This window comes from Streptomyces sp. DvalAA-43, assembly GCF_900091725.1.
GTDB classification, from domain to species: domain Bacteria; phylum Actinomycetota; class Actinomycetes; order Streptomycetales; family Streptomycetaceae; genus Streptomyces; species Streptomyces pulveraceus.
Genome location: NZ_FMBW01000095.1, coordinates 168977 through 226025 on the forward strand (window position 1 = coordinate 168977; position 57049 = coordinate 226025).

Below are 57049 nucleotides of genomic sequence, written 5' to 3' on the forward strand. Positions count from 1 at the left end.
GCCGACCACCACCGCTTCGGCGCCGCCGCGGATCGAACGGGCGGCGTGCGCCAGCGCGTCCAGACCGCCGGCCTCGTCGCTGGCCACGACCGCGCACGGCCCCTTGAAGCCGCCGCGGATCGAGATCTGGCCGGTGCTGGCCGCGTAGAACCAGGCGATGGACTGGTACGGGCCCACGTAGGTGGGGCCCTGACCCCAGAGCCGCTGGAGTTCGCGCTGGCCGAATTCACCACCGCCGGAACCGGCGGCGGTCACCACTCCGACGTCGAAGGGGGAGTTCTCGTAGTCGGCGCGGCCGAGCCTGGCGTCGTCCAGGGCGATGTCCGCGGCGGCCATCGCGAAGTGCGTGAACTTGTCGGTCTGGACGAGGAAGCGCTCCTCGATCAGCTCGACCGCCTCGAATCCCCGGACCTCGCCCGCGACCCGCAGGGGCAGGTGTTCACAGCCCTCGCGGGTGACCCGGTCCAGGACGCTCATTCCTTCGTGCGTCCACTTCCAGAAGGCCTCGGTGTTGTTTCCGTTGGGGGCGACCACACCGATGCCGGTGACGACGGTGCGCCGGGCTTTGCGGGTTCTCATGGTGTCCTCCCACCTGTTCTGGTCAGGGCCACAGCGGACTGGAAGCCGCCGAACCCGCTGCCCACCGAGAGGACGCTGCGCAGCTTCAGGGGACGTGCGGTGCGCGGCACGTAGTCGAGGTCGCATTCGGGGTCGGGGGTCTCGTAGTTCGCCGTCGGCGGCACCGTCTGGTGCTCCAGGGCGAGTACGCAGGCCGCGATTTCTATCGCTCCGATGGCCCCCAGCGAGTGGCCGACCATGGACTTGATCGAACTCATCGGGATGTCGTAGGCGTGCGCGCCCAGGGCCCGCTTCACGGCGGCCGTCTCGTGCCGGTCGTTCTGCTTGGTGCCCGAGCCGTGCGCGTTGACGTAGTCGATCTGCGAGCCGTCCATACGGGCGTGGCCCAGTGCCCGGTTGATCGCCTCGGCCATCTCCAGGCCCTCGGGGGTCAGTCCGGTCATGTGGTAGGCGTTGCCGAAGGTGGCGTAGCCCGCGATCTCGCAGTACACGGTGGCACCGCGGGCACGGGCGTGCTCCAGTTCCTCCAGGACGAGGACCGCGCCGCCCTCGCCCATGACGAAGCCGTCGCGGCGCGCGTCGAACGGCCGGGAGGCGTGTTCGGCGTCGTCGTTGTTGGCCGAGGTGGCCTTGATCGCGTCGAAGCAGGCCACGGTGATCGGGGTGATCGGTGAGTCGGACGCCCCGGCGACGCACACGTCGACGCGGCCCTCCTCGATGGACTGGAAGGCGTACCCGATCGCGTCGAGGCCGGAGGTGCAGCCCGTGGAGACGGTCTGCACCGGGCCGTGCGCGCCGACCTGCTCGGCCACCGCCGAGGCGAGGGAGCTGGGCGAGAAGGCCCGCTCCAGATGGCGGCCGGCCGACTGGTGGTCGACGTCCCAGCGGGCCCCGCCCTCGCTGACCGCGACGTAGTCGTGCTCCAGCCGGGTGGTGCCGCCGACCGCGGTGCCCAGCGACACCCCCATGCGCCAGGGGTCCACCTTCTCCGGGTCGAGGCCCGCGTCGGCGAGGGCCTCCCGGGCGGCCACCATCGCGAACTGGATGTAGCGGTCCGACCGGTCGACGGTGTCGGCGTCCAGGCCGTGCGCCGCCGGGTCGAAGTCGCACTCGGCGGCGATCCGGGAGCGGAAGCCGGCCGGGTCGAAGAGCGTGATGCCGCGGGTCGCGGTGCGTCCGTTCGCGAGGAGGTCCCAGAAGGCAGGTGCGCCGATGCCGCCCGGGGCGACGACGCCCACGCCGGTGACCGCCACGCGGCGGGTCATGAGGCTGCCTCCGTTCGTTCCGGCGGCGCGACGCGGTCGGCGGATTCGGTGTGCTCGGTGTCGACGTGGCCGAGCTCCGGGCGCGGGGCGAGCGGGCCGAGGTGGAAGACCATGCGTGCCTCGACGTCGCCCACGTTGCGGAATCGGTGGCGTACATGGGGAGGGATCAGCAGGCCCTGGTCGGGCCGCATCCGGTGCGGTTCACCGTCCAGATCCACTTCCAGCAGACCGTTCACGACGTACACGAACTCCTCGGAGTACGGGTGGTAGTGCTCGCCGATGCGGTCGCCGGGCTGAACGATCGCCAGCCCCATGAAGCCGCTGGTCGCTCCCACCGCTGTCGGCGTGAGCATGGCGCGAAGGTCTCCTCCGCGCCTGCGGTTGGGCTGCGTCTCGCTGAGGTCCACGATGCGTGGCCGGTGCATGGTCATGACTGTTTCCTCCTGGCGCATTGCGCGTTGTGTTGACGGGTTGAGCGAGAACCCCCCAGGGGGCGGATGCGCGGTTCAGGACTCCATGGCCCGCCGATCCGTGATCAGGGTCATCTCGGACTGGCCGAGGAAGCGCGAGATCCCCTGCTCGTCCGCGGGTACGGCGTTGCTGGCGCCGTCGAGGAGACGCCCGAGCCTGGCCACCTTGCCGGGGCCGTCGATGCCCACCGCCTGGGCGGGCTGCGCGTCGATCGGTTCGACGGCTTCGAGGAGGCGGACGACGACGTCGTCGCGCTGGAAGATGGTGCTGCTGTCGATGATGCTCGCCGGGTCGTCGGCCGCTTCCTCGTCGTGCTCGGCGAGGAGGCGGGCCAGCGCCATGCCGCAGCCCTCCTTGGCCTGGTAGAAGAGCGCGTGGCGGCGGATGTCCTCCGCCTTGTGCCGGCCGGCGGTCACGTGGTGGACGGTGGGGAGCGCCGCCCGGGTGAAGAACATCCGGGCGGAGTCCGGGTCGCTGAGGTCCCGGTCCTGCTCCAGATAGGGGTTGATCGCCTCTTCGACGGCCCTGACCTCGGGCTGCCGGGCGACGTGGCGCAGGGCGGCGAGGAGATCGCCCTCGACCTCGACGGCCCGCACGACGCGGTTGCCGTGCATGAAGAGCGAGGTGCGGCGCAGTCGGGTGTCCTCGTCGACGCGTGCGTTGGGCGAGTCGTAGTCGGCCAGGATCTTGGCCACGACGTCCTCGGTGCCCGGCCTGACGGTGAAGGTGAGCGCGTGGCGCACCACCCCGTCGCCCAGGCGCGGGGACGCCTGGAGGCGGCTCCTGAACGTCTCGGGCGCCATCTCGAACGCCTTCCCGGTCTCCCGCAGGACGCTGAAGCGCAGCGAGCGGGTGTCGCGCACGCAGTTGTGCAGCGGCTGGACCGTCGCGACGTGCTCCTCGCTGTTCACCCAGGCGAGGAAGGGGGGCGCGCTGTCCCATTCGCTGGTGATCAGCCACTGCGAGGGGTTCTCGATGGACTGGCACAGCTGGTCGCTGATGTGGCCGGGGACGGACGCCACCTGATTGCGCAGGTGCTCGTACGCCTCCAGGAACTCCTTCTGGGCCCCGTCGTAGAGGTCCAGCAGCAGCACCACGCGCAGGCGGGAGCCGTCGAAGGCGGACTGGGAGATCCGTTCCGAGAGGGTGGTGGTCATCTTTCGATCTCCTTCGAGGCGGTTGCGCGGTCAGACCGGGTGGCATGCCGTCAACCGTCGGTTGGCGAGTGGATTCGGAGCGGGGACTCTCCCGGCGGATGTGAACGGTCCGCCCCCACGGCCGCGGGCATCGTCTCCGTGACCGATCGTGAAACGCTGGTCCGGGTGGCGCGAGATTTATGAACCGTTCAGGTGAGCGGGCGTCCGAACCGCTCTCACCAGGGCATTGAACAATGCAACCGAACGGCGTCCGAGCTGGAGCAACTGATGAACGAGAACGTCGACATTCGCGTACCGGTCCTCATCGTGGGCGGCTCCCTGGTGGGCCTGTCCGCCTCACTTTTCCTCGGCCGGCTCGGGATCGAACACCTGCTGGTCGAGAAACACCGGTCCACCTCGACACACCCGCGTGGCCGCGGCAACAACGTCCGCACGATGGAGGTGTTCCGCACGGCGGGTGCCGAGGCGGGCATCCGGCAGGCGGCCTCCGTCCTCGCCGACAACCACGGGATCCTGCAAGCCGGTTCGCTCACCGGGGACGACCAGGAGTGGCTGTTCAAGGAGATCGACCCGGGGGGCGGCATCGCCCGGTTCAGCCCGACCGGCTGGTGCCTGTGCAGCCAGAACGACCTGGAGCCGGTGCTGGTGAAGCTGGCCCGGGAGCAGGGCGGTGACCTGCGGTTCTCCACCGAGATGCAGAGCTTCGACCAGGATCCCTCAGGGGTGGACGCGGCACTGAAGAACCGGGAGACCGGCGAGCACATCAGTGTGCGCGCGGACTACCTCATCGCGGCCGACGGGCCGCGCAGCCCCATCCGCGAGCAGCTGCGCATCGGCCGTACGGGGCCCGGCGACCTCTTCCACAACGTCAGCATCACCTTCCGCTCCCGTCAGCTGGCCGATGTGCTCGGCGACCGGCGGTTCATCGTCTGCTATCTGACCAACCCCGCGGCGGACGGTGCCCTGTTGCCAGTCGACAACAAGAAGGAGTGGGTGTTCCACGCCCCGTGGCAGCCCCAACTCGGTGAAACCCTGGAGGACTTCACGGACGAGCGGTGTGCCGAGCACATCCGTACGGCGGTCGGGGCGCCGGACATCGACATCGAGATCACCGGCAAGGCGCCGTGGCACGCCGCGGAGCGGGTCGCCGAGCGGTACTCCTCCGGCCGGGTCTTCCTCGCCGGTGACTCGGCCCACGAGATGTCCCCCACCGGGGCGTTCGGCTCCAACACCGGTATCCAGGACGCGCACAACCTGGCCTGGAAGCTCGCCACCGTACTGAAGGGCGAAGCGGGCCCCGGCCTGCTGGACACCTACGAGGCGGAGCGGCTGCCGGTGGCCCGCGCGACGAGCGCACGGGCCTCGGCGCGCTCCAGCGAGCACAGCCACCCGGGGTACTCCGCGGCGCCGGGCGTGGGCGGCGGGAAGCAGGGCGGCATGCTCAGTGTGGCGCTGTGTTACCGCTATGCCCGCGGCGCCGTGCTGGGCGCCGACCCCGAGCAGCCGGTGGTGCCGCAGGGTGTGCAGTTGAACGGTGAACCGGGCAGCCGGGCACCGCATCTGTGGGTCCATCAGGGCGGTGATCGCAAGTCCACACTGGATCTGTACGAGCAGACGCTCGTGCTGCTCACTGACGGTGAGGACGTGGCGTGGCGCCGGGCGGCGGCGCGGGTCTCCGCCCGGCTCTCGGTCCGGCTCCAGACGTACGGCATCGGCCCGGGTGCCGATCTGGAGCCGGAGAACGGTGTGGACTGGGCCGAGCTGCACGGCACGACGTCCGCGGGCGCCGTGCTGGTGCGTCCCGACGGTTTCGTGGCCTGGCGTTCGGAGGGCCCCGCGGCGGATGCCGAGAGCACCCTCCACGAGGTTCTGGCCTCGCTGCTGCACCGTTCCTGACCTCGTCGCCGGCGCCCCGGGTGCCCTCAGGTCAGGCCGAACGTCCTGAGCTCCGCGAGGAATTCGTCGGGCCGCTCGGTGTGGACGAGGTGTCCGGCGTCGATGGTGACGAACCGGCCGTCGGGTATCCGCCCCGCCAGCCAGGCCAGGCTCTCCTGGGCGATCTGGCTGGTGGGGCCGCCGCCGATGACGAGGGTCGGGGCGGTGATCGCGCCGAGGAGTTCCCGCCAGCCGGGGTCCGGTTCGTTGAGCTGGGCATCGGTCGACGGCACCACCGGCCAGTCGAATTCCAGTTCTTCGCCGGGCCGTGGGGCGAGGCCGCGCGGCGGATCGAGCGGGAACGGCGGCGGCACCTCCTCCAGGACGAGTCGCCCGATCAGCCCCGGTTCCCGTTCGGCGAGCAGATAGGCGGCAGCGGCGCCCATGGAGTGCCCGATCACGGTGGCTCCCCACAGGTTGCGGGCCTCCAGGAAGGCGTGCAGGTCGTCCCGGAACAGTTCGAGGGAGTAGCGTCCGGGCCAGTCGCTGAGTCCGTGGCCGCGGAAGTCGAAGGCGTACACCCGGTGTTCGGCGGCGAGGAGCTCGGCGATCCGGGTCCAGGTCCGGCTGTCGCCGCAGCGGCCGTGGGCGAGCACGACGGGCGGTGCCGACGGATCCCCCCACACCCGGTAGGCGAGCCGGGTGCCCCCGGCCTGCACACTGCGCACCTCCGGGTCGAGAAAAGCAGCCACCGTACGGACGAAGGCGCCCGGGTCATCCAGCCAGGGGAAGTGCGCGGCGCCGCGCTGCACCACGAATTCGGCGTCGGGGAAGACCGCGACCAGTTCGGCGGCGCGGTCCGGGGTCGGTCCCGCGTCGTACTCCCCCGCGAGGACGAGAACCGGTGCGGTGACCGCCGCCAGTGCGGCGTTCGTGGCGGCCGGGTCGAAGACGCCGTCCTGGTAATAGACCTTTCCCGCCTCGGAGTTGGTCTGTCCGGGGCCGGCCTCGGCGTGGGTCCGGGCGGCGTCGTCCCAACGCCCGTAGGCGAACGGTGCGACGGCGGCGCGACCCCGGTCACCGGCGCGCCCGGCGAGGAAGTCGTCCAGGGCTGCCCGTGCCCGCGCGTACCAGGGTTCGTCGCGCCGGAGTTCGCTCGCCTCGCGCCAGTCCTGGTCGGTGACGTCGATGCCCACCGCCCGGGTGCCGGGGGTGACGAGCGTGAGCGTACGCAGCCGCTCCGGGTACCGGGCGGCGTAGAGCGCGGCCAGATTGGCGGAGGCGGAGTGGGCGAGCAGGTCGACGCGTTCCTCGCCGAGGTGTTCGCGCAGCGCCTCGACATCGTCGACCAGCCGGTCGCAGCGGTACGTCGAGGGGTCGTCCGGCACCGCGGAGTCCCCGGTACCGCGCAGGTCCGGCACCACGAGCCGGCGCCGGGCGGAGAGTCCGCCGAGGTCCCCCAGGTACGCACCGGCCCGCATCGGTCCGCCGGGCAGACAGATCAGCGGTGCGCCCTGCCCGAGAAGGCGGTAGGCGAGTTCGGTCCCGTCGTATGCGTGGAAGATCGGCATGCACGCCATCCAAACAGGGCCGGCCGGGTGGTGCGGCCGTGTTCGGTATGAGCGAAGTCGTGATCCCGATCGGCCGCGTCGCCCCTCTTGCCATCCGGCGGAGGATGCTGAATTACTGCTACCGAAAGATCGACCGAATGATCGGTCGCCTGCTCGGAAGAGGGAGATCCCGATGACGTCTCTGCTGGACGAGGCGGAACGACTGGGCCGGGACGAGCTGGAGGCACTCCAGCTGGAGCGGCTGCGGGCCACGCTGCGCCACGCGTACGAGAACGTCGGCCACTACCGGGCCGCGTTCGACCGGGCCGGACTGCGCCCGGACGACTGCCGTACCCTCGCCGATCTCGCCCGGTTCCCCTTCACGACCAAGGCCGACCTGCGGGACAACTACCCCTTCGGCATGTTCGCCGTACCCGAGGAGAGCATCCGCAGGATCCACGCCTCCAGCGGGACGACGGGCCGCCCCACCGTCGTCGGCTACACCCGACGGGACCTGGACACCTGGGCCGATGTGGTCGCCCGCTCCATCCGGGCCGCCGGCGGACGCCCCGGGCACAAGGTCCATGTGGCGTACGGATACGGGCTGTTCACCGGCGGACTGGGCGCACACTACGGCGCGGAGCGGCTCGGCTGCACGGTCGTCCCCGCCTCCGGAGGCATGACGGCGCGCCAGGTCCAGCTGATCCAGGACTTCCGCCCCGAGATCATCATGGTGACCCCGTCGTACGTGCTGACGCTCCTCGACGAGTTCGAGCGGCAGGGCATCGACCCCCGTTCGACCTCGCTGAAGGTGGGGATCTTCGGTGCCGAGCCGTGGACGGAGGAGATGCGGCGTGAGATCGAGGAGCGGTTCGCGATCGACGCCGTCGACATCTACGGCCTTTCGGAGGTGATGGGGCCCGGTGTGGCGCAGGAGTGCGTCGAGACGAAGGACGGGCTGCACATCTGGGAGGACCACTTCTATCCCGAGGTCGTCGATCCGCTCACCGGCGAGGTGCTGCCGGAGGGCGAGGAGGGCGAGCTGGTCTTCACCTCGCTCACCAAGGAGGCCATGCCGGTGATCCGCTATCGGACGCGGGACCTGACCCGGCTGCTGCCGGGCACGGCCCGGGTGTTCCGGCGGATGGAGAAGGTGACCGGGCGCAGCGACGACCTGGTGATCCTGCGCGGTGTGAATCTCTTCCCGACCCAGATCGAGGAGATCGTGCTGCGCACCCCGGGGGTGGCGCCGCACTTCCAGCTGAGGCTGACCCGCGAGGGCCGTCTCGACGCGCTGACCGTGCGGGCGGAGGCGCGGGCGGGGGCCACCCCGGAGCAGCGGACCGCGGCCGCGGCGTCGATCACGGCGGCCGTCAAGGACGGGATCGGGGTGTCGGTCGGGGTCGAGATCGTCGATCCGGAGACGCTGGAGAGGTCGGTCGGCAAGTTCAGGCGGATCGTGGACGAGCGCGGCGGGCGTTAGGGCATCGCCGGGAAGCCCGCCCGGCCCGTCGCGAGCGGGTGTCGGGGCCGCTCCGGGAAGTCGGCCCGGTCCGTCACGCGAACCGGTCGCGCAGCTCCCGCTTGAGGATCTTCCCGCTGGCGTTGCGCGGCAGTTCGTCCACGAACAGGACCTTCTTCGGGGCCTTGAAGTGGGCGAGCCGCTCGCGGGCGTGGTCGATGAGTTCGGCCGCCGTCGCGCCCTCGCGCAGCACGACGACGGCGGTGACGGCCTCGATCCAGCGCTCGTCGGGCAGTCCGACGACGGCGGCCTCGGCGACGGCGGGGTGGGTGTAGAGGGCGTCCTCGACCTGCCGGGAGGCGACGAGGACACCGCCGGAGTTGATGACGTCCTTCACCCGGTCGACGACGGTGAGGAAACCCTCGGCGTCGCGCACCGCGAGGTCGCCGGAGTGGAACCAGCCGTCACGGAAGGCCGCCGCGGTCTCCTCGGGCCGGTCCCAGTACCCCTCGCACAGCTGCGGTGAGCGGTAGACCACTTCACCGGCCGTGCCGTCGGGCACCTCCTTGCCGTGCTGGTCGACGACCCGGGCCTCGACGAAGAGGACGGGCCTGCCGCAGGAGTCCATCCGGCCCTCGTGCTCGTCCGGTCCGAGGACGGTGGCGAGCGGGCCGATCTCGCTCTGTCCGAAGCAGTTGTAGAAGGCGAGCGCGGGCAGCCGTTCGCGGAGCCGTTCCAGTACGGGGACGGGCATGATCGATGCGCCGTAGTACGCCTTTCGCAGCCCGCCGAGTTCGCGGGTGGTGAAGCCGGGGTGCCGGGAGATGCCGATCCAGACGGTCGGCGGGGCGAAGACGCTATCGGCCTGTCCCGACTCGACGAGGTCGAAGATCCGGTCGGCGTCGGGTGTGTCGAGGATGGTGTTCTGCGCCCCGACCGCGAGGTAGGGCAGCAGGAAGACATGCATCTGCGCGGAGTGGTAGAGCGGCAGCGAGTGGACGGGCCGGTCGGTGGCCCGCAGATCGAGTGCCGTGATGGCACTGACGTACTCGTGCACGAGCGCGCCGTGGGTCATCATCGCGCCCTTGGGCAGCGCGGTGGTGCCCGAGGTGTAGAGCAGCTGGACGAGGGCTCCCGCGCCCGGCTCGCGCTCCGGGGCGAAGGGGCGCGGGCGGGCGGTGGCCGCCAGGAGGGAGTCCGGTGCGTCGCGCAGCGCGCGTACGGGGAACGTGGCAGGAATCCGGTCGGCGAGGTCCGGGTCGGTGAGGACGAGGGCGCTGCCGGACTGTTCGAGGATGTAGGTGAGGTCGTCGCCGGTGAGGTTCTGGTTGACCGGCACATGGACCAGGCCGGCGCGGGCACAGCCGAGGAAGCCGATCAGATACGCGTCGGAGTTGTGCGCGTAGCAGGCGACCCGGTCGCCCGGGTGCAGTCCGTGTTCCTGGGTGAGGACGGCGGCGGCGGTGCTGACGGCCTCGTCGAGCTCCCCGTAGGTCCATGTCCGGTCCGCGTACCGCAGGGCGGTGCTCCCCGGGGCGCGCCGGGCGCTGCGTGCCAGGACTCCGTCGACTGTGCTGCTCCGTACACCTGTCATGGCGTGATCCTGTGCGGCCGGAACCCGCGGGTCAAGGGTCCGGACGCCGGTGGCGGTGTCGGCAGGGGCCGGGCCGCGGGGTCAGGGGCTGATCGCGAGGAAGACGAACGCGGCGAAGATCGAGAGGTGGACGCCGCCCTGGAGCAGGGTGGCGCGCCCGGGTACGACGGTCAGCGCGCCGACCACCACGGTGAGCGCGAGCAGCACCATATGGGTGGCGCCGAGGCCGAGATGGAGCGGCCCGTCGAGCCAGACCGAGGCGAGGGCGATGGCCGGAATGGTCAGGCCGATGCTCGCCATCGCGGAGCCGAGGGCGAGGTTGAGACTGGTCTGGACGCGTTCGCGGCGGGCGGCCCGCACCGCCGCCAGGGTCTCCGGCAGCAGCACCAGCAGCGCGATGACGACCCCGACCACCGCCTGGGGCATCCCGGCCGCCTCCACCCCGGACTCGATGGTCGGCGAGACGGACTTGGCGTCTCCGACGACCGCGACGAGCGCGACCAGCAGCATCACCAGGCTCAGGGCGGTGGCGCCCCGGCCGGGCAGTGGCGCGTGGTGCTCGTCCGGTTTGAGCGCACCCTCCGGGGTGAGGGGCAGGAAGTACTCGCGGTGCCGCACCGTCTGCACGGCGACGAACAGCCCGTACAGGAAGAGGGAGGCGACGGCGGCGAAGGCCAGCTGGGCGGTGGAGAACTCGGGGCCCGGTTTGCCGACGGTGAAGGTCGGCAGGACCAGGCTGAGGGTGGCGAGCGTGGCGACGGTCGCGAGGGCCGCCCCGGAGCCTTCGGCGTTGAAGACGACGACGCGGGAGCGGACGGCGCCCACGAGCAGGGAGAGTCCGACGATTCCGTTGCAGGTGATCATCACTGCGGCGAAGACGGTGTCGCGGGCGAGCGCGGACGTCTTGGGGCCGCCGTCCACCATCAGGGTGACGATCAGGGCCACTTCGATCACGGTGACGGCGACGGCCAGGACGAGCGAGCCGAACGGTTCGCCGACCCGGTGGGCGATGACCTCGGCGTGGTGCACGGCGGCCAGGACGGCGCCCGCGAGACAGAGCGCGACCACGGCGACGGCGGACGGCGGCAGCTGCCGCCCCCAGCTGAAGACCAGCGCGAGTGCGGCGACGATCGGCACGACCACCGTCCACCGGGTAGCCAGTGTCCGGATCGTCGCGCGCGCGTTCATGGGCCACACCCTGCCAGAGCGGGTGCGGGGGCGCTCGTCGGACGGCGGCCGGACGGCGGCTCACAGGGCTCGCGCGTGGCCTTCCCAGTACGGGTCGCGCAGCCGACGTTTGTAGAGCTTGCCGTTGGGGTCGCGGGGCATCACGTCGATGAAGTCGACGGTCCGGGGGCGCTTGTACCCGGCGAGACGCTGTTCGCAGTGGCGCAGGATCGCGGCGGCGAGCTCCTCCCCCGCCTCCTGTCCCGCGGCCGGTTCGACGACCGCCTTGACCTCCTCGCCCCAGTCCGGGTGCGGGATGCCGAAGACGGCGACGTCGGCGACCCCGGGGTGGCCGAGGAGGGTGCCCTCGATCTCGGCGGGGTAGATGTTGACGCCACCGGAGATGATCATGTCGATCTTGCGGTCGCGGAGGAAGAGGTAGCCGTCCTCGTCGAGGATGCCGAGGTCGCCGACGGTGAAGAAGTCGCCGATGCGGTTCTTCCGCGTCTTGGTCTCGTCCTTGTGGTAGCTGAATCCGCCGGTGTTCATCTTCATGTAGACGGTGCCGAGCTCGCCGGGCGGCAGCCGGTTGCCGTCGTCGTCGAAGACCGCGAGTTCGCTGATCGGCCAGGCCCTGCCGACCGTGCCCGGTTTCTTCAGCCAGTCCTCGGCGGTGGCGAAGGCGCCGCCGCCCTCGCTGGCCGCGTAGTACTCCTCGACGCACCGCCCCCACCAGTCGATCATGGCGCGTTTGACGTGGTCGGGGCAGGGCGCGGCGCCGTGGATGGCGTGCCGCATGGCCGTGACGTCGTAACGGCTCCTCACCTCGTCGGGGAGGGCGAGGAGGCGGTGGAACTGGGTCGGGACCATGTGTGTGTGGGTGCAGCGGTGGGTGTCGATGAGCCGCAGCATCTCCTCGGGCGTCCATCGGTCCATCAGCACCAGCGGGTGGCCGATGTGCAGGGACGCGCCCGCGAACTGCAGCACGGCGGTGTGGTAGAGCGGTGAGCAGACCAGGTGGACGTTGTCGTCGAACGGTTTGATGCCGAAGATGCCGAGGAATCCGCCGAGGTGGCTCTCCTCGGGCAGCCGGCCGGAGAGCGGGCGGCGGATGCCGCGCGGGCGGCCCGTGGTGCCCGAGGTGTAGTTCATGACCCAGCCCAGGGTGCGGTCGTCCGGGGCCTGTCCGGACTGCCCTTCCGACAGTTCGGCGTACGGGCGGAAGCCGTCGACCGTGCCCACGGCGAAGCGGTGGGTGGCCGGCAGTTCCGCCTCGTCGGCGGCCTCGGTCGCGGCCTGGGCGAACCGCTCGTGGGCGATGAGCACCTTGGCGCCGGAGTCGGCGACGATCCAGGCGATCTCGGGGCCGACGAAGTGGTGGTTGACGGGTACGAGGTAGAAGCCTGCCTGGGAGGCGGCGAGGTAGGCGGTGAAGAACTCGACTCCGTTGGGCAGCACGACCGCGAAGGCGTCGCCCCGCCGCAGCCCGGCCGCGCGCAGTCCGTGGACGAGGCGGTTGGCGGCGGCGTGCAGCCGGCCCGCCGTCCACTTCTCGCCGTCGGGTGCGGTCAGGACCGTGCGGCCGGGGTCGGCGGTGGCCTGGGCCCAGAAGCCGTTGGGCGGCGGGGTCATGAGTCGCTCCGTCCGGCGATGCGGTTGATCCGGTCCACGGCACGCTCGAAGCCGCGGGTCAGGTCGTCGAAGACGGCCTGCACGCTGCGTTCGCTGTTCATCCGGCCGACGATCTGGCCGACGGGGGTGCCGAGCAGTGCGCCGGTCTCGTACTTCTGGATGCGCGATACGGCGTCGGCCACCAGCAGTCCCTGGAGCGGCATGGGAAGGGTTCCGGGCCCTGCCGGGCCGTCCCAGGCGTCGGTCCATTCGGTACGGAGCTGACGTGCGGGTTTGCCGGTGAGCGCGCGGGAGCGGACGGTGTCCCCGGAACCGGCCGCGAGGAGTTTGCGGGTCAGCGCACGGGAGTGGAGGTCGGCCTCCTCCGTGGTCAGCCAGAGGGAGCCGAGCCAGACGCCCTGGGCGCCGAGGGCGAGTCCGGCGGCGATCTGCTCGCCGCTGCCGATCCCGCCGGCGGCGAGGACGGGCAGGGGTCCGACGGCGTCGACGACGTCCGGGACCAGGACCATGGAGGCGATCTCTCCGGTGTGGCCGCCCGCCTCGTACCCCTGGGCGACGACGATGTCGATGCCCGCGTCGGCGTGGTGGCGGGCGTGCTTGGCGCTCCCGGCGAGGGCGGCGACGAGCACGCCCCGGTCGTGGGCACGCCCGACGACGTCGGCGGGCGGCGATCCGAGGGCGTTGGCGAGGAGGGCGATGGGGTAGTCGAAGGCGACGTCGAGCTGGTTGCGGGCGACCTCCTCCATCCAGCCGGTGATCCGCCAGCCGGACGCCTCGCCCTCGGGGAGTTCCGGTACGCCGTGCTTGGCGAGGGTCTCCTGGACGAACTGGCGGTGCCCGGCCGGGATCATCGCCTCGACGTCGGCCTCGGTCACCCCCTCCACCTTCCTCGCGGGCATGACCACGTCGAGGCCGTAGGGCTTGCCGTCGGTGTGCTCCTGCATCCAGTCGAGGTCGCGCGCGAGGTCGTCGGGGGCGGTGTAGCGGACCGCGCCGAGTACGCCGAACCCGCCGGCCCGGGTGATGGCCGCGGCCACCGCGGGGAACGGCGTGAAGCCGAAGATGGCGTGCTCGACTCCCAGTTTCTTGCTCAGCTCCGTCTCCATGGGCCGCAGGATGCCGCAGCCGGGCATCCGAGGGAAGAGATTTTCTGATGCAGTGTCAGATTCTTTGTGACGCAGGGGACCTCCGTGGCGGCGGGGGTGACAGTAATCTCTGCGGCGGCAGGAAGTTTCATTGTCGGACGAAATTTAGAAAGTTACTTTCGCGCAGTGGGAAGGGGTTCCGGATGACCGAGGACGCGGCGGGCAGAGGGATCAGCCGACGCAGGCTGGGTGGTGGGATGCTGGCTCTGGGCGGGGCACTCGCCCTGGCGCCGATTCCGTTCGCGGAGCGGGCGTCGGCCATGGAATCGAGGGCGGAGGCGTCGGACATGCGCGCGGGAACCCTCGGGGGCGCCGCGTCGGGACCGGCCCGGCCGACGCTGCGGCGCGGACCGGCCGCCCGTGCGGGTCTGCTCCAGGAACCCCTGGACCAGCTGGTGGCCGACGCGGAGAAGTTCCTCGCCGACTCCCCCGGGCATCCCTGGTACGCGGGTGCGGTGCTGCTCGCCGGGCGCGGTGGCACGGTGGCCCTGCACCGGCCGATCGGCAAGGCCGTGCGCTACGCGGCGTACGACGAGAAGACCGACACCGGGGTGGAGTTCCCGCCCGACCGGCAGATCCCCATGGCCGAGGACACCGTCTTCGACCTGGCCTCGGTCTCGAAGCTGTTCACCTCGATCCTGGCCGTGCAGCAGATCGAGCGCGGGACGCTGGAGCTGGAGGCGAAGGTCGCCTCGTACCTGCCCGATTTCGCCGGCGGCGGCAAGCAGGACATCACGATCCGTCAGCTGCTCACGCACACCTCGGGCTTCCGCGCCTGGATCCCGCTGTACAAGGCGCCGACGCGCGAGGGGAAACTGCAACTGCTGTGGGACGAGGTGCCCGCCAGCCCGCCCGGCACGGTGTACCTCTACTCCGACCTCAATCTGATCTCGCTCCAACTGGTCCTGGAGAAGATCACCGGCCGTACGCAGGATGTCCTGCTCCGCGAGCGGATCACCGCCCCGCTCGGGATGCACCGCACCCGCTACAACCCGCCGGCCTCCTGGAAGCCGAAGATCGCCGCCACCGAGGACGCCCGGCTGCCCTGGTCCGGGCTGGAGCGCGGACTGGTCTGGGGCGAGGTGCACGACGAGAACGCGTACAGCCTGGACGGGGTGGCGGGCCACGCCGGGGTCTTCTCCTGCGCCTGGGACCTGGCGGTCCTCGCCCGTACGCTGCTCAACGGCGGGGTGTACGGCCGCGCGCGGATCCTCTCCGCCGCATCGGTCGACCTGCTGTTCACCGACTTCAACACCGCGTTCCCCGGCGATGCGCACGGTCTCGGTTTCGAGCTCTACCAGCACTGGTACATGGGGGCGATGGCCACACCGCGCACCGCCGGCCACACGGGCTTCACCGGCACCAGTCTCGTCCTGGACCCGACGACCGACTCCTTCCTGATCGTCCTCGGCAACTCGGTCCACCCGGTCCGCAATTGGCGTTCCGGCAGCGCGCCGCGCGTCGCCACGGCCAATCGCATGGCGCGCGCCGTCGCGGTCCGCCCCACGCGCGGTCGTACCGCATGGTTCTCGGGGATGGCGAGCGCCACCTCGGCCACGCTCACCCTGCCGACGCTGCGACTCGCCTCCTCGCACGCCCGGCTGAGCTCGGCCCTGTGGTGGGACACCGAGCCCGGGTCCGACTTCCTCTTCCTGGAGGCGTCGGCGGACGCCGGAGCGACCTGGCAGCCCGTACCGTTCACCACCGTGCCGACGGCGGAGAAGCCCCGCACCGAGCCCGAGCCGCATCCCACCGGCACGGCCTCCGGCTGGTCCGGCCGGGTATGGCACCACCTCGAAGCCGACCTCGCCGCCTGGCGCGGCAAGGAGGTGCGGCTGCGGTGGCGGTACACGACGGATCAGCTGTACGTGGGGCGCGGCGCGTACGTGGACGCCGTACGGGTCGAGGACGGCCACCGGACGGTCTTCGACGAGAGCCGGCCCGGCGACGCCGCTCGGATCGAGGCGCTGGGCTGGACGACGTCGGCGGACTAGGGCCTGGGAGCGGGGGTGGAAGGCCGGCCGCGCCCGGTCATGAAACCCGGTGAGCCTCCGGTTCCGCTCCACCCAAGCATGCCGCTCCCGGACGCCTCGGAGATCTCGACGTCATCCCTGCCGTGCCGCCGCCAGCCGCCCCCGTGCGGCGGCCTGGATCTGGGACGGCCCGAGCCCCCACTGGAGGGTGCGTCCGACGGCCGTCGCCAGGGGCCGGTCCCAGCCGGTGCGGACGGGGGCCGGGCGGTGGATGCCGAGTTCGGTGCGGGCCCAGTCGGGGAGGAGCCCGACCGAGGCGTTCGTGAGCAGGCCCACGGCCAGCCGCTCCCGCCGTGTGCGTCCAAAGCGGCGGAGGAACAGGACCGAGTCCAACGCGGCCGGGGTGGCGTGGAGTTCGGGGCGGAGACGGGCCAGATAGCGCTCGGCTTCGAGGGATGTGCGCGGTACGTTCCGTGCGCCCAACGCCTCGGCCATGGGGGCGGCCTGGCGGTAGTAGGCGTCGCACTCGGCGGGGGTCAGCCGGAGCGGCCGGGGTGCGTAGGCCTGGTGGCCGGCGAGGAAGCTGCGCACCTCGGCGGTGTGCACCCAGGTGAGCAGGTCGGGGTCGTCCGCGCGGTACGGCCGGCCGTCGGGGGCGGTGCCGTGCACCCGGGTGTGGATCCGCCGGACGAGGTCGATCACCTCGCGGGCGGCGTCCGAGGAGCCGAAGGTGGTCGTGGTGATGAAGCGTACGGTTCCGTTCAGCCGCCCGACCGGATCGGCGCGGAAGTCGGAGTGCTGGTCGACCCCCGCCATGGCCAGCGGATGCAGCGACTGGAGCATGAGCGCGGCGAACCCGCCGGTGAGCATCCCGGTGGCGTGCCCGTGCACCCGCCACACCGGATTCCCCGGGGCGATCCCGAACAGCCCGGGATCACCGGGCGGCCCCGCGTACCGCTCCAGCTTGAGATCCCCGCCGTGCATGGTCGCCGTGAGTTCCGCCGCGATCCGTTCCCGCAGTCCCACCAGCGCCTCCAGGCTCCGTTTCCGTCAGCCGAGCGTACCGACCCGTCCGGCGAGCACGGCCACGAGGATGAGCAGTCCGCACAGAGGATTGGTGCCGAACGCCCACCCGCAGGCTCCGGCATCCGCAGGGTCGGCCCGCCATACCTGCCATCCCAACTGCCCCGCGACCACGCACAGTCCGGGCCAGTACAGCGGCCCGAGCCCGGCCACGATCCCGAACCAGGCGAGCAGCACCACACACCCCGCGTACACCCCGCCCACCGCCACCCGGCTGTGCCGCCCCAGCAGCACGGCGGCCGACCGCACTCCGGCCCGTACATCGGCCTCCCGGTCCTGGCAGGCATAGATCACGTCCGTCCCCACGGCCCAGCAGATCAGCGCCCCGTACAGCACCCCGCCCACGAGCCCGAGCCCTCCGGTGAGCAGGCCGTACACCAGCGGAACCGTCCAGTTCATGGTGATCCCCAGCCACACATGCGGCCAGTGGGTGATCCGCTTCATATACGGATACACCGCCGCGAGGGGCGCCCCGGCCGCCGCCCACACCACGGCCTCCACACTCCAGAACCCCATCACCAGCGGAGCGACGGCCCCCACCACGACACACAGCACCAGTGCCCGCCCGGCCGCCAGTCGCCCGGAGGCGACGGGCCGCCCCGCCGTACGCGGCACCTGTGCGTCGAACCGCGCGTCCAGCACATCGTTGAGCCCGCAGGCGGCCCCTCTCGACAGCACCCCGTACACCAGGAGCAGCAGCCCGAGCAGGCCCCCGTCCCGGGGCCCGGCTATCGCCCCCAGGGCTATCCATCCGGGCACCACCAGCAGCCAGGCGCCCACCGGCCGGTCCAGCCGCAGCAGCTCCAGATACGGCCGCACCCCGGCGGGGGTCCGCCCCACCAACCGGGCGGCACGGCCTTGGGCCGGGCCTTGAGTCGGGCCTTGGTCCGGGGCTCGTACGGCGACGGTCATACCGATTCATGTCCCTTTCCAGGGGATTGCATACCGAGCGGTCCAACCTAGCCCGGCCAGATGGTGCCTTCAAATGAAGGGCGGACTCGACCGGCGACATCTACCGGCTCGCATCAATCGACTTGTGCGTGGGGTGATGATCCGTCAATTACCATATGCACTCCTGTCATTGACCCGTACACGGTCGCCGCAAGTCTGTCCGGCAGCCGTCCGCGCACGGCACAATCGCTCGTATGGTGATCAACGCGAGCGCGCGCCCCACCCACAACGGCCCGGTCGCCCTCGCACGTGGGTTCATGACCGGCCGCGTGACCGGAGGATCGCTCGCCGCGCTCGTCGTCGCCACGATCGCCGAGATCGTGCCACTGTTCGTCGCGGGCCTGTGCCTGCCTCTGGTGTATGGCCTCCTGTTCTCCCTGGCCGGGATGCCCCGGCGTGCCCGCGAGGCGGCCGTGGTGCCCCGCACCGCGCTCGCGAGGATCGAGAGCCTGCACGCCATCGGGGGTGAATCGGCGGACATCCCGATCCAGTTCGTCCTCACGGTCGATCCGGGCGACGCCCCGGCGTACCGCGTCGGGATGACGGCGGGCATCAACCTGGTCGACGTCCCGGAGTACCGGCCGGGCGGCACGGTGGTGATCGAGTACCCGGCGGACCGGCCGTGGCGGGTACGGCTCGTCCGGCGGCCGGGCCCGGAATGGCGGAGCCGGGCGGAGACGGCCCGTATCGGCTCCGCGCCCGCGTCCACCATGGTCCGGCGGCCTCCCGAGGGCCGTGCGTTCGGGCTGGTCATCCTCATCGGGACACTGTTCGGCGCGGCGGCCGTGGTCCTGCTGTTCTTCCCGGACCTCGCCGACCGGGAGGACTCCGCACCGGCGGTCACCGTCGTCGTCCAGGACGGATGATGTCGGTGGTCTCCTCCCCGGCCGAAGTCGCGGCACCCGGCTTCGACCCGCGCCGCCCGCCTCCCGTCGGAGGCTCCGCTCCGGGGCACACCCGCCGACGGGACGGACGGCGCCGCAGCGGAGAATGCCCCGATGACCACATCACCGCAGAACTGGGCGCGCGCCGAGCGCCTCGACGCCGACCGGACGGCGGCCGCCGTGTACGCCGGGACAGGTGTGGAGCTGGTGGTGGAGGGGCCCTGTCCGGGCGGTGAGGTGGGTGCCGCGTACGTGCGCGGGCCCGACGGCCGCCGGTCGGTCCTCAAGTCGCGGCCGGACACCCGGGTCGAGGAGCTGCGGGCGGGTCCGCTGGCGGTGTGCGAGGTGTTGCGCGCTCGTGGATATCCCTGCCCGTCGACGGAGTTGACGCTCCAGGTGGGCCGTGCGGCGGTGCTGGTCCAGCAGCTTCTGCCGGGCACACCGATGGAGCGTCTGGACCACCACGGACTGGATCAGGCCCTCGCCCTCAATGCCTCGCAGGCGGGCCTGCTGGCCGAGCACCCGCGGATCCCGTCGATGAACCTGTATCTGCTCGACGACGGCCCCGGCTACTGCCTCCACGATCCGCTGCGCCATCACAACCGGCGCAGCGCCGCCCTGGAGCAGCGGATCAGGACGACGGGGGCCGGCCACCCCCGCCGACTGGCCGGGGACGACGTCGTGCACCAGGACTTCCACCACGGCAATCTGCTCGCCGTGGACGGCACCGTCACCGGGGTCATCGACTGGGACGGCGCCGGGCGGGGAGACCGCCGTTTCGACCTGGTCACCCTGCGCTTCGGACTGCACGCCGACGAGCAGCCGCCGGGGGTCGTCCGTCGACTCGACGCCATCCTGGACGCCCTGCCCGAGGACATCCTGCGCCCCTGCTGGGCCCATATGAGTCTGCGCATGACCGACTGGGCCATCCGGCACTTCACCACGGGCGAGGTGGAGCACTGGATGGATCTGGCCGAACAGCGTCTGTGACGGATCCGTTCCGGCCGGGCGCTGTAGATTCCGGTGATGCTCTCCGACTGGAAGAACGATCGCATAGGCAGCGCCCTGCGGGGCGGGAACCCGACCGTCCTGCGGCGCCTGGAGGCGGGATTCGCGGTGATCGGGGACGTTCAGTTCCTGCCGGGGTACTCGGTGCTCCTGGTCGACGAACCACGGGTGCAGCGCCTGTCGGAGCTCCCGAGGGCGAAGCGGCTGGCCTTCCTGTCCGACATGGACCGGCTCGGCGAGGCCGTCGAACGGGCCTGCCGCCGTGCTGACCCCGCATTCCGCCGGGTGAATCTGGAGATCCTCGGCAACACCGACGGTTTTCTGTACGCACATGTGTGGCCCCGCTACGAGTGGGAGCCGGGCGATCTGGTGGGCATGCCCGTCTGGTTGTATCCCCGGGACCGGTGGAACGAGAGACGTTTCGCGCTCGGCCCTCGGCACGACGCGCTGCGGGCGGCGATCGGGGAGGAACTGGACCGGTTGTCCGAGGAGGACCGGCCGGTCGTCCTTGGCCCCGGGGCGCCGGGCGCGGCGGGCGCGGGAGCGGTGTGAAGACGGCTGCCGAACCGGTGTCAGCCCCTCCGACGCCCTTGCGGGTTCCCGCTTTCCGGCGGTTCGTTCTCGCCGATCTCATCTCCGCGACGGGCTCCGCGATGGCTCCCCTCGCGCTCGCCTACGCGGTGATCGGGCAGGGTGGCGGAGCGGGCGCGCTCGGTGTCGTGCTGGCCACCACCTCCGTTCCCACGATCGTTCTCACGCTGGCGGGCGGCGTTCTCGCGGACCGGTTCTCCCGCAGCCGGATCCTGTTTCTGGGCAACCTCCTGGCCGCACTCGCCCAGGGGGCACTCGCGGCGCTGGTGGCCGCGGACCGAGCGACGACCACCTCGATCGCCGTGTGCGGCTTCGTGTCGGGGGTGGCCGTGGCCTTCACCGGACCGGCCGCGACGGGCGTGGTGGGGCAGATCGTCGCGGCGGAACACCTGTTGCGGGCCAATGCGCTGGTCCGGCTTCCGGGCAATGCCGTCAAGGTGCTCGGCCCGGTGGCCGCGGGGCTGATCATCGCGGTCGGCGGCCCGGCCTGGGCCCTGTCCTGGGACGCGCTCAGCTTCCTGGCCGCAGCGCTCCTGCTGCTCGGTCTGCGGCTGGGCTCGCCGGTCACGACGAGCAGTGCCCTGGCCGATCTGCGGGCGGGCTGGGCCGGGTTCCGGTCGCGGACCTGGCTGTGGACGTACACCGCCTCGGGCACGGTGGTGGTCGCCGCGTGGCTGGCCGGGTTCCAGTTGCTCGGCCCCGTGGTCGCGGCCGAGCACTACGCGGGGGCGCGTTCCTGGGGGCTGGTCCAGGGCGCGTTCGCGTTCGGGCTGCTGGCGGGGACGGTGGTGTGCCTGCGCTGGAAGCCGTACCGGCTGCTGGCCGTCGCCGTCGTCACCGGTGCCGGACTCTGTCTGCCCCCGGCCGCGCTGGGCCTCGGGCTGGGCCTGCCCTGGGTGCTGCTCGCCGCCGCGCTCGCGGGCGTCGGGCTGGACATCGCCATCGTGGCGTGGAACACCGCGCTCCAACAGCACGTGCCGCAGCAGGAGGTGGGCCGGATGAGCTCGTTCAACGGTGTCGGGGAGCGGCTCGCCATCCCGCTGGGCTATCTGATCACCGCGCTCGCCGTGCACGCCTGGGCCGACCGGACCGTCCTGCTGGTCTGTGCCGGTGTCATCGGGTCGGCCACACTCCTCAACCTCTGCGTCAGGGACGTGTACCGCGTCAATCGCCTCTGAGCGCGGGCCGGAAGGCGCGCCCGGCGGGGGCCGCGGGTTCGCGGGCCCGTCCACGGTCGGCCGCGCCTTCCGGGCGGATCAGTAGGAGTGGTCGGCCGTGACGTCGGCCGAGAGGTGGAGTGTCCGTTCCGCCGTCGTCGTGCGCAGGGCCAGAAGGGTCTGGGCGAGTGCGTCGACGGTGACCAGGTGGGCGATGCGGCTGGCCGTGGTCTCCAGGCCGAAGACCATGTCCTGTCCCCCGGCGACGAGGGTGTGCGTACTGGTCTCGCTCAGTGGTGAACGGGCGTAGCTGGTCAGTCCGATGACCTCGGCTCCGGCCAGGCGGGCGCGGCGGGCGGTGTCGACGGTGCTGCGGGTCGCGCCGGTGTGGCTGATGGCCAGGCATACGGCGCCCGGCGGGAGTTGGGCGGCGGAGAGCTGGGCGGTGAGGGCGTCGGCGGGGGCGTCGACTACGCAGCCGAGGGCGCGCAGGCGGTAGGCGGCGTCGGCGGCCACGGCGGCGGAGAGGCCGGACGCGGCGACCACGACGCGGGGCGCCGCGTCCAGGGCGGCGGCGGCGGACCGGAGCCCGGCGGGGGTGAGAGTGGTGGCGAGGTCGTCGAGTGCCTCGCGGGAGGCGTGCAGCGTGTCGGCGAGCGCACGGGCCGCCGGGTCGTCGCCGGGGGCGGTGGCCGGTGCGCCGGGCCCCGGGCCCTGGCGTGCTGCCGCGATCTTCAGCTCCTGGTAGCCGCGGAATCCGAGGCGCTGACAGGCGCGGACGACCGAGGACGGAGCCGTACCGGCCAGGTTGGCGACATCGCTGACGCTGAGCCGGACGAGGTCGGGCCCCTGGTCGAGGATCACCTGTACGACGCGGGCCTCGGTCTCGCGCAGTTCCGGCAGCCTGGCTCTGATGTGGGCACCGAGCCGGTACCCGTCACTGGAATTCTGTTCCATGTGATTAGAGTAGCGCGGAAATCTGTTCCAGATACTCTGTCGCCGCAGGGAGTCCCGTCATGCCCTCGTTCCTTCCCCCGGGCTCAGCCGTGCCCGCGGCCGTGCTCTGCGCCGCCGTTCTCCATGCCCTGTGGAACGCGATGGCTCACCGCATCACCGACAAGCTCGTCGGTTTCACCCTCATCAACCTCGCGTACACCGGATGTGCGGCGGCCATGGTCTGCTTCGTTCCGCTGCCCGAGGCCGGGGCCTGGCCGTTCATCCTGGTCTCCGCCGCACTGGAAGTGCTCTCCCAGCTCTTTCTGCTGCGGGCCTACCAGCTGGGGGACTTCGGCCAGATGTACCCCATCGCCCGGGGCACCGCGCCGCTGCTCGTGGCCGTCGCCTCCGTGACGCTGCTCGGGCAGTCGCTCGCCGCCGCCGAGATGGCGGGCGTACTGGTGATCTCGGCCGGACTGGCCGGACTGGCCTTCGCGAACGGGCGGCCCGGTCGCGCACAGCTGCCCGCGCTCGCCGCGGCGGTGGCCACCGGGGTGGTCATCGCGGGCTACACCGTCGTCGACGGCACGGGGGTGCACCGGTCCCAGACCGTCATCGGCTACATCGCCTGGCTCTTCCTCTGCCAGGGCCCCGTCCTGCCGCTGCTGGCACTCGCCCGGCGCGGCCGTCCGCTGCTCGCACAGCTGAAACCGGCCTGCGGGATCGGCCTGACCGGCGGCGTCATCTCACTGACCGCCTACGGCCTGGTCATCTGGGCGCAGGCCCACGGCGACCTCGCGACCATCGCGGCGCTGCGCGAGACCAGCATCCTCATCGCGGCGCTGATCGCCACGCTCCTGTTCCGCGAACGGTTCGGCCGACTGCGCCTCACCGCCGGCGCGGCCGTCCTCGCCGGGATCGTCGTACTCGAACTCGCCCACCCCTGAACCTTCGGCCGGGGCGCGGCGCCCGGGGACGCGAGTCCGGCCCGATCCAAAAGAAAGGCCCTACCCCGCCCGGTTCCCCACCGGCCGCCCGGCCCCGTCCTGGACCGGCACCGCCCCGGTCGCGCCGGCCGGTGCCGGGGCCGTCGACTCCCGTACGACCAGCCTCGGCCGGATGAGCAGCGACCGTCCCGCCGAGGGGGCCGAGTCGATCCGCGCCCGGAGCTGCTGGAATGTCTCCGCGGCCATCTCCGGCAGCGGCTGGCGGACCGTGGTGAGCGGCGGCTCGAAGAGATCGGCGAGGAGGATGTCGTCGAAGCCGACCACCGAGACGTCCTGTCCGGCGCTGTGCCCGGCATCCTTGGCGCCCCGGCAGATCCCGATCGCGCACATGTCGTTGATGGCGACGAACGCGGTGGGCGGGCGCGGTCCGCCGAGGAGCTCCCGGGCGGCGTTGCGCCCCAGCTCGGCGGCGTCCTTGTCCCCGAACTCGGTGGCGTCGGCGCCGGGCCAGACGATCGCGTCGGCCGGGTCGAGCCCCGCCGACTCCAGGGCGGCCCGGAAGCCGCGCAGTCGCTCACGGCGGTTGACGCTGTTGACCGAACCGGAGACGAACGCCAGCCGGCGGTGGCCCAGTTCGATCAGATGGCGGGTGGCAAGCTCGGCGCCCATCGCGTTGTCGACACTGATGGAGGCCAGTGACGGCGGGTCGCCCGCCTGGGCGGTGCGGTCGAAGGCGACCATCTTCAGCCCACGGCTCAGCAGCGGTGTCACATGGTCGAGCGAGGGCAGCGAGGAGCACAGCACCACACCACTCACCCCGTCCGCGAGCAGCTCCTCGCCGTACTTGAGCTCGCGGGCCGGGTCGCGCTCGCTGTTGCAGAGCAGTACGTGGTACCCCTCGGCGAGCGCGATGGCCTCCAGCTCACGGGCGAGCGCCCCCCAGAAGGGGTTGGCGACCGACGGCACGATCAGGCCGATGACCTTGATGCGGCCTGTGCGCAGCATCCTGGCGGCGCGGTTGGGCCGGTAGCTGAGCTGCTCGATCACCTGCTCCACGCGGGCCAGCGTGGCCGCCTGCATACGGTCCGTCCGTCCGTTGAGGACGTTGGAGACCGTGCTCGCGGAGACCCCCGCGGCCTCCGCGACCTGATGGATCGTTACCCCGCTCATGCCACCTCCGGTTCGGAACCTGTCTGACCCTACCAGTGTATCGATTTACTGAACTTCGTTTACCGGTACACCCGTTAACACCCTCGAAAATTCATGTGCATCAGCTGTTGACGTCGCTCTCGGGGCGTTCCTAGCATCAGTGCATCGATTTACCAGCACTTCCCAGCCATGGCCGGGACCCCTCGCTGGATCGATCCACAGCCTCCACCTCAAAAGGGGTGTCCCATGCAACTCAACCGACGGTCGCTGCTTGCCGCCATCGGCGCCGGAACCGCTGCCGCCGCGCTCGGCGGATGCGGTACCGGTACGTCGACGGCCGGCTCCGCCGAAGGCCCCGCCGAGGGTGAGATCACCCTGCTCACCCCGATCTACGAGGGCGCCGACGGCAAGACGCTGTTGGAGAAGGAGATACTCGGCGGCTTCCGGAAGAAGTACCCGGACGTCAAGGTGAACGTGGACTACACCACGTACGCCCAGCTCAACGAGAAGATCACCACCGGTCTCGCGGGCGGTCTGCTGCCCGATGTGCTGATGATGGGCGTCGGCTGGATCCCGCCGTTCGCGGCCAAGAAGGCGATCGCCGCGCTGCCGGAGAAGTTCGCCTCCGCGCACGACTACGAGAAGCGGGTCCTGGAGCCGTCCCGGTACGACGGCAAGCTGTACGCGCTGCCGGTCGTCCTCGACACCCGCATCGTCGTGTACCGCAAGGACCACTTCGCCGAGGCGGGTATCAAGAAGACCCCGGCGAACTGGGCCGAGCTGCGCGCCGTGGCCAAGCAGCTCACCAAGAACGGCCGGACCGGCTTCGACCCCTTCTCCATCGAACTGCGCCAGTGCTGGGAGACCTTCCTCTTCGCCAACGGCGGTCAGTTGTTCAGCGCCGACGGCAAGAAGGTGCTGTTCACCGACGCCCGCGGGGTCGAGGCGCTGCAGTTCTTCAAGGACCTCATCGCGGACGGCTCCGCCGTCTACGCCAAGAAGACGGATCTCGGGGCCCCGACCAACGTACAGACCGGCAAGTCGTCGATGATGATGACGTCCAGTGCGCTGTGGACGCAGGTCGGCCAGCAGACACCCGATCTGCTCAAGGACGACAAGCTCGGCGCGTTCGTCCTCGCCAACCGCAGGCCCGCGATGCTCCAGGGCGGCACGCTCGTCACCCAGTCCGCGAGCTCCAAGCATCCCGCCGCGGCCCGTGCGCTCGTCGAGTACCTCGCGACGCCCGAGTCGATCCTCGGCGCGGCCAGGCAGCGAGGATCGGTTCCCGGCCTGAAGGACCTCAGCGACTCCAGCTATGTGAAGGAGAACAAGTTCGTCGGTCTCTCCCTGCGGAGCATGGGAGACGCCTGCTCCGAGGGCGGCACCGCCGCCTGGATGGAGATCCGCGAGAAGATCAAGCCCACGCTGGAGCCCGCGATCGTGGGCAACCAGTCGGCGAAGGACGCCATCGCGGAACTCGGCCGGCTCGCCGAGGCCGCGATCGGCCGGATGTAAGGACCCGTCACTGTGGGAGCGACATCCGTATTGAAGGCGCGCCCCGCGCCGCCCTCCTCCCCGGCCGGGAATCCGGTCGCGAAGAAGCGCGCCGGCCGGGTCCCGACGGGACCGGGGCGCCGCAGGCAACGCGCCGGCATGGTGATGGTGGCGCCCGCGCTGCTCCATGCCTCGCTCTGGATCGGCCTGCCGGTCGTCGCGTCGGTGGTCCTGGCCTTCACGAAGTACGACGTGCTGACGGCGCCGCAGTTCGTGGGCCTGGACAACTTCCGCGACATGATGGACGACGCGGTCTTCCGCAAGTCCATCGTCAACACCGTCGTCTACACCTTCTTCACCGTGCCGTTCGGCATGATGCTGGGGCTGCTCGTCGCCCTGGCGCTGCACACCGGTCTCAAGGCCCGGGGCATCTTCCGTACCGCGGTCTTCCTGCCGCAGGTGACGGCGACCGTCGCCATCGCGCTGGTCTGGCTGTGGATCTACAACCCGGGCAACGGCCTGCTGAACACGCTCCTGTCGTTCCTCGGGATCGACGGCCCGGCCTGGCTCTCGTCGACCTCCTGGGCGATGCCCTCGGTGATCCTGGTCGGCATCTGGCAGGGCATCGGCATGAAGATGCTCATCTACCTGGCCGCACTGCAGAACCTGCCGAAGGAGCTGTACGAGGCGGCCTCGGTGGACGGCGCCTCCAAGGTGCGGCAGTTCTTCTCGATCACGCTGCCGCTGCTGAAGCCCGCGACGTTCTTCGTCCTCATCACGTCGATGATCAGCGCGTTCCAGTCCTTCGACCAGATCTACATCCTGACCGACGGCGGTCCCGCCAACAGCACCACGATGATGACGTACGAGATCTACAAGTCCGCCTTCCGGGAGTTCCGCGTCGGCTACGCCTGTGCCCAGTCACTGGTGCTGTTCGTGCTGCTGATGGGCTTCACCCTGGTCAACCGGCGGATCATGGGAGGCACCCGTGGCCACAACTGAGCTGCACGCCCCGGGGGCCGCGAGGAAGTCCCGGCCGGGGAAGAACGGCAAGCCGGTGACCGTCGGCCGGATCGCGCTCTACGCGACCCTCACCGTCGTCTCACTGCTGATGGTGGTGCCGTTCGTCTGGATGGTGCTCACCTCGCTCAAGACCCCGGTGGAGATCGCCTCCCAGGACGCCGGACTGCTTCCGGAACACTGGGAGTTCGGGAACTATCTCGACGCGCTGAAGGCGGCGCCGTTCGCGACGTACGCGCGCAACAGCTTCATCATCGCGTTCAGTCACACCCTCATCAACGTGGTCGTGGCGTCGATGGCCGGGTACGCGCTGGCGCGGATCAGGTTCCGGGGCAGCGAGGTCATCTTCTACCTCTTCATCGCCGCGCTGATGATCCCCACGTACACCAAGGTGCTGCCGGAGTTCCTGATCGTCCGCTTCATGCCGCTGGCCGGTGGCAACGACCTCTTCGGCCAGGGCGGCAGCGGCTGGCTGGACTCCTGGTGGGCGCTGATCGTTCCCGGCGCCGTCACCCCCTTCGCGGTCTTCCTCTTCCGGCAGTTCTATCTGGATCTTCCGGTGGAGCTGGAGGAGGCGGCCAGGCTCGACGGGCTGGGCGAGTTCCGGATCTACGCCCGGATCATGACGCCGCAGGTCAAGCCCGCGCTCACCACCGTGGCGCTGCTGACCTTCGAGTCGTCGTGGAACAACTTCCTCTGGCCGCTGCTGGTGACCCGCTCGGACAGTCTGCGGGTGATCCAGGTGGGGCTCTCCGTCTTCAAGACGGAGAACGGCCCCCAGTGGCACTTCCTCATGGCCGGCACCACTCTGGCCACCCTGCCCATGGTCATTCTCTTCCTCATCGGCCAGCGCTACTTCGTACAGGGCTTCGCGACCGCCGGTCTCAAGTGACCGGTCCCGGCCCGAACGACCCTTTCCCGAAAGGTACTTATTCCATGTCTGCTGATCTCAACGGTTCCCGCGCACTGGTGACAGGGGCGGGCCACGGCATCGGCCGCGCCATCGCCGTCGCGCTCGCCGAGGCCGGTGCCGATGTCGCCGTCCACTACCACTCCTCCGCGGACGAGGCCGCCGAGACGGTCTCCGCGATCGAGGCGCTGGGCCGCCGGGCGAAGGCGTTCCGGGCCGACGTCACGGTGACCGCCGATGTGGACCGGCTCGTCGACGAGGCCACCGGCTTCCTCGGCGGACTGGACGTCCTGGTCTGCAACGCGGGGCACCTGATCGGCCGGGCCACCATCGCCGAGATGTCCGACGACCACTTCGACCGTGTCCTGTCCACCAATCTGACCTCCACGTTCCGCACCGTGCGTGCCGCCCTGCCGCATCTCAAGGAGTCCCCGGCCGGCCGCGTCATCACGATGTCCTCGCTGGCCGCGCACAACGGCGGGGGCCCCGGCTCGGTCGCCTACGCGGCGGCGAAGGCCGGTGTGCGCGGCTTCACCAAGGGCCTGGCCAAGGAACTCGGCGGCACCGGCATCACCGTCAACACCGTCGCGCCCGGCTTCATCAAGGGCACCGCCTTCCACGACACGTTCACCGCGCCCGAGGCGCAGCAGGCGATGGAGGCGGGCATCCCGGTCGGCCGGGCCGGCACCCCCGAGGACGTCGCCGCCGCGGTCGTCCACCTGGCGTCGCCGTCGTCCGGCTTCCTCACCGCCACCACGGTGGACATCGACGGTGGCGTGTGGCCGCGTTGAGGCGGATCGCCCGGGAGCGGGGCGGCTGGTGGCACGCGTACGTCTGCCCGGCGCACGGCGTGGAGCTCGACCACGGCGATCTGCTCGCCGGGTTGTTCCCCGAGGGCGGTGCGCGCTGTGCGTACGGCTGCCGGGTGGACGACGAGGCGGTGCGCGGCGCCTGGCTGGTGCTCTCCCACCAGGCGTGGGCGCGGCACCTGAGGGTGCTCGCCCATCGCGAGGAGCGCGCGGAGTCGGTGGCCCGGCTGGTGGAGTACGCGGGGCTGTACGCGGAGCTGGCCACCGAGCGGCACGGCGAGGCCCAGACCTGGATGCTGCGCGGCCGGCTCTTCCACCAAGCGCTCACCGATGCCATCTGGGCGGTGAACATCGGGCACGCCGTGATCACACTCGCCGAGGACTCCACCGAGGACCTGGCCCCGGTGCTGCCGCTGCTGGACGCGCTGGAGCGGGCGGCTCTCGACGCCCGGGACGTGCTCACCGGTCAGGGCCTGCTCGCCTCCAACTACACCGCGTGGCTCAACGCGGCCGGTGCGGCGGCGAGCCGGGGTGCCGCGGCGGCCCGCGGCGAGGAGTGGGGCGGCGCCGGGGAGTGGCTGGAGGGCGAGCACGGGCTGTACGCGCATCTGCGGGTCGCGGTCGCCGACGACGGCTGGGAGTGGGAGGGCAGCACCTATTACCACGGGTTCGTGCTGCGGGCCGCGCTGCTGGCGCTGCGGGGCACCGACCCCGCGTCCCTGCCCTCGGACGTGGTGGATGTGCTGGCCGGGATGACGGATGCGCTGGCGGCGATCGCCACGCCGGGCGGCATCCTGCCGGCGCTGCACGACGGCCCGTATCTGCGCGGCCCGCTCGCTCTGGAGTGGCTGGAACTCGTGGCCTTGACCAAGCAGTTGGTGCCATCAGCGGCTCTGGAGGCGGTGGCCGGGCGGGCCCGGTCCGAGCTCGGCTCCGAGGACGACGGGCTCGACCGGGAGCTGGGCGGCTGGTTCGCCGGTCCGCCACTGGCCGAGCGCCCGGCGCCCGGTCCGGTGACGGTGTTCCCGACCGCCGGGTACGCGGTGCTGCGCCACGCGGGCATCCACGCGCTGCTGGACTTCGGCCCGCACGGCGGCTCGCACGGCCACCGGGACAAGCTGTCGCTGTATCTGTACGGCGACACCACCCCGTGGCAGCCCGATCCGGGTCAAGTGCCCTACGCGCACGCCGAGTTCCGTGATCTGTACGCGTCGACGGAGGCCCATCCGGCGTTCCGGGTGGACGGTGCCGAGCAGGCCGAGTGCACCGGGCGGCTCCTCGGCTCGGACGGTTCGTCCGTCACCGCCGAGGTGACGACCGCGTACGAGGGGGTGCGCGCGGTGCGGCGGGTGGTGCTCGGTGACAGCTATCTGGTCGATCTGCTGACGGTGCGCGCCGAGGGAGAGCGGGGCCTGACCGCGCAGCTGCGTCCCGGTGTCGCGCTGGACATCCAGCTCCAGCCCTCGGGCGAGGTCCACACCACCTGGTACGGCGACGAGATCCTGCACGGCCGGCACACCCACACCCCTGGCGCGGCCGTGCGTCCGGTCTCCCGGCCGGGCCCGGGTCCGGCCGACGACCCACAACGGGTGCGCACCCGGGTCGACTTCACCACCCGGTCGGACCGCGTCGTCTTCGCCTCGGTGTACCAGGCGGCGTCGGCCGGGCCCGCCGTGACCGGTGTACGGCTGGACGGTGACGGGGTGCTGACGGTCGCGCTGACCGACGGCAGCACCGCACGGTTCCGGACGGAGGACTGACCCTTGTTGCTCTCGGCGACCCCGCCGCCCGGCCCACGCCCCGCACAGCAGGCGCGGCTGTACGAGGAGGCCGCCCGCCACCGCGGGCTGACCCCACCGCGTACCCACCCCCTGGCCAGCATCACCTGGCTCGGACCCGCCGCCTCCAACCCGGCGCTGGCCTACCGGGTGAGCGGCGATCCGGCCCATCTGGCGGAGAGCCGGCGCTGGATCGAGGCCGCGGTGCGGCTGCCGCACTGGGGCAGGGCCCATATGCCGGACCACGACCTGGACGCGGGCTGGCTGCTGCACCATCTGTCGCTCGCCTACCGGTGGATCGGCGGCGAACTCCCGGACGGGGTGCGGGCACTGCTGCGGTACAAGCTGCTGCTCCAGGGGCGGCGGATGTACGAGTTCGCGGTGGCGAGCGAGGGCCGCTGGTGGTCCTCCTCGTACTGGCAGAACCACAACTGGATCTGCTACGCGGGTCTGGCGACGGCCGGTTATGTGCTGGGCAAGGAGGCGTGGACCGAGCGTGCCAAGGACAACCTCGGCACGGTCCTCGACCTGATGCCGGACGACGGCTCGCACGCCGAGGGCGTCGTCTACTGGCGCTACGGCGTGCCCTTCCTCGCCATCCATCTGGATCTCCTCCAGGAGGCGGAGGGCATCGACTGGTGGGGGCGGGGCGGATTCCTGCGGAACACCTTCCGCTACCGGCTCCACCAGGTGACCCCCGGCTTCGCGTTCAACGTCGACCACGGCGACTGCCACGACCGGCGCAGCGGACACAGCGCCGGCCTGTACTTCCGTCTCGCGGCGCAGTACGGGATTCCCGAGGCGCAGTGGCTGGGCCGTCTCGCCTCGGGTGAGCTGCTGTGGCAGGAGGCGGCGGAGAGCGGGGTGCGGCCGGGGATCCTGCCGGAGGCCTCTCTCGAGTACCTCTGGTACGACCCGTCCGTGGCCGCAGCCCGGCCCACCGAGACACGGGCGTTCTTCCCGGATCTCGGTCTGCTCGCGGCCCGCACCGGATGGGACGACGACGCCACGCTCGTCTCCTTCAAGTCGAGCCCCGGAGGCGGCCACAAGGCGTGGGAGACCTCCGCGAAGCACCGGGCGGAGCAGGGCTGGGAGACCCTGAACCAGGGGCACCACCACCCCGATTCGGGCTCGTTCGTGCTGGTCTCGCAGGGTGCCTTCCTCGCGGTCGACGAGGGGTACAGCAACCGCAAGCGGGCCGCGCACCACAATCTGCTGCTGGTGGACGGGCAGGGGTACGCGGACGAGGACCGGTACCACGTGTACCAGGACATCCCGTACGAGCGGCAGGCCCGGCAGCGCGATGTGCTCGCCGGTCCCGACTGCGGCTGGGCGCACGCCACGGCGGAGATCGCCGCGATGTACGACCCGGCGCTCGGGGTGCGGCGGCTGGACCGGACGCTGGTGTTCACCCCGGCCGGGCGGCTCGTCCTGCTGGACCTCGCCGAGGCGGACGCCGAGCGGGAGTGGACGTTCCTGCTCCAGACCGACCGGCCCACCGAGCCCCGGCCGGACGGCGGCCGCCTGATCCGGTCCGGGGCGGCCTCCGCCCTGGTCCGGCGGTTCGCGCCGCTCGACGCAGCGGTCGTCTCCGCGGCCACCGAGGTCGAGGCCAATCCGACGTCGAGCACGCCGGGGCTGCGTCTCACCCGGACGCTGCACACCCTGAGTTCGACGACCGCCCGCTCGGCACAGGCCCTCTTCCTCACCGTGATCGTCCCGGGCGCGGCACCGGCCGCCGCCGAGCGGGTCGGCTGCGAGGAGGGCCAGGGCGTCACCTTCGGCGAGGAGACCGTGCTCCTCTCCCCCGTCGCCCGTCGGATCCGTACCGGCGCGGTGTCGGCGGACGCGGCGGCGGTGCTGCTCGGTGCCGGGGGCTCGGCCCCGTACGTGGTGGCGGCCACCCGGCTGGAGCTGGACGGCCGCGTGCTGCTCGATGTCCCGGAGCCGTACACAGGAAAGGTCGGCTGATCATGCAGGCAACCCTCTCGTCCGGCTGGCCGACGCTGCTGCGGCGGCTGGAGTTCGTGGCCTACCCGGCGGCCGCCGGGGCCGCCTTCACCGTGCTGTCGCTCGGTGTCGTGACCTGGCTCCCCGCGCTCGCCGCGATGGGGCACGCCCTCCAGCGGTGGCGGGCGGAGGGTGACAGCCGCTGCTTCATGAACACGTTCACCGCCTTCCCGCGGTACTGGCGGGCGTTGTGGCGCCACTGTCTGGCGTCCACCGCGGCGGGGATCGTCCTGGCTGCCGACCTCGTCCATCTGCTGGGCCGTCCGGAGCCGTGGACGTTCATGCTGCTCGCCGCGCAGGTGGGCATCGCGGCCGCGCTCGTCATCCACCATGTGGCGCTCGCGGCCGAGGCGGGCCGGTCCCCGCACGGAACGGTCCGCACCTGGTCGCGCGGTGCGCTGGCCCTCGGCTTCGGGTCGGCGGCCCGTGGCACCGCACTGCTCGGCGCGGTGATCTCCGCCGCGCTGTTCTCGCTCGTCGTACCGCTGGGTCCCCTGCTCCTCGGCCCCAGCATCCCCGTACTGCTCGCCCTGTCCTTCGCAGACCCCAGGAGGCACACCCCATGAGCCGTGTACTGCGCACCACTCTCGTCGCCGCGCTCGCCGCCGGCGCCCCGCTCGCCTTCCCCCCGCCGTCCGTGGCGGCCGAGACCGCCACCGCGTACTACGTGTCGCCGTCCGGCAGCGACTCCAACGCCGGTACGTCGGCGGGCGCCCCGTTCGCCACGATCCAGAAGGCGGTGGATCTCGCGCCGACGGGTTCGGTGGTGAACCTGGCCGCCGGTACGTACAAGCAGGACGTCGTGACCAGGCGCGCCGGCGTCACCCTCACCGGCCCGGCGGACGCCGTGGTGAAGGGGGCGGGCGATGCCCGGATCATCCAGGTGCAGCACGATTCCACGACGCTCAGCGGCTTCACCGTGGACGGGCTGCACGGGTCGTCCACCGACGTGTCGGGGTACCGCCTCAAGCTCATCTATGTCATGAGCACGACCCCTGGCAACGGTGTGGGCGGCCTGCGCATCACCGGGATGACGCTCAAGAACGCTGCCGACGAATGCCTGCGGGTGCGCTATCTGGTGACCGGAGCCGACATCTCCGACAACACGATCACCAACTGCGGGGTCAACGACTTCAAGTTCGGCGGCGGCGGGAAGAACGGCGAGGGCATCTACCTCGGCACCGCCCCCGAGCAGCAGGGCGCGAACGGTGCCCCGGACGCGGCCCCCGACATCAGCAGGAACAACCGCATCCATCACAACACCATCGCCACCCAGGGCAACGAGTGCGTCGATGTGAAGGAGAACTCGACCAACAACTACGTCGAGTACAACGACTGCAGCGGCCAGAAGGACTCCAGCTCCGGCGGCCTGGACGCACGCGGCAGCGGCAACATCTTCCGCTACAACACCATCCACGACAACGTCGGTTCGGGCATCCGGCTCGGCGGCGACACCGCGACCGACGGCATCGACACCAGCGTCTACGGCAACACCATCACCGGCAACGCGGGCGGCGGCATCAAGTTCATGCGCACCCCGCAGGGCCCGGTGTGCACCAACACCATGAGCGGCAACACCGGCGGCGACGCGGTCGGCACCTACGGCAGCGCCTACGACCCGACGGGTGCGTGCCCCCAGTGAACGGGCGGGGACCGGCGAGACGCGGGGTGCTGACGGCGGCGGCCGGTCTGGCGGCGGTCGCGGCCACGGCGCCGGGGGCGCAGGCGGCCGGGCCGTCGGGGAGCGGCGCGGGCCCCTCGCGCTGGACGACATCGTGGGCGACCGCGCAGACGGAGCCGACCGACGCGGACACGGTGGCGAGCGCCGGTCTGACCGACGGGCTGTGCACCACGAACGTGCGGCTGTCGGCGGGCGGTGCGGTCCGGCTGCGCTACGGGCATGCCTTCGGCACCGTCCCGGTCCTCGTCGGCCCGGTGACGGCGGGCGGCCTGCCGGTGACGTTCGGCGGGCGGCGGCAGGCGTGGATCGCCGCGGGCGCCTCGCTGACCAGTGACCCGGTCGCCGGACTGCGCACCGCCGAGGGGGCGCTGCTGACGGTGGAGACCCGCTTCCCCGGCCCCACCGGCCCGCTGTCCTTCCACCGCAACACCCATGCCTCCCACTCCGTCGACGGTGAGCGCACCACCTCCGTGTTCCTGCTGACGGGCGTCGAGGTGACGGGCGCGCACGGGCCGGCGGTCGCGGTGCTCGGCGACTCCATCGCGGAGGGCGTCGGCACCCCCGACGACGCCGATCTGCGCTGGCCCGACCAGCTGGCCAGACGGCTGCCCGGATCGGCCGTCGCCAATCTGGGCATCAGCGGCAACCGGCTGCTGCTGGACGACGCCCGGTTCGGGCCGGGCGGACAGGCGCGCTTCGACCGCGATGTGCTGTCGCTGCCCGGACTGCGCACCGTACTCGTCCATCTCGGCGTCAACGATCTCCAGCAGCCGCCGAGCCAGACCGATCCGGCGCCCGTCCTGGCCGGGTACCGGCAACTGGTGCTGCGCGCCCGCAACTCCGGACTGCGGGCGGTCGGCGCGACCATCGCCCCGTTCGGCGGCTGGACCCGCTGGACACCCGAGCTCGAAGCGGCGCGGCAGCGGATCAACGCGGCGGTGCGCACCGGCCGGGTCTTCGACGCCGTCGTCGACTTCGACACGGCCCTGCGCGACCCGGCACACCCGTCGCGGATGCTGCCCGCGTACGACAGCGGCGACGGGCTCCACCCCAACCCTTCCGGTCATGCCGCGCTGGCAGCGGCCGTCGACCGCCGACACCTCCTGTGAGGGCCGTATGACGAACCCAGGCACCACTCCGGGCGCCACCCGGCGCACCGTTCTCGCGGGGGCGGCGGCCCTCGGCGCCGCCGCCGCGCTGCCGCTCGCCTCCGCGGGCACCGCGCGAGCGGCGGCCGGGCCCGCCGTCGTCGACGACGCCACCGCCCTGCGCACCCGCTGGCTCACCCTGCTCACCGGCGGCCCCGGCCTCGACCCGACGGACCCTCAGATCGCGGCGGCGGTGGCCAGGATCGGCAAGGCCGCGACCACCTCGGTCAAGGGCCTCGACCCGGCCAGGACCGATGGACTGTTCCCCGATCTGACCAGTACCACGCTCTCCAACCACGTGACGACGTCGTTCAAGCGGCTCGCCACGGTCGCCACCGCGTGGGCCGTCCCCGGAACCCCGCAGTACGGCGACACCGTGCTGCGCGATCTGCTGCTGGCCAGTCTCGACTGGATGCTGACCAACCGCTACGGTCCCGGCCACACCCGGTTCGACAACGACTGGGACTGGGAGATCGGCTCCGCGCTCGCCCTCAACGACGCGGCGGTGCTGCTGTACGACGTGCTCGGGACGGAGCGGCTCGGCCGGATCACCGGGGCCGTGCGGCACTACACGCCCGACCCGAACCTCTGGCGGGCGGACCGGCAGATCGCGACCGGGGCCAACCGGGTGTGGGTCTCCACCGTGGTCGCCGTCAACGCGGTGCTCAGCGGCGCGGGCGACGACCTGGCCCGGGTCCGTGACGCTCTCTCGGACGTCGAGGGTTCGGGTGCCAACAGCGTCCTCGCCTTCAACGACGCGAGCGCCGCGGCGGAGGGCACCGGCGAGGGCTTCTACTCCGACGGTTCGTTCCTCCAGCACTACAAGCATCCGTACAACGGCGGATACGGCAAGGAACTGCTGAACAACCTCTCCCGGCTGCTGAACCTCCTCGCCGGGACCGCGTGGGCGGTCACCGATCCCGACCTCGACAACATCCGCCGCTGGGTCGACGACGGCTTCGACCCGCTGCTGGTGCGCGGCGACGTGATGGCGTCGGTGTGCGGGCGGGAGATCGCCCGTCCCAGCAAGCAGGGCCATGTGTCGGCGCAGACGGTCATCGAGGCGGTGGTACGGCTGATCCCGGGTTTCCCCGGCGAGACGGCCGACCGGTTCACCGCCCTGGTCAAGCAGTGGATCGCCGAGGACACCTACCGGGACTTCCTGGCCGCCACCGACCTCGCCTCGCTCGTCGCCGCCCGCCAGGTCATCGCCTCCCCGGTGCCGGCCCGGGGGCCGCTGGTCGCGCACAAGCAGCATCCGCGCATGGACAAGGCGGCCCACCGCCGGCCGTCCTTCTCGCTCGGCATCTCCGCGTACTCGTCCCGGATCTACAACTACGAGTCGATCCAGAACGAGAACCTGCACGCCTGGCACCTCTCCGACGGCATGGTTCTGCTCTACACCGACGACCTCGGGCACTACAGCGAGGACTACTGGCCGACCGTCGACCCGGCCCGGCTGCCCGGCACCACGGTCGTCGCGGGACGTCCGGCGGACGCGGCGGGCCAGCGGACCACCAGCACGTCCGACTGGGCGGGCGGCACCGCGCTGCCGGGCACCACGCTCGGCGCGTACGGCATGGAACTGCGCGCGTACGGCAGTTCGCTGCACGGGCTGAAGAGCTGGTTCTGTCTGGACGACGTGATCGCCTGCGTCGGCTCGGGCATCGACTCCGACGCGGGCACGGCCGAGACGGTGGTGGAGAACCGCAAGCTGCGCGACCCGGCGGCGGCCCTGCTCGTCAACGGCGCGGCGGCGCCCACGGACGACGGCTGGTCGGCGCGGCTCGACCAGGTCCGGTGGCTCCATCTGGCCGGAACCGGCGGCTATGTCTTCCCCGAGCCCGTCACGCTGAACGGTCTGCGTGAGGAGCGCACCGCGACCTGGCGCGAGATCAACCTCAAGTACGGCACGGACACCTCGGTCACCCGGCCGTATCTGACGCTCTGGCAGGACCACGGCACCGCACCGAGCGGAGCGGGCTACTACTGGCTCCAGGCCCCGGCGGCCTCGCCCGAGCGGACCGCGCAGTGGTCGTCCGCGCCGCCGGTGAAGCCGATCGCCCGCTCCACCGCCGTGCACGCGGTACGCCGCTGCGCGGACGGACTGCTCGCCGCGAACTTCTGGACCGCCGGCACCGCGCAGGAGCTGACCTCGGACGGCCCGGCCTCGGTGCTGGTGCGGCCGGACGGGAAGACGGTGAAGGTGTCGCTCTCCGACCCGACACAGCTGCGGTCCTCGGTCGTGCTGGACCTGGCGCAGCGCGGACTGAGCGTCGTCTCCGCCGATCCGGGCGTCAGCGCCGCGCCCACCGGCGACGGCATCCGGATCACCGCCGACACCACCGGCCGCCACGGCGCGACCCTCAACCTCACCCTGAAGTGGAGCTAGACCCTTGCTGTTCGACATGCCACTGGACCGGCTGCGCGACTACCGGCCGGAGCCGGAGGAACCGGCCGATTTCGATGCCTTCTGGGAGAAGACGCTCACCGAGACGGCCCGTCACGATCTGGACGCCTCGTCCGTCCCGTACGACGCCGGATTCGCGACGGTCGACGTGTTCGACGTGACGTTCCGGGGCTGGGGCGGACAGCCGGTGAAGGCCTGGCTGCTGCTGCCGAGGACGCGTTCCGGCCCGCTCCCGGCCGTGGTGCAGTACATCGGCTACAACGGCGGCCGGGGGATTCCGTACTCCTGGCTGACCTGGAGCGCGCTCGGGTACGCGCATCTGGTGATGGACAACCGGGGCCAGGGCGGGGGCGGCAAGAACACCGCGGACACCCCGGACATCGGCCCGGACGGGCACGGCTCCTCCTCCCCCGGCTTCCTGACCCGCGGCATCGAGGACCCGTACCGCCACTACTACCGGCGGCTGATCACGGACGCGGTACGGGCGGTGGACGCGGCGAAGGCCCATGAGGCGGTGGACGCCTCACGGGTGGCGGTGCTGGGCGGCAGTCAGGGCGGCGGGCTCGCGCTGGCCGTCGCCGGGCTGCGGGACGACCTCGTGGCGGCCGTCGCCGATGTGCCGTTCCTCTGCCACTACCGGCGTGCCTCGCAGATCACGGACGCCGGACCGTACGCGGAGATCGCCCGCTGGCTGTCCGGGCACCGCTTCCGGATCGACGAGGCGATGGAGACCCTGTCCTACTTCGACGGAGTCAACTTCGCGGCACGGGCGACCGCCCCGGCGTGGTTCTCGGTCGGCCTGATGGACAAGATCTGCCCGTCGTCCACGGTGTTCGCCGCCTACCACCGCTATGCGGGCCCGGCGAAGATCGAGGTGTTCCCGTACAACGGGCACGAGGGCGGCGCCGAGTACGACCTCCCGCGCAAGCTCGGCGCGCTGCGGGGCGTGTTCGGCCGGTAGCGGGCCCGGGTCACCGGCCCAGCGCCGCCATCGCGGCATTGTGGCCGGGCACCCCGCTGACCCCGCCGCCGCGCACCGCGCCGGCCCCGCAGAGCAGCACATTGGCGTGTGCCGTCTCCACCCCCCACCGGCCGGTGGACTCCGTGGCGTACGGGAAGGCGAGGTCCCGGTGGAAGATGTGGCCGCCGGGCAGCCGCAGGTCCCGTTCCAGGTCGAGCGGGGTCTTCGCCTCGATGCACGGCTCGCCGTTCTCGTCGCGCGCCAGGCAGTCGGTGAGCGGCTCGTCCAGGTGCGTGTCGAGTTCGGCGAGCGTCGCCGCCAGCAGCTCGGCCCGCGCCGCCGTGTTGTCGGCGGCGAAGAGCCGGGCGGGGGTGTGCAGGCCGAAGAGGGTGAGGGTCTGGTAGCCGCGGGCGGCCAGGTCCGGGCCGAGGATCGACGGGTCGGTCAGCGAGTGGCAGTAGATCTCGGACGGCGGGGCGGCGGGCAGCCGCCCCGCCGCGGCGTCCCGGTAGGCGTCGGCGAGCTGCCCGTACCCCTCGGCGATGTGGAACGTCCCGGCGAAGGCCGCGCGCGGGTCGACGGAACGGTCGCGCAGCCGGGGCAGCCGGGTGAGGAGCATGTTCACCTTCAGCTGTGCCCCCTCGGCCGGGGCGGGCGGTTCGTCCCCGAGGAGGGCGGCGAGCGCCTGCGGAGAGGCGTTGACGAGCACCGTGCGGGCCGCGACGACGTGTTCCGCCCCGGGTGAGCGGACGGTGATCTCGGCCCGCGTCCCGTCGGTCTCGATCCTGGTCGCCTCGTGCCGGACCCGGATCTCCGCACCGGCCTCCCGGGCGGCGCGGGCGAGGGCGTCGGTGAGCGCGCCCATGCCGCCGACGGGAACGTCCCAGTCGCCGGTGGAGCCGCCGATGACGTGGTACAGGAAGCAGCGGTTCTGGAGCAGCGTCGGGTCGTGCGCGTCGGCGAAGGTGCCGATCAGGGCGTCGGTGAGGACGACTCCGCGTACCAGGTCGTCGGCGAAGTTCTTCTCGACGGCGACACCGATGGGTTCCTCGAAGAGCGTCCGCCACGCCTCCGGGTCGTCGATCCGCTCGCGCAGGGCGTCGCGGCCGGGCAGCGGTTCGGTGAGGGTCGGGAAGATCCGTTCGGCCACGCGCCGCGTCATGCCGTAGAACCGCTGCCAGGCCTCGTACTCCCGGTCGGAGCCGGTGAGCGCGGCGAAGGAGTCCCGGGTGCGGTCCCCGCCGACGAGCAGCCCGGTGGCGCGGCCGCCGCGCGCGGTCGGGGTGTAGGAGGAGATGGTGCGCTTGCGCACGGCGAAGTCCAGTCCGAGTTCCCGGACGATCTTGTCCGGGAGCAGCGACACCAGGTACGAGTAGCGCGACAGACGGGCGTCGACCCCGGCGAAGGGGCGGGTCGAGACGGCCGCTCCCCCGGTGGTGGCCAGGCGCTCCAGGACCAGGACGGACCGTCCGGCGCGGGCGAGGTAGGCGGCGGCGACCAGACCGTTGTGGCCGCCGCCCACGATCACTGCGTCATAGCTGTCGGGTGCGGGCATGACCCTTCGTAGCACGGTGCGATCGCCCCTGACCAGAGGCCGTGGTGCCCGGTCAGTCCGGCGACGCCCGCTGCCCGCGGCGCACCGCGGCGACCTGCCGGTACAGCTCGACGGCCTCGGCACCGCGGCCGAGCTGCTCCAGGCAGTGCGCCTCGTCGTTGCGGGCGGCGAGGGCGTCCGGGTGGCCGGGGCCCAGGAGCCGCTCGCGGGCGGCGGCGACCGTGCGGTAGACGGTGAGGGCGTCGGCCCAGCGGCCGAGCCAGCCGAGACCGACGGCGACCTCGCGGCGGCTGACGAGGGTGTCGGGGTGGTCGGGGCCCAGGACGCGTTCGCGGATCGCGCACACTTCGCGGGCCTCGGCGAGCGCCTCCTCCCAGCGGGCCAGGCGCCCCAGGTTGACGCCGAGGCCGTGGCGGGCGCGGAGCGTCTCGGGGTGGGCGGGGCCGCCCACTCTGGTCCGGTCCTCCACCAGGACGCGGTACAGCTCCAGGGCCTCCGCGCTGCGGCCCAGGCGGCCGAGGCTGATGCCGACCTCGTAGCGGGCGGAGAGCGTGTCGGGGTGGTCGGCGCCGAGCGAACGCGACCGGGCGCGGGCGACGTCCTGGTAGGCCTGGAGGGCTTCCGTCCAGCGCCCGAGCCTGCCGAGTGTGTACGCCACCTCGTAGAGCGTGACCAGGGTGTCGGGGTGGTCGGCGCCGAGCAGCCGGGTGCGGGCCGACACCACGTCCCTGGCCATCCGGCAGGAGTCCTCCAGGCGGCCGAGCCTGCCGAGGTTGAAGGCGAGGTTGTGGCGGCAGCGCAGGGTGTCGGGGTGGTCGGGGCCCATCGACCGCTCCCGGGAGGCCAGCACCTCCGCGTACACCTGGTGGGCCTCGAAGTGGCGGCCCAGCCGGCCCAGCACGTACGCCGCCTCCTGACGGGCGGCCAGGGTGTCGGGGTGGTCGGGGCCCAGGCTGCGCTCGCGGCCCCGGGCGACGCGGTCGAACTCCCGCAGGGCGTCCGCGGCGCGTCCGGTGCGGCTGAGCGTGAAGCCGATCTCGTACCGGCTGGAGAGGGTGTCGGGGTGGTCGGGGCCGAGGGCGTGCTCGCGTTCGGCGGCGACCGCGCGGTGCACCTCTCCGGCCTCCTCCCAGTGGCCGAGCCGGCCCAGGTCGAGCCCGGCGCTGTGCCGGCCGGCGAGGACGGACAGCAGCTCCGGCGACGGGGTCGGGCGCTCGGCCCTGACCGGCACCGGCTCACCGGTGAGGCGGCTCGGGTCGGCGCCGGTGGTCCACTCGCCGGTGAGACCGGCGGAGTGGTCGGGCGGAGCGAGCCCGGGGAGGGCGCCGGTCGCCTTGTGCCCGATGGTCATGCCACGGGTCCAGGCCGGCAGCTGCTGACCGGGGTACAGGACGGGAACGGGCGGTGCGAGCGGTACCGGCCCGGTGGACGGCAGGTGCGGCTGCTCGCCGGTGCGGCCGACGATGATCCGCCGGCGCAGGTCGCCCGCGTCGACCGGCCGCTCCTCGGGGGTCTTGGCCAGCAGTTCCAGCACCACGCGGTCGAAGAAGCCCGGGAGTTCGGCCCGGTGGGTGCGCAGCGGCCGGGGCTGGGTGTCGCGGTGTCCGACCAGGACGGCCCAGGCGTCGTCGAGGTCGAACGGCGGCGCTCCGGTGGCGATCTCGTACAGCACGCAGCCCAGCGAGTAGAGGTCGCTGCGGTGGTCGACCTGGCCGCCGCTGATCTGCTCGGGCGACATGTAGTGCGGGGTGCCCATGGCGATGCCGGTGCCGGTGAGGCGGGAGGTGAAGCCGATGTCGTGGCCGAGCCTGGCGATGCCGAAGTCGCAGATCTTCACCGTGCCGTCGGCCAGCCGCATGATGTTGGCCGGCTTGAGGTCGCGGTGCACGATGCCCTGCTGATGGGTGTAGCCGAGGGCGTCGGCGACCTGTTCGGCGATGTCGACGACGTCGGGCACCGGCAGGGGATGCTGTTTGTTGTCCTCCAGGAGCTGGCTGAGGTTGCGGCCGTCGAGGAGTTCCATGACCAGGTAGAGGACGCCCTCGTGCTCGCCGAAGTCGTGGACGACGGTGACGCCGCGGTGCTGGAGCGCGGCGGCGACCCGGGCCTCGCGGCGGAAGCGTTCGCGCAGGACTCGGGTGAATGACTGATCGTGCTGGGGCCCCACCGGCTTGAGGCATTTGACGGCGACCTGGCGACCGAGCGACTCGTCGCGGGCGCGCCACACCTCGCCCATGCCCCCGCGCCCGATCAGATCGAGCAGCCGGTACCGGCTCTGGATCAGTCTGGTGTCCGCCATCTCCCGCAGTCGCCCCCGTCACTACGCCTGTTTCCGCGCCCTCCCCGGCCCGTCCAGTATGGCGTCCCGGCTGCGCGGTTCGTACGGGGTGGGGCGGCTGCCGGGACCGAGCCGGGCCATCGCGGCAGAATGTGACCCCCGAAGCGCCCCGGGTCGGCGTCCACCATGCTGGCCGTACCTCCCGCTCGGCGACGTACGCAGGCGAAGGATACGTGCGGGCACCGACACCTCCCATGGTTCCCGCAGGGACTACCGGGACGGTCCGTTGCGGTGTACACGGGTTCCTCCTAGGGTGACCTCCATGGCCGATTCGAGCGGATTACGTCCTTCGGTGCCGCTCATGGGCGTCGAGGAGGAGCACTTCCTCGTCGACCCCCTCACCCGTGAGGTCGTCCCGTACGCGGGAGATGTGGTGCGCAAGGCCGCGGAGGATCTGGGCGATCTGGTCTCCGGGGAGCTGGGCCGGTACCAGGTGGAGACGAAGACCCCGCCGTGCGGCTCCTTCGGGGAGCTCCACGGCGAGCTGCGGCGGTTGCGGACGGCCGTCGAAGCGGCTGCGGTGGCCGTGGGGGCCCGGACGGCCGCGGTCGGCGCGGTACCGCTGGGCACCCCTATCCCGATGCCGGTCAGCGACGAGCCGCGCTGTGTGGAGCAGTTGCGCGACTACCGGGGCCTGGTCGACGAACACGTCATCTGCGCGGCCCATGTGCATGTGGGCGTCCCGGACCGGGAACGCGCCGTGCTGGTGAGCAATCATCTGCGTCGCTGGCTTCCGCATCTGATCGCGCTGTCGGCGAACTCCCCGTTCTTCTGCGGGCGTGACACGGGGTACGCCAGCTGGCGCCGCATGATGTGGCAGCGGTGGCCGGTCTCCGGGCCCCCGCCGTACTTCTCCTCCTACGACGCGTACGAGCGGCTCCTCACGGCACTCGTCGACAGCGGGACCCTGCCGGACCGTCGCACACTGTTCTGGGACATCCGGCTCTCGTCGCGGTACCCGACCATCGAGGTGCGGGCGGCCGACGTCCCCGTGACGGCCGAGGAGAGCGCCCTGCTGGCCGTGCTGGTGCGGGCGCTGACCGTCACCGCCCTGCGAGCCGTCGAGCGGGGCGACACCGGCCCCGGACTCTCCGCCGAACTGCTGCGGGCGGCGTGCTGGCGAGCGGCGCGCGACGGGCTGCGCGGCGAGGCCATGGATCCCTGTACGGGGCGGCTGTCACCGGCCGACGGCCTGCTCCCGTCGCTGCTGCGCCACATCGGCCCCGCCCTGGAGGAGACCGGCGACCGGGAAACCGTCGTCGCCCTGCTCCACCGGCTGACGGCCACCGGCACGGGCGCCGACCGGCAGCGTGCCGTCCATGCGCGCCGCGGTTCGCTCCACGACGTCGTGGACGCCCTGGTGGCGCGGTCCCCGGCCGTCGGGCTGCGCTGATCCGGGACCGTCACCCGGTCAGGTGTGGGGGACGACGGCGACGGGGCAGTGCGCGTGATGGATGGCGGCCTGGGCGACCGGGCCCAGGTGCGGTGCCGGGGCGGGGCGGTGCTCGCGCCGGCCGACGACCAGCAGCCCGGCGCCATGGGCGGCGCTCACCACGGCCTTGGCGGGGCTTTCGAGAACGATGCGGTCGTCCACCTCCACGCGCGGGAACCTGTCGCGCCAGGGGCGCAGGACCCGGTCGAGCCGCTTCCGCGCGTCCTGGGCGATCTCCTCCGCCACGTCGTGGTCCACGCCCCAGGGCGCGTAGGCGGCCACCGGCAGGCTCTGGCCGTGGACGACCCGGAGCGGCACGCCGCGCGCCGCGGCGTCGGTGAAGGCGAATTCGAGGAGGCCGTCGCAGGGGCCGTGGAGTTTCAGCGCCACCACGACGCCGCCCTTCACGGCGGGTGCGGGGGGTGCCCCGTGCCCGCCCGCCCCGGCGCGTACCAGGACCACCGGCCGGTCGGCCCGAGCCACGACGGGCAGGCTGATGTCTCCGAGGAAATAGCTCTCCAGGGGCACCAGTCCGCGCGAACCGAGCACGGTCATCTCGGACTCCGAGGCCGCTCGCAGCAGCGCGTGCTGGGCGTCGTCGGCGACCAGGCTGCCGACGACGGGCAGGCCCGGGTGGCTCCTCTGGAGCTCCGCCCGTGCCTTGTGCACGATCCGCCTCGCCCAGTAGTTCTGGTCCATCTCCGCGGGGACCTTGGACGACTCGGGCACCAGCAGGGGCCACGCGTGCAGCAGACGCAGTGTGAGCCTGCGCCGGTCGGCCTCGTCGGCGGCCCAACGGGCCGCGGCGAGGCTCTCGGGTGAGCCGTCGAGGCCCACGGTGACGACTGGCTCCATGGCGACTGTCTCCGTCTCGTAGGTGCCGTCCGGCATCGCGAGGGCGGGAACGACGGCGAGTGGGGCCGTCCGCCCGGTCCGCCGCCTTCCCCGTGCCCCTGCCTGTCGCCGGCCGGACGAAGGCGTGGGGCCGTCGGCAGTGTGGGCGTCCGCGCCGGCACGCCGGTCACGGCTTCTCCTCGTTCGAGAAGTACCGCAGATCCCCTGGCGCCGCATGCCGGCCCCCGGCCCGGCCGTCCCGCTCGTCGACGGACCGGTGGGCACGGCTCCGGCCCGCTGGGCTGCGCGGGATCGCGGATCCTCATCCCGTGCGACGGCACGCCGCGCGTGGCACGTTGGGTAGAGCACCATGATGAGGAAACGGCGGCGATCATGCGAGCTCATCTCGGCGATCGACTTGTTGTCGGAAGCCCGGCCACCGGCGCCGACAGGCGCGACGGTGAGATCGTCGGACTCCACCATGCGGACGGCACCCCGCCCTACGACGTGCGCTGGTCGGACAACGGGCGGGTGACGCTCGTGTTCCCCGGGCCCGATGCCCGTCTCCGCCACCCGGAGAACGGGCCCGGCGGCTCCTCCGCGCCGTCCGGGCCGGGCACGGCAGGAGCCGGGGCCGACTCCGAGTCCGTCGGAGCCCGGCCCGACGGGGCGGCCGGCGCGGGCGACATCGGCCGACGCGTGGCCATGGAACGCGAGCGGCAGGGGCTGACCCGCGCGGAGACGGCCCGCCGCGCCAAAATGGCACCCGACTATCTGGCGTACATCGAACAACGGCCGGCCGATCCGAGTCCGGCGACCCTCATCAGCCTGGCCGACGTACTCGGCACCACCGCCGTGGCGCTGCGCGGCGGCGACACCGGTCTGCCGCCCGGCCGGGGCCGGGCGCTCCCGAATCCCCGGCTGGAGGACCTGTCCCCCGACGAATGCCGCGCCCGGCTCTCCACCCACGGCGTGGGCCGTGTCGCGGTGTCGACAGCCGACGGCCCGGGGGTCTTCCCCGTGAACTACGAGGTCGTCGACGACACGATCGCTTTCCGGACCGCGCCCGGCTCCATGCCCGCCACGGCCCCGGGGACGGATGTCGCGTTCGAGGTCGACCATGTGGACGAGACCATGAGCCTGGGCTGGAGCGTGCTCGCCGTGGGCCCCGCACGGATCGTCACGGAGCCCGACGCACTGCGGCGGCTCGCCGCCCTCGCCCATACCACGCCATGGGCGGGAGGCGGACGCGACACATGGGTGTCGATCCGGCCCACGCGCCTCACCGGGCGGCGCATCAGCCCCGCCGACACCGGCTCCGGACCGGACTCATGAAGCTCCGGCAGCGGGAGTGGACACGCACCGACGGAGCGCGGCCGGGCTCCGGCACCGAAGAAGTACGGCCGGGCTCCCGGTCCACCGCGCACGGGCCCGCGCCACGGGGCCTCCCAGGGCCGGACGGGACCGCACCAGGGGCCGGTCGGCCCGTGTCCGCGGACCGGCTGCCCGCCCATGCTGAAACCCGAGACGACAGAGGAGGCCGTCGATGAGCGCTTCTCCGACCCGCATCACCGCAGCCCTGCCCGCCGAGTACCGCGCCCGCCTGATGGGGACCGGACGGGAGGCCAACTTCGCCCAGGGAATGCGTCTCTTCGAGGAAGGAGACCACGCGGACCGCTTCTGGATCCTGCGCTCGGGCACCGTCACGCTGGACATCCGGGTGCCGGGAAGCCCACCGGTGGTGATCGAGAGCCTCGGCCCCGGCGAACTGGTCGGCTGGGCCTGGCTGTTCGAACCCTACGTCTGGCACCTCGGCGCGGAGGCGATGACACCGGTCCGTACCCATGAGTTCGACGCGGCGACCGTACGCACCATCATGGACGAGGACCCCGCTCTCGGCTCGGCCGTCGGCCACTGGGTCGGTCAGGTTCTCGCCCACCGGCTGCAGGCCACCCGGATCCGCCTGCTCGATCTCTACGCCCCTCGCGGCAGCGGTGGATCCATGTGACCGGTCCTGCCGGAAGAAGGAGTTCCGACAGGACGGACCACGCCATGCGGTGTGACCACAGCTCGTCGATGTCACCTGCCGCTTCCTCTGGCCTGCGGGTTTTCCCACCAGATTCTGTGGCACACCGCTCAGGTTGCCGAATCCACACCGGGTGCGGCTGGACACCTTCGTCGATGAGTCGACGGACGCGGCCGCCTGTCGGGCGCGCCGATCACCCCCTGCATGCCGGGTAACGCGTGGCGGGCGGATCAAGCCTCAGCCCTTGACGGCCTCTGCGATCTGCAGGGCGGCCTGGGCGGGCGTGAGGTGCGTGGTGTCGACGACCTCGGCCTCGCTGTGCAGCCATGTGCGGGCCGCCTCGGCGTAGGGCTCAAGGTATTCGAGACGGAACCCCCAGGTGCCGGCCGGAGTGTCCCCCTGGATGCGCCGGCGGAGGGTGTCCTGGTCCGCATGGAGGACGAAGTGCCGTACCGGAATGGAGTGTTGGGCGAGGCCCGCGCTGATCTCGCGCCAGTACTGCTCGACCAGGACGGTCATGGGCATCACCAGGGTGCCGCCGGTGTAGTCGAGCACGTGGCGGGCGGTCTCGACGACGAGCGGCCGCCACGGCGGCCAGTGCTGGAAGTTGCCCGTCCAGGGCAGCCCCGGCGTGATGTCCATGAGTGTCTCGCCGACCTTCTCGGCGTCGAACACCCGTGAATCCGGGATCAGCTGCTGCACGAGTGCACTGGTCGTCGTCTTGCCTGCACCGTGGGTACCGTTGAGCCATACGATCATGGGTCCGACGCTAACGGTGTGCGGACTGCGTGCCGGTGCCGATCACGTCACAGAACGGGCACAGCAGAAAGCCGGTACGGCTTCGACGTCCCATCGGAGCAGGGCACCGGGTGTCCCCCGGAGTGGCGTCAACCACCGAGACCAGGTGCCACCTGTCTCGAAGGCCACATCTGGGCAATGCGCCCCCTCCGCGTGGTGCCGACCATCCCTCTTCCGTGCCAACCGAAAAGCGGTCACCGCCGTACGCGCGGCATCCCCAGCCCGATCCACGAGATGATCTCCCGCTGGATCTCGTTGTTGCCGCCGCCGAAGGTGAAGATGACGGCGGAGCGGTATCCGCGTTCGAGCTCGCCGTGCAGCACCGCGCCCGCCGATCCCTCCTTGAGCGGGCCGGCCGAGCCGACGACCTCCATCAGCCAGGCGTAGGCGTCGCGGCGGGCCTCGGAGCCGTAGACCTTGACGGCGGAGGCGTCCTGCGGGGTGAGGGTGGCGTTCTGGACCGCGGAGACCATCTGCCAGTTGAGGAGCTTCATGGCGTCGAGCCTGGTGTGGGTGCGGGCCAGCAGGGCGCGGACCCAGCCGAGGTCGATCACGCGCCGCCCGTCGGCCAGCCGGGTGTCCGCCGCCCAGCGCTGAACGTTGTGGAGGGAGCGGATCGCCATGGTGCCGTGGGCGGCGAGGGTGACGCGTTCGTGGTTGAGCTGGTTGGTGATGAGGCGCCAGCCCTTGTTCTCCTCGCCGACACGCCGGGAGACGGGGACGCGGACGTTCTCGTAGTAGCTGGCGGTGGTGTCGTGCGAGGCCAGGGTGTTGATCAGGGTGCAGGAGTAGCCGGGGTCCGCGGTCGGGACGAGCAGCATGGTGATGCCCTTGTGCGGCGCCGCCTCCGGGTCGGTGCGTACGGCGAGCCAGACCCAGTCCGCGGTGTCGCCGTTGGTGGTCCAGATCTTCTGCCCGTTCACGACGTAGTCGTCGCCGTCACGGACGGCGCGGGTCCGGAGCGCGGCGAGGTCGGTGCCCGCGTCGGGCTCGCTGTAGCCGATCGCGAAGTCGATCTCGCCCGCGAGGATCTTCGGCAGGAAGTACGCCTTCTGCTCGTCGGTGCCGTACCGCATGATCGTCGGGCCCACGGTGTTGAGGGCCATCAGCGGCAGCGGGACGCCCGCCTGGGCGGCCTCGTCGAAGAAGATGAACTGTTCCATCGGGGACAGCCCGCGTCCGCCGTACTCCGTCGGCCAGCCGACGCCGAGCCAGCCGTCGGTGCCGAGGCGGCGGATCGTCTCCCGGTAGAAGCGCTTCTGGGCCTCGGGGGCCGCATACCGCGTGTATGCGTCGTCGGGGACCAGTGCGGCGAAGTAGCCGCGCAGTTCGGTGCGCAACTGCTGCTGTTCAGGCGTGTATTCGAGGTGCACGGCCCCTCCGGGAGTCTCGCGGTCGCGTCGTCCGTGTGCGGCGGCGCACACAGTAGAACGTGTTGCAAGAATCCGGAAGGGCCGGGACGGTACCGGCGAACTCCGCGCCCGACCACGCGGGGCGGCTCCTGACGCGCGGGTCAGCGCTTGACAGCGCGCAGGACGACGAACTTCGGGTCGCCGGCGACGGTGACGCAGTTGCCGAAGATGCGGCGGAGCCGGGTGTGGTAGCCGAGGTGCCGGTTGCCGACGACCCACAGTTCGCCGCCGGGCCGCAGTGCGGCGCGTGCCCCCTGGAACATGGCGCGGGCCGTCGCGTCGGTGGTGGCCTGGTGGGAGTGGAACGGCGGGTTGTTGAGGACCAGGTCCACACTGGCGGGCGGCAGTTCCGCAGGCCCGTCCCCGACCAGGAAGTCGGCCTCGGCGTCCGGGCCGGTATTGGCCCGGAAGGTCTCCTCGGCGGAGGCGACCGCCTGGTACGACTCGTCGATGAAGGTGACCTTGGACTCGGGGTTGGCGAGCGCGGCGGACAGCCCGACGACGCCGTTCCCGCAGCCGAGGTCGACGACCCGGTCGGGGCCGGTGCGCACGGGGAGGTGCCCGAGGAAGAACCGGGTGCCGATGTCGAGGCGCTCGGCGCAGAAGATCCCGGCGTGGTTGGTGACGGTCCGGCCGGAGACCGGGCCGAGCCCTTCGGGCAGCTCGTAGCGGTACGGCCAGGGGCTGGGCGTGGCAGCCGTTCCCGGGCCGGGGGTGCAGAAGATGAGCCGGGCCTTCTTGACGGCCAGGGACGTGCGGGTGGGGCCGATGATCCGCTCGAAGAGCTTGAGGGTGGAGGTGTGGATCTCCTTCACCATCCCGGTACCGATGATCACGGTGCCCGGGTGGACGGCCGGTGCGAGCCGGTGCAACTGGTCCTCCAGGAGCGCGAGGCTCTTGGGGACGCGTACCAGCAGGACGTCGATACGGTCCGGTGGCGTGTCCCTGGCCGACAGCAGGCGTACCGCGTCCGCGTCCACGCCGTTGCGGGCCAGATTGCCCAGGGTCGCGCGCTGCGCCAGGTAGGAGTCGGTGATCTGTACGGGCCGGCGCCCGGCCAGTGCGGTGCTCAGCGCGCCCCAGCGGTCGCCCACCACGACCACGGCGCCCGAAAGATCGACCGGGTCCGTCCCGTCGGCCCCCTCCAGCCGCCGCAGCAGATACTCATCGGCGGCATCCCAGGCACGGAACGGGTCGCGCGGGTCCTCGGGGTAGCGGGCGAGCTCGAACCCGGCCCCTGACGTCGTCAAACGGTTCATTGTGCACCCAGGCTAGCCGAGCCGCGGGGAGCGCCCACACACTCCCCGCGCGCCGGCCGCCGGACCGCCGCCTCCCGCCGGTACGGGATCCCGCGGAACCGCCCTACGGCAGCATCTTGTCGATCGCCGACCGGCCCTCCCGGGCGAGTCTGCGCTCCGCCCACTGGAGATTCTTCGGGGTCAGGTCCCGCCCGGAGGCGAGCACCAGGTCCTCCGCCGACGGATGGTCGCTGCCGCCGGTGTGCAAGAGGCTGTCGGGAGTCACTCCCCGCGATGCGGATACGGATTCGGGCTCGTCGCTCATGCCGCCTCCTCGTCCTTTCGGTCATTCTCGCCCCGCGCCCGGCCCGCCGCATCCGAGGCCCCACGACGTCCCCCGGCGGCGCGATCCACCCCTCACTTGACCTGCACATGATAGGTACGCACTGTTCACACCATGGTCACGGTGCGTGTGGAAGGCTCCCGCGTACCACGAACCACACGATCGCCGCGGCGCCGCCCCCCACCTTGTGACGGTGTCGTGGCGCACGCATTTCCGGAGAGGACACCCCACATGTCCCGTCGTCACCTTCGTCACCGGCGCCCACTGCTGGCGACCCTTGCCGCCTTCGCGGTGCTCGGCGGCACCGCGGCCGCCGCACCGGCCACCACGCCCGAGGCCACGTCCACCACCGCGACACCGCTGCGGGTACTCGACGACACGTACTACCAGGATGCGCTCGGCAAGACCGGCACCCAGCTCAAAAGCGCCCTGCACAAGATCATCAGCAACCAGACCAAGCTGTCCTACAGCCAGGTCTGGGACGCACTCAAGGACACCGACGAGGACCCCGCGAACAGCTCGAACGTGATCCTCCTCTACACCGGCCGCTCCCAGTCCAAGAACTCCAACGGCGGCGCGGTCGGGGACTGGAACCGCGAGCACGTCTGGGCCAAGTCCCACGGCGACTTCGGCACCGCCACCGGGCCGGGCACCGACATCCACCACCTGCGCCCGGAGGACGTCACCGTCAACTCGATCCGCGGCAACAAGGACTTCGACAACGGCGGCAGCGCGGTCAGCGGCGCACCGGGCAACTACACCGACAGCGACTCCTTCGAGCCGCGCGACGCGGTCAAGGGCGATGTGGCCCGCATGCTCCTCTACATGGCGGTGCGGTACGAGGGTGACGACTCCTTCCCGGACCTGGAACCCAACGACAAGGTGTCCAACGGCTCCGCCCCGAACATCGGCCGCCTCTCGGTACTGAAGACGTGGAGCCAGGAGGACCCGCCGGACGCCTTCGAGAAGCGGCGCAACGACGTCATATTCGATCAGTACCAGCACAACCGGAACCCGTTCATCGATCACCCCGAGTGGGTCGCGTCCATCTGGTAGCCCCGGCCCGGCAGGGAAGCGCGGGCCCCGGCACTCAGCCGGGCCCGCCTCCCGCGCACCAGGCCACGGCCTGCGCACGGGTCGCGAAGCACCGCGGGGCCGCCGGTCCGTCCCGCTGCCCGGGACCGGGCAGGGCGAGCAGGCGGGCCGGGTCGGCGACGGCGGCACGCGCCCCGTCCGCCGCGATCCGGCCGAGCCCGCCGCTCAGCATCGCGCGGGCCACCCTGTCGACGCCGGTCACCCGCCGCAGGTCCAGCACGACCGGATCCGTCGCCCGGGGGCGCGACTCGTCCAGCGCGTACAGCACGCGCTCGGCCGCGGTGAAGTCGAGGGCGCCCTGGGCGGCCACGACCGCGACCCGTTCGCGCGGGGCCCGGTTGTGCGGCGCGGCCCCGGCGGCGGGCAGTTCGTCGGCGGTGGCCACGAGGGTGACGGTGCTGGCGGCCAGCGCCGGGTTGTGCATCAGATGCAGGCCGAGCCGCTCCGACAGGGCGCCGAGCGCGGCGCGCCCGCGTACCGAGGTGCCGGTCGGGTCCAGCCGCGGACTGTAGGCCGCCAGGCCGAACCGTGCGGGGCCCGCGGCGATCAGCCCGCCCGACACGCCGCTCTTCGCGGGCAGCCCGACCCGCAGCAGCCAGTCCCCCGAGGCGTCGTACATGCCGCAGGTCGCCATCACCGCCAGCACCTGCGCGGCCACCGGTTCCGGGACCACCGCGTCACCGGTGAGCGGGTTCACGCCGCCGTGCGCGAGGGTGGCGGCCATCGCGGCCAGGTCCAGCGCGGTGGCCCGCACCGCGCACTGTCTGAAGTACGTGTCGACCGCCGCGACCGGGTCGACGGGCAGCGGGCCGGTACTCCGGAGGAGGTAGGCGAGGGCGCGGTTGCGGTCGCCGGTGGCGGCCTCCGAGGCGTACACCTGCTCGTCCACGTCCAGCCGCCGGCCCGCGAACCGGCTCAGGCCGTCGAGGATGCGGTCGAACCTCGGGGCGTCGGGGGTGTCCGGGACCAGCGCGGTGGCGATGATGGCGCCCGCGTTGACCATGGCGTTGTCGGGCCGACCGGTGTCCGGTTCCAGGCTGATCGCGTTGTACGCCTCCCCGCTGGGTTCGGCGTTGACCCAACGGCACACCTCGTCGAGCCCGAGGGCGGACAGGGCCAAGGCGTAGACGAAGGGTTTCGACACGGACTGCAGGGTGAACGGGGCGGCGGCGTCGCCCGCGCTGTAGCGGTGGCCGTCCATGCTGATCAGCGCCAGTCCGAAGGCGTCCGGGTCGGTCAGCGCCAGCTGCGGGATGTAGTCGGCGAGCCGGCCGTCGCCCAGCCCGGCGAACCGCGCGTGCAGGTCCCGCAGGGCGTCGGTGACGGCCCCGGCGGCGGTACTCACCCGGCCCCGGCCGTCAGCCGCACCCGGTCCGGGCGATCCCGGGAAAGGTCCGGGCGCCGGGGAGGGACGAGGACACGCGGCAGGGGAGGTCGGTGCGGACGTGCGCGCTCCGCCCTCCCCACGTCCGGGCGGTGCCGGCGTGCGCGCATCGCCGTGCTCACCGTTGGCTCAGTCCTCTTCGTCACCGAAGATCTCACGCAGCCGCTCCTCGCTCCGCGCGTCCAGGTTGCTGTGGAGCAGCTCGGCACCGCCGTGGGGCAGCGCCTGGCTGATCCGGTCGGGCACCTCGTCCGTGGTCAGCAGGAACAAGGCCGAAGTCCCCGGTGTCACCTTCTCCTTGACCTCGGCGATGAAGTCGTCGTCGATACCGACATCGGCCAGCTTGCCGCCCAGGGCCCCGGCCGCCGCCCCGATCGCCGCGCCCAGCAGCGGCATCAGGAAGATCAGGCCGAAGAGCATCCCCCAGAACGTGCCGCCCAGCGCGCCGGCGCCGACGAGGTTGAGCAGCTGCTTGGTCCTGGGCTTCGCCCGGTCGGCGGGCCAGCTGACCACGGCCGCGTCGACGATCTTGATCAGCCCCTCCTTCTGGAGGGACTTGAGCGCGGTCTCCATGCTCTCCGCTCCCTCGGCCGACGGGAACTTCCACACGGTAAGCGTGGCCATGCCATGCACCTCCTGGAACACCACCGAAGAACTCGCCCATATTAGGCTCAAAAGGTATGAATTGACTCGTTGAATTCACCGCTTCGTTCGGGAGCGGACTCCGGCCGAGACCCCTGGGAGAGAACGATGGATACGGACGCCCTGACCGCCGACCTGTTGCAGGAACTGCGTGCGGTCAAGCCCTATCCGGCCCTGTCCCTCACCATGCCGACGCACCGCCGTGCTCCGGACAACACCCAGGACGCCGTCCGGCTCCGCAACCTGGTGGCGGAGGCCGCCGGACGGCTGGAGGCGGACCCCGCGGTCACCCGCGAGGCGCGGGCCGCGATCAAGGAGCAGCTCGACCGGGCGGTCACCGAGGTGGACCCCCGCCGGTCCCTGGACGCCCTGGTGCTGCTCGTCACCGCCGACGAGCACCGGATCTGGCACCTCCCGCGCACCGCACCGGAACGGGTGGTGCTCAGCGACACGTATCTGACCCGCAATCTGGTCGCCGCGAAGGCGCAGGCCCAGCCGTTCTGGGCGCTCACCGTCTCCGCCGAGCGCGCCGTCCTGTGGAGCGGCACGGCGGACACCCTGCGCGAGGAGCGGACCGGCGGGTTCCCGCTGACGGCTCCGCAGGAGCCGTCCGACCCGCAGCGCGAGGAGCGGATCGGCGATACGCCGAGCACCTTCAGCGACGAGGAGACGCGCACCTTCCTGCGTACGGTCGACGAGAAGCTCCGCGCGGTCCTGGCCGTGGACCCGCGCCCGCTCTACCTGGTCGGCCTCGCCCCCGCGCTCGCCCTGCTGGACGAGGTCGGGGAGGCCGCCGGGTCGGCCGCCGGCCGGGTCACCAAGGGCGCACCCGCCGACATGCCGCCGGGCGAACTGCTCAAGGAGCTGCGGCCGGCGCTCGACGAACGGCAGCGGCGGTTCGCCGCTGAGATCGACGGCAAGCTGGACGAGGCCCGCGGCCGTCGTGCCTTCGCCGGCGGTCTGGACGAGGTGTGGGCCGCCGTACGCGAGGGCCGGGCCGGGCTGGTCGCGGTGGAGGAGCACTTCCAGCAGACGGTGCGGGTGACGGACGAGCACCTGGAGCCGGTGAGCGGCGAGGCGGCCGACCTCACGGACGGCGCGGTCCGCGAGGACATCGTGGACGAGCTCGTCGAGGCGGCCCTGGACAGCGGCGCCGAGGTGGTCTTCCTCCCGGACGGCTCGCTCGCGGAGCACGGGCGGATCGCGGCGGCCCTGCGCTACTGAACCGTACCGGCGCCACGCCGTACCCCGCCCCGGGCCCGCATGCCTCAGGCATGCGGGCCCGGGGCGTCGCTGGGAGACTGAGGAGGGGCCCACCGGGCCCCGGGACAGGTCCCGGGGAGAGGAGTGACCGCACCATGCCACGCGGATCCAATGCCAAGCGGGAACGGCAGTACGAGCACATCAAGGAGAGCGCGCAGGAGCGCGGAGTCAGCGAGGAACGGGCCGAGGAGATCGCGGCCCGCACGGTCAACAAGGCCCGCGCCCGCGCCGGGGAGTCGAGGACCGCGAGCCGGACCTCGATCGAGGACATGTCGTCCTCCCGGCGCGGCGGTCTGCGCTCCCGCAGCGGGGCGGAGGGACCGACCCGCGACCAGCTCTACGAAGAGGCGCGGAAGAAGAACGTCCACGGACGGTCGAGCATGACGAAGGCCGAGCTGGCACGGGCGGTCGGCCGCTGATCCCGCGTCACGGGAGGCGGGACGGCGTCAGCCGCTCCAGGCCCAGTCGGCCACTTCGGGCAGGTCCGTGCCGTGTTCACGGATCCAGGCGTGATGGCGGGTGCGGGCATCCGCCATCGCCTGGCGGACCGCCACGGCGCGGACGCCGAGGCCGGGGACCCGGTCGATGACGTCCATGACCAGCCGGTAGCGGTCCAGGTCGTTGCGGACCACCATGTCGAAGGGCGTCGTGGTGGTGCCCTCCTCCTTGTAGCCGCGCACATGCAGCTGCCCATGGCCCGCGCGCCGGTAGGCGAGCCGGTGGATCAGCCAGGGATAGCCGTGGTACGCGAAGATCACGGGGGTGTCCCTGGTGAACACCGCGTCGTACTCGGAGTCCGGCATCCCGTGCGGATGCTCCTCACGGGGCAGCAGCCGTGCCATGTCCACCACATTGACCACCCGCACCACCAGTTCCGGCAGATGCCCGCGCAGCAGGTCCGCGGCGGCCAGGGTCTCCAGGGTGGGTACGTCACCGGCGCAGGCGAGCACCACGTCGGGTGCGCGGCTGCCGTCCTCCGTACCCGCCCATTCCCATACGCCGACGCCCCGGGCGCAGTGCGCGCGGGCCTGGTCGAGGGTGAGCCAGTCGAAGGACGGCTGTTTGCCGGCCACGATCACATTGACGTAGTCGCGGCTGCGCAGTACGTGGTCGGCGACGGAGAGCAGGGTGTTGGCGTCCGGCGGCAGGTAGACCCGTACGACCTCGGGGCTCTTGTTGAGGATGTGGTCGACGAAACCGGGGTCCTGGTGGGAGAAGCCGTTGTGGTCCTGGCGCCAGACGTGCGAGGTGAGCAGGTAGTTCAGCGAGGCGATGGGACGGCGCCAGGCCAGCCGGCGGGAGGTCCTGAGCCATTTGATGTGCTGGTTGACCATCGAGTCGACGATGTGGGCGAACGCCTCGTAGCAGGAGAAGAGTCCGTGCCGGCCGGTGAGCAGATATCCCTCCAGCCAGCCCTGGCACAGGTGCTCGGAGAGCACCTCCATGACGCGTCCGTCGTGGGAGAGGTGCTCGTCGGTGGGCAGGGTCCGTTCCTGCCATGCCTTGGCGGTGGCGCCGTAGAGGGCGTCGAGCCGGTTCGACGCCGTCTCGTCGGGCCCCACGACCCGGAAGTCGCGGCGCTCGGCGGTGGCGGCCATGACGGCCGCCAGCAGGCCGCCGAGCACCCGGGTCGGCTCGTGCAGCTCGGTGCCGGGCCTGACGACCTCGACGGCATGGTCCTCCAGCGGCGGGATGGGCAGCTCGCGCAGGAGCAGGCCACCGTTGGCGTACGGGGTCGAGCCGAGCCGGGCCTCGCCCGCGGGCACGCAGGCGAGCACCTGGCGACTGGGCCGCCCGGCGGCGTCGAAGAGTTCCTCGGGGCGGTAGGAGCGCATCCACTCCTCCAGCTGCCGCAGGTGGTCCGGGTTGTCGCGGACCCCGGAGAGCGGGAC

The 57049-nt window shown here is 71.9% G+C and carries 48 protein-coding genes (2 of these 48 cut by a window edge); 25 read left to right on the forward strand and 23 right to left on the reverse strand.

The window, feature by feature from the left end; translation table 11 throughout:
- The 4 genes from GA0115234_RS40605 to GA0115234_RS40620 form a co-directional block, all read right to left on the reverse strand.
- Window positions 1–579, reverse strand: partial view of a ketosynthase chain-length factor gene (locus tag GA0115234_RS40605; protein WP_093551851.1) — the 5' end (the start) only. The gene continues 672 nt to the left of window position 1, outside the view; the window shows 579 of its 1251 coding nt (coding positions 1–579); it begins with the start codon at window positions 577–579; its stop codon lies beyond the left edge, outside the window.
- Complete coding sequence (locus GA0115234_RS40610) at window positions 576–1844, reverse strand: beta-ketoacyl-[acyl-carrier-protein] synthase family protein (protein WP_093551853.1); 1269 nt, start codon at window positions 1842–1844, stop codon at window positions 576–578. Before GA0115234_RS40610 ends, GA0115234_RS40605 begins: the two co-directional genes overlap by 4 nt.
- Entirely contained in the window at window positions 1841–2275 is a 435-nt protein-coding gene (locus GA0115234_RS40615; protein ID WP_093551855.1) for a cupin domain-containing protein, read from the reverse strand. The genes GA0115234_RS40610 and GA0115234_RS40615 overlap by 4 nt, the downstream gene beginning before the upstream one ends.
- Before the next feature lie 75 nt (window positions 2276–2350).
- Window positions 2351–3472, reverse strand: a complete 1122-nt coding sequence (locus GA0115234_RS40620) for a SchA/CurD-like domain-containing protein (RefSeq protein WP_093551857.1) — start codon at window positions 3470–3472, stop codon at window positions 2351–2353.
- Between the two features lie 267 nt (window positions 3473–3739).
- Here GA0115234_RS40620 and GA0115234_RS40625 point away from each other — a divergent pair, with 267 nt between their 5' ends.
- Window positions 3740–5368, forward strand: a complete 1629-nt coding sequence (locus tag GA0115234_RS40625; RefSeq protein WP_093551859.1) for an FAD-dependent oxidoreductase — start codon at window positions 3740–3742, stop codon at window positions 5366–5368.
- Window positions 5369–5394: 26 nt separating this feature from the next.
- On the opposite strand, the gene GA0115234_RS40630 is transcribed toward GA0115234_RS40625, so the two are convergent.
- Entirely contained in the window at window positions 5395–6918 is a 1524-nt protein-coding gene (locus GA0115234_RS40630; RefSeq protein WP_093551861.1) for an alpha/beta fold hydrolase, read from the reverse strand.
- Between the two features lie 172 nt (window positions 6919–7090).
- Between GA0115234_RS40630 and paaK the strand changes: the two genes are divergently transcribed.
- Window positions 7091–8380: a phenylacetate--CoA ligase PaaK gene (paaK, locus tag GA0115234_RS40635; protein WP_093551862.1), complete on the forward strand. Its 1290-nt coding sequence runs from the start codon at window positions 7091–7093 to the stop codon at window positions 8378–8380.
- Window positions 8381–8453: 73 nt separating this feature from the next.
- Here the strand turns inward: paaK and GA0115234_RS40640 are convergent, their stop codons facing one another.
- The 4 genes from GA0115234_RS40640 to GA0115234_RS40655 all read right to left on the reverse strand — a co-directional run bounded on the left by GA0115234_RS40640 (window position 8454) and on the right by GA0115234_RS40655 (window position 13858).
- Window positions 8454–9953, reverse strand: a complete 1500-nt coding sequence (locus GA0115234_RS40640) for an acyl-CoA synthetase (RefSeq protein ID WP_093551864.1) — start codon at window positions 9951–9953, stop codon at window positions 8454–8456.
- Window positions 9954–10034: 81 nt separating this feature from the next.
- Entirely contained in the window at window positions 10035–11141 is a 1107-nt protein-coding gene (locus GA0115234_RS40645; RefSeq protein ID WP_093551866.1) for a calcium:proton antiporter, read from the reverse strand.
- A 60-nt stretch (window positions 11142–11201) separates the two neighbouring features.
- Window positions 11202–12752: an acyl-CoA synthetase gene (locus tag GA0115234_RS40650; RefSeq protein ID WP_093551868.1), complete on the reverse strand. Its 1551-nt coding sequence runs from the start codon at window positions 12750–12752 to the stop codon at window positions 11202–11204.
- Window positions 12749–13858 carry an NAD(P)H-dependent flavin oxidoreductase gene (locus GA0115234_RS40655; protein WP_093552027.1) on the reverse strand — a complete coding sequence of 370 codons (1110 nt, stop codon included), beginning with the start codon at window positions 13856–13858 and terminating at the stop codon, window positions 12749–12751. Before GA0115234_RS40655 ends, GA0115234_RS40650 begins: the two co-directional genes overlap by 4 nt.
- 182 nt (window positions 13859–14040) lie before the next feature.
- Between GA0115234_RS40655 and GA0115234_RS40660 the strand changes: the two genes are divergently transcribed.
- Window positions 14041–15891 carry a serine hydrolase domain-containing protein gene (locus GA0115234_RS40660; RefSeq protein ID WP_093551870.1) on the forward strand — a complete coding sequence of 617 codons (1851 nt, stop codon included), beginning with the start codon at window positions 14041–14043 and terminating at the stop codon, window positions 15889–15891.
- A 111-nt stretch (window positions 15892–16002) separates the two neighbouring features.
- Here the strand turns inward: GA0115234_RS40660 and GA0115234_RS40665 are convergent, their stop codons facing one another.
- Together GA0115234_RS40665 and GA0115234_RS40670 are read right to left on the reverse strand one after the other, a co-directional pair.
- Window positions 16003–16896, reverse strand: coding sequence for an oxygenase MpaB family protein (locus GA0115234_RS40665; RefSeq protein WP_256088939.1), 894 nt, complete (start codon window positions 16894–16896; stop codon window positions 16003–16005).
- Window positions 16897–16920: 24 nt separating this feature from the next.
- Window positions 16921–17793, reverse strand: a complete 873-nt coding sequence (locus GA0115234_RS40670) for a 4-hydroxybenzoate octaprenyltransferase (RefSeq protein ID WP_161275757.1) — start codon at window positions 17791–17793, stop codon at window positions 16921–16923.
- Window positions 17794–18098: 305 nt separating this feature from the next.
- Here GA0115234_RS40670 and GA0115234_RS40675 point away from each other — a divergent pair, with 305 nt between their 5' ends.
- The 4 genes from GA0115234_RS40675 (at window position 18099) to GA0115234_RS40690 (ending at window position 21565) form a co-directional block, all read left to right on the forward strand.
- Window positions 18099–18770 carry a hypothetical protein gene (locus GA0115234_RS40675; RefSeq protein WP_093551873.1) on the forward strand — a complete coding sequence of 224 codons (672 nt, stop codon included), beginning with the start codon at window positions 18099–18101 and terminating at the stop codon, window positions 18768–18770.
- Between the two features lie 132 nt (window positions 18771–18902).
- A complete protein-coding gene (locus tag GA0115234_RS40680) occupies window positions 18903–19778 on the forward strand; it encodes a phosphotransferase (RefSeq protein WP_093551875.1) in 876 nt (291 codons plus the stop codon).
- Between the two features lie 36 nt (window positions 19779–19814).
- Window positions 19815–20348, forward strand: coding sequence for a diadenosine tetraphosphate hydrolase (locus tag GA0115234_RS40685; RefSeq protein ID WP_093551877.1), 534 nt, complete (start codon window positions 19815–19817; stop codon window positions 20346–20348).
- A gap of 17 nt (window positions 20349–20365) precedes the next feature.
- Window positions 20366–21565, forward strand: a complete 1200-nt coding sequence (locus GA0115234_RS40690; protein ID WP_093552031.1) for an MFS transporter — start codon at window positions 20366–20368, stop codon at window positions 21563–21565.
- Window positions 21566–21643: 78 nt separating this feature from the next.
- Here the strand turns inward: GA0115234_RS40690 and GA0115234_RS40695 are convergent, their stop codons facing one another.
- The gene (locus GA0115234_RS40695; RefSeq protein ID WP_093551879.1) at window positions 21644–22501 is read right to left on the reverse strand and encodes a MurR/RpiR family transcriptional regulator; all 858 of its coding nucleotides are present in this window, start codon (window positions 22499–22501) and stop codon (window positions 21644–21646) included.
- A gap of 59 nt (window positions 22502–22560) precedes the next feature.
- Here GA0115234_RS40695 and GA0115234_RS40700 point away from each other — a divergent pair, with 59 nt between their 5' ends.
- Window positions 22561–23427, forward strand: coding sequence for an EamA family transporter (locus tag GA0115234_RS40700; RefSeq protein ID WP_093551881.1), 867 nt, complete (start codon window positions 22561–22563; stop codon window positions 23425–23427).
- A 60-nt stretch (window positions 23428–23487) separates the two neighbouring features.
- On the opposite strand, the gene GA0115234_RS40705 is transcribed toward GA0115234_RS40700, so the two are convergent.
- The gene (locus GA0115234_RS40705; RefSeq protein WP_093551883.1) at window positions 23488–24597 is read right to left on the reverse strand and encodes a LacI family DNA-binding transcriptional regulator; all 1110 of its coding nucleotides are present in this window, start codon (window positions 24595–24597) and stop codon (window positions 23488–23490) included.
- 225 nt (window positions 24598–24822) lie between these two features.
- Here GA0115234_RS40705 and GA0115234_RS40710 point away from each other — a divergent pair, with 225 nt between their 5' ends.
- The 11 genes from GA0115234_RS40710 to GA0115234_RS40760 are packed head-to-tail and all read left to right on the forward strand — an operon-like array spanning window position 24823 to window position 38797.
- Window positions 24823–26091, forward strand: a complete 1269-nt coding sequence (locus GA0115234_RS40710; RefSeq protein ID WP_093551885.1) for an ABC transporter substrate-binding protein — start codon at window positions 24823–24825, stop codon at window positions 26089–26091.
- 12 nt (window positions 26092–26103) lie between these two features.
- Complete coding sequence (locus GA0115234_RS40715) at window positions 26104–27072, forward strand: carbohydrate ABC transporter permease (RefSeq protein WP_256088940.1); 969 nt, start codon at window positions 26104–26106, stop codon at window positions 27070–27072.
- On the forward strand, window positions 27059–27982 hold the full coding sequence (locus tag GA0115234_RS40720) for a carbohydrate ABC transporter permease (RefSeq protein ID WP_256088941.1): 924 nt from the start codon (window positions 27059–27061) through the stop codon (window positions 27980–27982). The genes GA0115234_RS40715 and GA0115234_RS40720 overlap by 14 nt, the downstream gene beginning before the upstream one ends.
- A 44-nt stretch (window positions 27983–28026) precedes the next feature.
- On the forward strand, window positions 28027–28791 hold the full coding sequence (locus GA0115234_RS40725) for an SDR family NAD(P)-dependent oxidoreductase (protein ID WP_093551887.1): 765 nt from the start codon (window positions 28027–28029) through the stop codon (window positions 28789–28791).
- Window positions 28779–30569, forward strand: coding sequence for a heparinase II/III domain-containing protein (locus GA0115234_RS40730; RefSeq protein ID WP_256088942.1), 1791 nt, complete (start codon window positions 28779–28781; stop codon window positions 30567–30569). Before GA0115234_RS40725 ends, GA0115234_RS40730 begins: the two co-directional genes overlap by 13 nt.
- Before the next feature lie 3 nt (window positions 30570–30572).
- Window positions 30573–32558: a hypothetical protein gene (locus GA0115234_RS40735; RefSeq protein ID WP_093551889.1), complete on the forward strand. Its 1986-nt coding sequence runs from the start codon at window positions 30573–30575 to the stop codon at window positions 32556–32558.
- Window positions 32559–32560: 2 nt separating this feature from the next.
- On the forward strand, window positions 32561–33163 hold the full coding sequence (locus GA0115234_RS40740) for a DUF624 domain-containing protein (RefSeq protein ID WP_093551891.1): 603 nt from the start codon (window positions 32561–32563) through the stop codon (window positions 33161–33163).
- Complete coding sequence (locus tag GA0115234_RS40745; RefSeq protein WP_093551893.1) at window positions 33160–34239, forward strand: DUF1565 domain-containing protein; 1080 nt, start codon at window positions 33160–33162, stop codon at window positions 34237–34239. The genes GA0115234_RS40740 and GA0115234_RS40745 overlap by 4 nt, the downstream gene beginning before the upstream one ends.
- Window positions 34240–34265: 26 nt before the next feature.
- Window positions 34266–35387: an SGNH/GDSL hydrolase family protein gene (locus GA0115234_RS40750; protein ID WP_256088943.1), complete on the forward strand. Its 1122-nt coding sequence runs from the start codon at window positions 34266–34268 to the stop codon at window positions 35385–35387.
- Between the two features lie 7 nt (window positions 35388–35394).
- The gene (locus GA0115234_RS40755; RefSeq protein ID WP_093552039.1) at window positions 35395–37818 is read left to right on the forward strand and encodes a polysaccharide lyase 8 family protein; all 2424 of its coding nucleotides are present in this window, start codon (window positions 35395–35397) and stop codon (window positions 37816–37818) included.
- 4 nt (window positions 37819–37822) lie between these two features.
- Window positions 37823–38797 carry an acetylxylan esterase gene (locus GA0115234_RS40760; RefSeq protein WP_093551897.1) on the forward strand — a complete coding sequence of 325 codons (975 nt, stop codon included), beginning with the start codon at window positions 37823–37825 and terminating at the stop codon, window positions 38795–38797.
- Window positions 38798–38807: 10 nt separating this feature from the next.
- Here the strand turns inward: GA0115234_RS40760 and GA0115234_RS40765 are convergent, their stop codons facing one another.
- On the reverse strand, window positions 38808–40352 hold the full coding sequence (locus GA0115234_RS40765) for a phytoene desaturase family protein (protein ID WP_093551899.1): 1545 nt from the start codon (window positions 40350–40352) through the stop codon (window positions 38808–38810).
- A 52-nt stretch (window positions 40353–40404) separates the two neighbouring features.
- Complete coding sequence (locus tag GA0115234_RS40770) at window positions 40405–42651, reverse strand: serine/threonine-protein kinase (protein ID WP_093551901.1); 2247 nt, start codon at window positions 42649–42651, stop codon at window positions 40405–40407.
- Between the two features lie 301 nt (window positions 42652–42952).
- Here GA0115234_RS40770 and GA0115234_RS40780 point away from each other — a divergent pair, with 301 nt between their 5' ends.
- Window positions 42953–44083 (forward strand): carboxylate-amine ligase, encoded by a 1131-nt coding sequence (locus tag GA0115234_RS40780; protein ID WP_093551905.1) that lies wholly within the window; start codon window positions 42953–42955, stop codon window positions 44081–44083.
- Window positions 44084–44101: 18 nt separating this feature from the next.
- Here the strand turns inward: GA0115234_RS40780 and GA0115234_RS40785 are convergent, their stop codons facing one another.
- Window positions 44102–44977 (reverse strand): universal stress protein, encoded by an 876-nt coding sequence (locus GA0115234_RS40785; protein WP_093552041.1) that lies wholly within the window; start codon window positions 44975–44977, stop codon window positions 44102–44104.
- A 372-nt stretch (window positions 44978–45349) separates the two neighbouring features.
- Here GA0115234_RS40785 and GA0115234_RS40790 point away from each other — a divergent pair, with 372 nt between their 5' ends.
- Window positions 45350–46291, forward strand: a complete 942-nt coding sequence (locus tag GA0115234_RS40790) for a DUF1918 domain-containing protein (protein WP_093551907.1) — start codon at window positions 45350–45352, stop codon at window positions 46289–46291.
- A gap of 211 nt (window positions 46292–46502) precedes the next feature.
- Window positions 46503–46964, forward strand: coding sequence for a cyclic nucleotide-binding domain-containing protein (locus tag GA0115234_RS40795; protein ID WP_093551909.1), 462 nt, complete (start codon window positions 46503–46505; stop codon window positions 46962–46964).
- 255 nt (window positions 46965–47219) lie between these two features.
- On the opposite strand, the gene GA0115234_RS40800 is transcribed toward GA0115234_RS40795, so the two are convergent.
- The 4 genes from GA0115234_RS40800 to GA0115234_RS40815 all read right to left on the reverse strand — a co-directional run bounded on the left by GA0115234_RS40800 (window position 47220) and on the right by GA0115234_RS40815 (window position 50755).
- Complete coding sequence (locus tag GA0115234_RS40800; protein ID WP_093551911.1) at window positions 47220–47741, reverse strand: ATP-binding protein; 522 nt, start codon at window positions 47739–47741, stop codon at window positions 47220–47222.
- Window positions 47742–47974: 233 nt separating this feature from the next.
- Window positions 47975–49153 (reverse strand): acyl-CoA dehydrogenase family protein, encoded by a 1179-nt coding sequence (locus tag GA0115234_RS40805; RefSeq protein ID WP_093551913.1) that lies wholly within the window; start codon window positions 49151–49153, stop codon window positions 47975–47977.
- A 140-nt stretch (window positions 49154–49293) separates the two neighbouring features.
- Window positions 49294–50451, reverse strand: a complete 1158-nt coding sequence (locus tag GA0115234_RS40810; RefSeq protein WP_093551915.1) for a methyltransferase — start codon at window positions 50449–50451, stop codon at window positions 49294–49296.
- A gap of 103 nt (window positions 50452–50554) precedes the next feature.
- Window positions 50555–50755 (reverse strand): hypothetical protein, encoded by a 201-nt coding sequence (locus tag GA0115234_RS40815; RefSeq protein WP_093551917.1) that lies wholly within the window; start codon window positions 50753–50755, stop codon window positions 50555–50557.
- Window positions 50756–51004: 249 nt separating this feature from the next.
- Between GA0115234_RS40815 and GA0115234_RS40820 the strand changes: the two genes are divergently transcribed.
- Window positions 51005–51829, forward strand: a complete 825-nt coding sequence (locus tag GA0115234_RS40820; protein WP_093551919.1) for an endonuclease I family protein — start codon at window positions 51005–51007, stop codon at window positions 51827–51829.
- A gap of 34 nt (window positions 51830–51863) precedes the next feature.
- Here the strand turns inward: GA0115234_RS40820 and glsA are convergent, their stop codons facing one another.
- Both glsA and GA0115234_RS40830 read right to left on the reverse strand, forming a co-directional pair.
- Window positions 51864–53213 carry a glutaminase A gene (gene glsA, locus GA0115234_RS40825; protein WP_093551921.1) on the reverse strand — a complete coding sequence of 450 codons (1350 nt, stop codon included), beginning with the start codon at window positions 53211–53213 and terminating at the stop codon, window positions 51864–51866.
- Window positions 53214–53381: 168 nt separating this feature from the next.
- Window positions 53382–53876, reverse strand: coding sequence for a DUF1269 domain-containing protein (locus tag GA0115234_RS40830; RefSeq protein WP_093551923.1), 495 nt, complete (start codon window positions 53874–53876; stop codon window positions 53382–53384).
- 126 nt (window positions 53877–54002) lie between these two features.
- On the opposite strand from GA0115234_RS40830, the gene GA0115234_RS40835 reads away from it, so the two are divergent.
- A complete protein-coding gene (locus tag GA0115234_RS40835) occupies window positions 54003–55118 on the forward strand; it encodes a baeRF3 domain-containing protein (protein ID WP_093551925.1) in 1116 nt (371 codons plus the stop codon).
- A gap of 134 nt (window positions 55119–55252) precedes the next feature.
- Entirely contained in the window at window positions 55253–55576 is a 324-nt protein-coding gene (locus tag GA0115234_RS40840) for a plasmid stabilization protein (RefSeq protein WP_093551927.1), read from the forward strand.
- A 27-nt stretch (window positions 55577–55603) separates the two neighbouring features.
- Here the strand turns inward: GA0115234_RS40840 and GA0115234_RS40845 are convergent, their stop codons facing one another.
- Window positions 55604–57049: the 3' portion of a phosphoketolase family protein gene (locus GA0115234_RS40845; protein WP_093551929.1), read on the reverse strand. It continues 951 nt past the right edge of the window; only the last 1446 of its 2397 coding nucleotides appear in the window; the start codon falls outside the window, past its right edge; its stop codon occupies window positions 55604–55606.

What these genes read in the sequence shown, in the direction of transcription:
- GA0115234_RS40770 (WP_093551901.1), bottom strand. Translation starts at nt 42,651, where the DNA reads ATGGCGGACACCAGACTGATCCAGAGCCGGTACCGGCTGCTCGATCTG.
- GA0115234_RS40725 (WP_093551887.1), top strand. Translation starts at nt 28,027, where the DNA reads ATGTCTGCTGATCTCAACGGTTCCCGCGCACTGGTGACAGGGGCGGGC.
- GA0115234_RS40660 (WP_093551870.1), top strand. Translation starts at nt 14,041, where the DNA reads ATGACCGAGGACGCGGCGGGCAGAGGGATCAGCCGACGCAGGCTGGGT.
- GA0115234_RS40840 (WP_093551927.1), top strand. Translation starts at nt 55,253, where the DNA reads ATGCCACGCGGATCCAATGCCAAGCGGGAACGGCAGTACGAGCACATC.
- GA0115234_RS40630 (WP_093551861.1), bottom strand. Translation starts at nt 6,918, where the DNA reads ATGCCGATCTTCCACGCATACGACGGGACCGAACTCGCCTACCGCCTT.
- GA0115234_RS40685 (WP_093551877.1), top strand. Translation starts at nt 19,815, where the DNA reads ATGCTCTCCGACTGGAAGAACGATCGCATAGGCAGCGCCCTGCGGGGC.
- GA0115234_RS40810 (WP_093551915.1), bottom strand. Translation starts at nt 50,451, where the DNA reads ATGAACCGTTTGACGACGTCAGGGGCCGGGTTCGAGCTCGCCCGCTAC.
- GA0115234_RS40780 (WP_093551905.1), top strand. Translation starts at nt 42,953, where the DNA reads ATGGCCGATTCGAGCGGATTACGTCCTTCGGTGCCGCTCATGGGCGTC.
- GA0115234_RS40705 (WP_093551883.1), bottom strand. Translation starts at nt 24,597, where the DNA reads ATGAGCGGGGTAACGATCCATCAGGTCGCGGAGGCCGCGGGGGTCTCC.
- GA0115234_RS40695 (WP_093551879.1), bottom strand. Translation starts at nt 22,501, where the DNA reads ATGGAACAGAATTCCAGTGACGGGTACCGGCTCGGTGCCCACATCAGA.
- GA0115234_RS40755 (WP_093552039.1), top strand. Translation starts at nt 35,395, where the DNA reads ATGACGAACCCAGGCACCACTCCGGGCGCCACCCGGCGCACCGTTCTC.
- GA0115234_RS40680 (WP_093551875.1), top strand. Translation starts at nt 18,903, where the DNA reads ATGACCACATCACCGCAGAACTGGGCGCGCGCCGAGCGCCTCGACGCC.
- GA0115234_RS40615 (WP_093551855.1), bottom strand. Translation starts at nt 2,275, where the DNA reads ATGACCATGCACCGGCCACGCATCGTGGACCTCAGCGAGACGCAGCCC.
- GA0115234_RS40785 (WP_093552041.1), bottom strand. Translation starts at nt 44,977, where the DNA reads ATGGAGCCAGTCGTCACCGTGGGCCTCGACGGCTCACCCGAGAGCCTC.
- GA0115234_RS40795 (WP_093551909.1), top strand. Translation starts at nt 46,503, where the DNA reads ATGAGCGCTTCTCCGACCCGCATCACCGCAGCCCTGCCCGCCGAGTAC.
- GA0115234_RS40790 (WP_093551907.1), top strand. Translation starts at nt 45,350, where the DNA reads ATGCGAGCTCATCTCGGCGATCGACTTGTTGTCGGAAGCCCGGCCACC.
- GA0115234_RS40745 (WP_093551893.1), top strand. Translation starts at nt 33,160, where the DNA reads ATGAGCCGTGTACTGCGCACCACTCTCGTCGCCGCGCTCGCCGCCGGC.
- GA0115234_RS40820 (WP_093551919.1), top strand. Translation starts at nt 51,005, where the DNA reads ATGTCCCGTCGTCACCTTCGTCACCGGCGCCCACTGCTGGCGACCCTT.
- GA0115234_RS40710 (WP_093551885.1), top strand. Translation starts at nt 24,823, where the DNA reads ATGCAACTCAACCGACGGTCGCTGCTTGCCGCCATCGGCGCCGGAACC.
- GA0115234_RS40640 (WP_093551864.1), bottom strand. Translation starts at nt 9,953, where the DNA reads ATGACAGGTGTACGGAGCAGCACAGTCGACGGAGTCCTGGCACGCAGC.
- GA0115234_RS40645 (WP_093551866.1), bottom strand. Translation starts at nt 11,141, where the DNA reads ATGAACGCGCGCGCGACGATCCGGACACTGGCTACCCGGTGGACGGTG.
- GA0115234_RS40815 (WP_093551917.1), bottom strand. Translation starts at nt 50,755, where the DNA reads ATGAGCGACGAGCCCGAATCCGTATCCGCATCGCGGGGAGTGACTCCC.
- GA0115234_RS40675 (WP_093551873.1), top strand. Translation starts at nt 18,099, where the DNA reads ATGGTGATCAACGCGAGCGCGCGCCCCACCCACAACGGCCCGGTCGCC.
- GA0115234_RS40830 (WP_093551923.1), bottom strand. Translation starts at nt 53,876, where the DNA reads ATGGCCACGCTTACCGTGTGGAAGTTCCCGTCGGCCGAGGGAGCGGAG.
- GA0115234_RS40655 (WP_093552027.1), bottom strand. Translation starts at nt 13,858, where the DNA reads ATGGAGACGGAGCTGAGCAAGAAACTGGGAGTCGAGCACGCCATCTTC.
- GA0115234_RS40610 (WP_093551853.1), bottom strand. Translation starts at nt 1,844, where the DNA reads ATGACCCGCCGCGTGGCGGTCACCGGCGTGGGCGTCGTCGCCCCGGGC.
- GA0115234_RS40650 (WP_093551868.1), bottom strand. Translation starts at nt 12,752, where the DNA reads ATGACCCCGCCGCCCAACGGCTTCTGGGCCCAGGCCACCGCCGACCCC.
- GA0115234_RS40700 (WP_093551881.1), top strand. Translation starts at nt 22,561, where the DNA reads ATGCCCTCGTTCCTTCCCCCGGGCTCAGCCGTGCCCGCGGCCGTGCTC.
- GA0115234_RS40800 (WP_093551911.1), bottom strand. Translation starts at nt 47,741, where the DNA reads ATGATCGTATGGCTCAACGGTACCCACGGTGCAGGCAAGACGACGACC.
- GA0115234_RS40835 (WP_093551925.1), top strand. Translation starts at nt 54,003, where the DNA reads ATGGATACGGACGCCCTGACCGCCGACCTGTTGCAGGAACTGCGTGCG.
- GA0115234_RS40620 (WP_093551857.1), bottom strand. Translation starts at nt 3,472, where the DNA reads ATGACCACCACCCTCTCGGAACGGATCTCCCAGTCCGCCTTCGACGGC.
- GA0115234_RS40625 (WP_093551859.1), top strand. Translation starts at nt 3,740, where the DNA reads ATGAACGAGAACGTCGACATTCGCGTACCGGTCCTCATCGTGGGCGGC.
- GA0115234_RS40765 (WP_093551899.1), bottom strand. Translation starts at nt 40,352, where the DNA reads ATGCCCGCACCCGACAGCTATGACGCAGTGATCGTGGGCGGCGGCCAC.
- GA0115234_RS40740 (WP_093551891.1), top strand. Translation starts at nt 32,561, where the DNA reads ATGCAGGCAACCCTCTCGTCCGGCTGGCCGACGCTGCTGCGGCGGCTG.
- paaK (WP_093551862.1), top strand. Translation starts at nt 7,091, where the DNA reads ATGACGTCTCTGCTGGACGAGGCGGAACGACTGGGCCGGGACGAGCTG.